The following is a 47,370-nucleotide window of genomic DNA, read 5'->3' on the forward strand; positions in this document are numbered from 1 at the left end:
GGTGGGGCCTGCGCGATCGCTGGTGCAGAGGCGGCGATCAGGAGGCCCGCGAGAATGAGGTTTGTCGTGCGCATGGGAAGGAAACGCTCGCGCGAGGCCCCCTGTTCCCGCGGCTCGCAATCACGATTTGCGGTAGCGGATCAGCGAGAAATGGCCCATCGGCGGCATGGGACGGCGCTCGGTGAGCGCGACGCCGCCGTGCCTTGCGGCCCAGCCCTCGAGGCGCGCCCACGGGAATTCCGGGCGCCAGCCGAGGCGGCGGGCGATGGGCGCGAAAGCGAGCTCGAACAGCTTGCGAGGTCCGCTCTCCGCACCGATGTGATTGACCAGGATCAGCTCGCCGCCTGACTTAAGCACGCGCATGAACTCGTCGAGCGTGCCTTCGGGATCGGGCACGGCGGTGATGACATATTGCGCCACCACCGCGTCGAAGAAATCGTCGGGGAAGGCGAGGTTCTTCGCATCCATCACCGAGAGCACTTCGACATTGGAGAGACGTAGGCTCCGGACACGCGCCTGCGCCTTGCGCAGCATCGGCTCGGAGATATCGACGCCGCAGACCTTGGTGGTGCGCGCGTATTCGGAGAGCGAAAGACCGGTGCCGACGCCGACGTCGAGGACGCGGCCGCCGATGCGGTCGGCCTCCGCGATGGTCGACTGTCGGCCGGCGTCGAACACCTTGCCGAACACGAGATCATAGACCGGCGCCCAGCGGCCATAGGCCTTCTCGACCCCGGCCCGCGAGATGTCTGCTGCCATGCCCCCCTGCCCTTACTTCACCTCTCCACAACAGGAGAGGTGAACCCAGCCCAATGAGTTGTGCTTGATGTCGTCATTCCCTCAGCCGCGCACGGCTTCCGCGAGCGGGCGCGATGTGCCCGTGCCGACCTTGGCCGCGGCGCTCTGGATGAAGCCGCCGCCGAGCACGCGGGCCTGGCCGCTAGGTGCGTCGTAGAACACGCAGGCCTGTCCCGGCGAGACGCCCTCTTCGCCGGCGACGAGCTCGACCTCGTAACGGCCATTGCTGCCGCGCAGCCAGGCTGCTTGCGGACTGCGGGTGGAGCGCACGCGCACGAACATTTCGAGGCCGCTTCCGATGGCGCGGTCGATGTCGCCGTCGCCGATCCAGTTGACGTCGCGAAGTGCGATGCGGTGCATCTTCAGCGCATCGCGCGGGCCGACCACGACGCGGCGGGTGGCCGCGTCCAGCCGCACCACGAACAGCGGCGCATGGGCTGCGATGCCGAGGCCGCGGCGCTGGCCCACGGTGAAGTTAGCGATGCCGTTGTGCCGGCCGAGCACGCGGCCCTCGAGATCGACGATGTCGCCGGGGTCCATCGCATTGGGGCGCAGGCGCGTGATGATGTCGGTGTAACGGCCGGTCGGCACGAAGCAGATGTCCTGGCTGTCGTGCTTGTCGGCGACCGCGAGGCCGAAACGGCGCGCGAGCTCGCGCGTCTCGGGCTTGGTCATGTCGCCGAGCGGAAAGCGCAGGAAGTCGAGCTGTTCCTGCGTGGTCGCGAACAGGAAATAGCTCTGGTCGCGGTCTGCGTCGGCGGCGCAGACCAGCGCGCGCGAGCCGTCGCCCCGGCGGCGCGAGGCGACGTAATGGCCGGTGGCGAGCGCCTGGGCGCCGAGCTCGCGCGCGGTCTTCAGGAGGTCGCGGAATTTGACGCTGCGGTTGCACTCGATGCAGGGCACCGGCGTTTCACCAAGGGCATAAGAATCGGCGAAATTGTCGATGACGGACTCGCGGAAGCGGTCCTCGTAGTCGAGCACGTAATGGGGAATACCGAGCTTGGCCGCGACGTCGCGTGCGTCGTGGATATCCTGGCCGGCGCAGCAGGCGCCCTTGCGGTGGGTGGCCGCGCCATGGTCGTAGAGCTGCAGCGTGATGCCGACGACGTCGTAGCCCTCAGCCTTCAAGAGCGCAGCCGTCGTCGAGGAATCGACGCCGCCCGACATGGCAACGACGACCCTGGTGTCCTCGGGACGGCCTTCGAGATCCAGACTGTTGAGCATGGGCCCTAGAGCGTTGTGACGGCGGCGACGCGCGAATCCGCGATTTGCTTTCTCGGGGGACGGCGGCGATCCCCCGGAACCTTGGTTCCCGAAGAGCACGACTGCCCAGGTCGAAAGCGGCTGAGAGTAGCCTCTTTAATATAGGCGGCATTCCGGTGAAGCAATCACGCGAGCCCCCCGCTTAGGGCAATTCTTGCCGGGGCGGCAGAAATGGCGGGGTCGGAGCCCGCGGCCCGGCAACCCACTCACATCGCCAAATCATTGATTATATTACTGAAATCTTCGAGTTGAGGCGCTGGCCCGCTCCTTGCTCCCTCTGGTCCGAAGTTGCTCGCAAGGGGTTGCCTGTGGTCGGTCGGATGTCAGATGTCGTGGCAAGCGTGCAAATCCAGAGCGCGCAGCAGAAGCCTGTCCGGTCGCAAGCCCCGAAGGACACGCCGGCGAGCGAGGCTTTCGGCTCGCTGGTCGACAGCAACACGCAGGCCAGCGGCAACAATGCGCCCGCGCAGGACAGCCCGCCGCGCCGGAGCGAGCAGACCTCGTCCTCTCCGGCGGCCGAGCGGCCGTCGCGCGACACCTCGTCCACGGACCAGACTTCGCAGAGCAAGGCGAGCGACGACACCGACCCATCTACGCCGGCGGAGAATGACAGGGGCGAGGCTTCCAGCGATCCGGCCAAGGACGCCGGCACGGTCAAGGACAAGTCCGAGACGGCGGAGGCCAAATCGGCCGACAAATCCGACGAGACCGAGAGCGACGCGACTGATGGCACCGAGGTCCTCACCGCCGCCGTCGAGGCGGCTGCCGCCGCGCCGTCCGCGACGACCCAGACCGCCCTGCCCGACCCCGGCATCATCGTTGCCGCGCCGGTCGTTCCGGTCGACCCGAATGCAGCTGCGAACCAGGCTGGCGATGCCGCCGCCGCGCCGCTCGCGATCGCCGCGGCAGGTCTTGCCGCCAGCGCCTCCATCGCGGCCCAGATCACCGGCACCAAGACCGATACCGCCACGGCGAGCGCCAAGGCCGCAGGCGCCGAGGTCGATGCCGAGACCACGACGACGCTCGGCGAGGCCGCGGCCGGAACGACCGAGACCGCCTCGACCGATGGAAAAGCTGGTGGCGGACTGATCGCCGCGGTCAGCCAGGGCACGCCCAAGACCGCGTTCAAGGATGCCGCCACGGCGCAAGCCCAGACCGACATCTCCAATATCGGCCAGGACACCGGCAAGGCGAACGTCCCTGCGCAGGCACCGGCCGCCAACGCCGCCCATGCGCAAGGCTTGAAGCCGCAGGCCGATCACGTCGCGACCGATGCCAAGGCGGGCCCCGCCGACCGCGCCGCCGATCCGGCCCAGACCACGTCGGCCGCGCCGGCGCATGCCGGCCCGCAAGCCACACTCGCTCCGACGGATACCAGCGCACAGGCCGCCTCCGCCGTGCAGGCGCCGCTGACCAATACGACCTCGGCCGCGACAGCATCGACCGCGACGCTCACCGCGACCGCGGCGACCCACACTACGGCGGTGCCGATCAGCGGCATCCCGATCGAGATCGCAGCCGCCATTCGCTCCGGCAAGTCGCGGTTCGACATCAGCCTCGATCCGGCCGAGCTCGGCCGCATCGACGTGCGCATCAACGTCGACCGCGCCGGCAACGTCACCTCGCATCTCACCGTCGAGAAGCCGGAGACGCTGCAGATGCTGCGTCAGGACGCGCCGCAATTGCAGCGCGCGCTCGACGATGCCGGCTTCAAGACCGGCAGCAACGGCCTGTCCTTCAGCCTGCGCGACCAGAATTCATCGGGCCAGCACTCAGGCCAGAACAACGACAATGGCGGCAATACCCGCCGCCTGATCATCAGCGAGGACGACAGCGTTTCCACGGCGCCCATCGGGCGCGGCTATGGCCGCATGCTCGGATCGAGCAGCGGCGTCGACATCAGAGTGTGAGGAGTATCTGGCAATGACCACCACGAATGCCGCCACTTCGCCCCCGGTCGTCTCCGGGACGACCGACCTGCCGAAATCCTCGTCGAGTTCGTCGATGAGCTCGACCACGGGGTCGACGCTCGCCGGCAACTTCCAGACCTTCCTGACCCTGCTGACGACGCAGCTGCAGAACCAGAACCCGCTCGATCCGCTCGACACCAACCAGTTCACCCAGCAGCTGGTGCAGTTCGCCGGCGTCGAGCAGCAGCTCAAGACCAACGAATCGCTGGCTCAGCTCGTCACCCTGCAGCAGACCACGCAGGCGACCCAGGCGCTGGGCTTCGTCGGCAAGACCGCCCTGGTCGACGGCTCGACCGCGACGATGACCAACTCGACGGCTGTCTGGCATCTCAACGTCCCGACCGACTCCACCGTCGAGATCTCCATCGCCAATTCGAGCGGCCAGACCGTGTTCAACGGTAAATATACCGCGGCCGCCGGCAACGACATTCCCTTTACCTGGAACGGCATGGGTAATGACGGCACGCAATGGCCCGACGGCAAGTACACGATCTCGGCCACGGGCAAGGACGTCGCGAACAACAATGTCGGCATCGCCGCGCAGGTGCAGGGCGTGGTGTCGTCGGTCGATCTGACCCAGTCGCCGCCGCTGCTCACCATCGACGGCGCCAGCTACACGCTGAGCCAGGTGAAGAGCATCATTGCGACGAGCAATTGAGGGCGGGCAAGCGAACCACATACGAGATGTCATCCCCGCGAAGGCGGGGATCCATAACCCCAGGAAGTCGTTTTCGCATTAGGTCGTAACCCCGAGTCGTCGTCAAACTGCTCCCTGGGGTTATGGGTCCCGGGCTCGCGCTACGCGCGCCCCGGGACGACGGTTGGGCCTCCGCGGCACCGCGCTCCGACCCTCGTTCGTTAGTAAAGTATTTACCTTCTGCCCCGCTCAGCCGGCCGAGATTGCGTCTTTCGCCCGCCGAGTCGGCCGCGTTCCCGCAAGATTCAACGAGAATTGTATTGAACCCTTAGGCTTAGCGGATTTTTAAGCCGCGGGGGTTACGGTTAGGGCGTGAGTTCAGTGGTTGAGAGTTTGTGAGTACGCCATGACAGAACCCCATCGCCCGAGGGTAAAATACGTCATCGGGCCGGACGGCAGTCCGTTGACGATCGCGGATCTGCCTGCACCCGGCACCAAACGCTGGGTCATCCGCCGCAAGGCCGAAGTCGTCGCCGCTGTCCGTGGCGGACTTCTCTCCCTGGAGGAGGCCTGCAGCCGTTATACCCTGACGGTCGACGAATTCCTCTCCTGGCAGTTTTCCATCGACCAGCACGGTCTGGCGGGTCTTCGCACCACCCGCATCCAGCAATATCGCCAGTAGGCGATCCGGAATTCTGCGGTTTTTGACGAAAATCGGCCTCGCTCTGCGAGGCCGATTTTTTTCATGATGCACTTTTGTCCGACCTCTTAACCTTCGTTAACCATATCGAAACCATCACCTAGGCAATAATTGCCCAGTCGACCGCTCGGTTGCGGGTCGGATTGGTCGGGGCGGTTGCTTGCAAGGTCTTGCGGACTTCTTAAAAAGTATCGGTGCCGCCCGGTTCGGGGCGATGATCGCGGTCACCGCCGCGCTCATCGGCTTCTTTGCCTTCGTCATCATGCGTGTCACCACGCCGCAGATGACGACGCTGTTCACGGACCTGTCCGTCGAAGACTCCTCCAGCATCATCAAGGACCTGGAACGCCAGGGCATCCAGTTCGAGATCCGCAATGAGGGCTCCATCATCATGGTGCCCAAGGACAAGGTCACGCGGCTGCGGATGAAGCTCGCCGAGGGCGGCCTGCCCAAGGGCGGCGGCGTCGGCTACGAGGTGTTCGACAAGTCGGACGCGCTCGGCACCACCTCCTTCGTCCAGAACATCAATCATCTGCGCGCGCTCGAGGGCGAGCTCGCCCGCACCATCCGGGCCATCGACCGCATCCAGGCCGCCCGCGTCCATCTGGTGCTGCCCGAGCGGCCGCTGTTCGCCCGCGAGGCGCCGGAGCCGTCGGCCTCGATCGTGGTGCGCGTCCGCGGCGCGCTGGAAGCCCAGCAGATCCGCGCCATCCGCCACCTCGTCGCCTCCGCCGTCAACGGCCTGAAGCCGCAGCGGGTCTCGATCGTCGACGAGGCCGGCCAGCTGCTCGCCGACGGCGCCCAGACCGATCCGGAACAGGCGATCGGCGAGGAACGCCGCATCGCCTTCGAGAAGCGGATGCGCAAGCAGGTCGAGGACATCGTCTCCTCCGTGGTCGGCTCGGGCCGCGCCCGCGTGCAGCTCTCCGCCGATTTCGACTTCAACAAGGTCACCCAGACCTCGGACAAGTTCGACCCCGAAGGCCGCGTGTTGCGCTCGAGCCAGACCCGCGAAGAGCAGAGCATGACCGCCGACAACAACGGCCAGGTCACCGTCAACAACGAGCTGCCCGGCAACCAGCAGAACAACGGCGTCGCGCCCAAGGACCAGAGCAAGAAGACCGAGGAGACCAACAATTACGAGATCTCCCGCACCACCAAGACCGAGGTGACCGAGGCCGGCCGGGTCAACCGCATCTCGGTCGCGGTGCTGGTCGACGGCATCTACAGCAAGAACGACAAGGGCGAGCTGGCCTACCAGGACCGCACCAAGGAGCAGCTCGACCGCATCGCCACGCTGGTGCGCTCGGCGATCGGCTTCGACCAGAAGCGCGGCGACCAGGTCGAGGTCGTCAATCTGCGCTTCGCCGACGCGCCCTCCACCGCCCCGATCGGCGAGCCCAGCGGCTTTCTCGGCATGCTGCAGTTCACCAAGGACGATGTCATGTACTTCGTCGAGCTCGGCGTGATGATGCTGCTCGGCCTCGTCGTGCTGTTCCTGGTGATCCGCCCGCTGGTCAAGCGCATTCTCGCCTCGGACGAGGTCGCCGCCGCCATCTCCGGCGTGCTGACGGGCCCAGCCGCCTCGGAAGAGGCCGCGCCGGCCGGCCAGCCGCTGCTGCCGAGCGGCGGCACCAGCGCCATCGACGTCGCCACCATTCAGGGCCAGGTCCACGCCCAGTCCGTTCACCGCGTCGGCGAACTCGCCGAACGCAATCCCAACGAAACCGTCGCAATCATCCGCCAGTGGCTGACTGAGCCGACGAAATAACCAAAGCCAAGTGCATCAAGAAGTGATCTGACATGGCCGCCTCCTTGCAAAACGCCAACTCCAACGACATCACCAGCGTGATCTCCACGCTCGGTCAGCGCGCCGGCAGCCGTGAGGGCGGACCCAAGACAGAAGGTCTGACAGGGCCGAGGCGCGCCGCGATCCTGATGCTGGCGCTCGGCGAGCAATATGGCGGCAAGATCTGGAGCCTGCTCGACGACGACGAGGTCCGCCAGCTCTCGCTGGAGATGTCGACGCTCGGCACCGTCGAGGTCGACACCGTCGAGGACATGCTGCTCGAATTCGTCTCGCGCATGTCGGCCTCGGGCGCGCTGATGGGCAATTTCGACGCCACCGAGCGGCTGCTCCAGCAATACCTGCCGCCGGAACGCGTCAACGGCATCATGGACGAGATCCGCGGTCCCGCCGGGCGCAACATGTGGGAGAAGCTCTCCAACGTGCAGGAAGAGGTTCTCGCCAACTATCTCAAGAACGAATACCCGCAGACCATCGCCGTGGTGCTGTCGAAGCTGAAGCCGGAGCACGCCGCGCGCGTGCTCGGCATCCTGCCCGAGGAGCTCGCGCTCGACGTCGTCAACCGCATGCTGAAGATGGAGGCGGTGCAGAAGGAGGTGATCGAGAGTGTCGAGAAGACGCTGCGCACCGAATTCATGTCCAACCTTTCGCAGACCCGCCGCCGCGACGCCCACGAGGTCATGGCGGAAATCTTCAACAATTTCGACCGCCAGACCGAAACCCGCTTCATCACCTCTCTGGAAGAGGACAACCGCGAATCCGCCGAGCGCATCAAGGCGCTGATGTTCACCTTCGACGACCTGGTGAAGCTCGATTCCGGCTCCGCCCAGACCTTGATGCGCAACGTCGACAAGGACAAGCTCGGCGTCGCGCTCAAGAGCGCCAACGAGGACGTCCGCAACTTCTTCTTCGGCAACATGTCCTCGCGCGCGGCCAAGATGCTCCAGGACGACATGGCGGCGATGGGCCCCGTGCGCCTGCGCGACGTCGACGAAGCCCAGGCGCTGCTGGTCAATCTCGCCAAGGACCTCGCCGCCAAGGGTGAGATCATGCTGACCAAGAACCGCGCCGACGACGAGCTGGTGTACTGATGGCCGCTCCGGCAAAATTCCTGTTCGATACCGACTTCGCGGCGCCCGAGCGCGCGACGCGCGAGAAGGCCGCGACCGCGGCAGAGATCGCGCAGAAGGTCGCGGAAGCCGAGGCGCGCGCCTATCAGGACGGCTTTGCCGCCGGCCAACGCGAGGCCAAGGCCGAGAGCGACCGCCGCGTCGCGCTCGCGATGGAGGAGATCAACATCGCCATCCGCGGCGTCGCCGCCGGCATCGGCAACATCGAGACCAGGATGGAGACCGAGGCGGTCGAGGTCGCAATCGCGGTGGCTCGCAAGTTGTGTGCCGACCTCGTCGCCGCCGAGCCGCTCGGCGAGGTCATCGCGCTGGTCAAGGACTGCTTCTCGCATCTGGTCGCGACGCCGCATCTCGTCGTCCGCATCAACGATTCGCTCTACGACAGCGCGCGCGAGAAGATCGAGCGGCTCGCCAAGCAGAGCGGCTTCGAGGGCCGGCTGGTGATCCTGGCCGAGCCGGAAATTGCCACCGGCGACTGCCGGATCGAATGGGCCGATGGCGGCGTCGTGCTGGAGCGCGGCGCCATCGCGGCCAAGATCGACGAAATGGTCGGACGCTATATCGCGTCCCGCAGGGGGAGCTAAACCATGAGCGACACCGACGGACAGGTCCCGCTGCCCGATCTCAACGGCCCGATGCCGCCTGCCGGCACCGACGTCGGCTACAACGAGGACGAATATGCGGCGCGTGCCGCCGCCGACCTCGAGGCGGTGTTCGACGTGCCGGTGCAGGTCTCGGCCGTGCTCGGCCGCTCCAAGATGGACGTCGGCGAGCTCCTGAAGCTCGGACCGGGCACCGTGCTCGAGCTCGACCGGCGCGTCGGCGAGGCCATCGACATCTACGTCAACAACAAGCTGGTCGCCCGCGGCGAGGTCGTCCTGGTCGAGGACAAGCTCGGCGTGACGATGACGGAAATCATCAAGGCCGAACGCGGCTGACACGCAAGGACATGACGCGCGACGGCGCGAGCAGACGGACAGGAGACTGACATGCGGCTTCTCATCGTTGGCACATTGAAGGGCCAGCTCACCACCGCCACCAAGATCGCGATGGAGAACGGCGCCACCGTGACCCATGCCGAGGATCACGAGCAGGCGATGCGCGTGCTGCGCGGGGGCAAGGGCGCCGACCTCCTGCTGGTCGACGTCGCGCTCGACATCCGCGACCTCGTGCTGCGGCTGGAAGCCGAGCACATCCACGCCCCGATCGTCGCCTGCGGCATCACCAACGACGCCCGCGCCGCGGTCGCCGCGATCCATGCCGGGGCCAAGGAATACATCCCGCTGCCGCCGGATCCGGAGCTGATCGCCGCGGTGCTGGCTGCCGTCGCCAACGATTCCCGCGAGCTGGTCTATCGCGACGACGCGATGGCAAAGGTGATCAAGCTCGCCCAGCAGATCGCCGGCTCGGACGCCTCGGTAATGATCACCGGCGAATCCGGCACCGGCAAGGAAGTGCTGGCGCGCTACGTTCACTCCCGCTCGGCCCGGGCCAAGCGTCCGTTCATCTCGATCAACTGCGCCGCCATCCCGGAGCACCTGCTGGAATCCGAGCTGTTCGGCCACGAGAAGGGCGCCTTCACCGGCGCGGTCGCCCGCCGCATCGGCAAGTTCGAGGAGGCGACCGGCGGCACGCTGCTGCTCGACGAAATCTCGGAGATGGACGTTCGCCTGCAATCGAAACTGCTGCGCGCCATCCAGGAGCGTGTGATCGACCGCGTCGGCGGCATCAAGCCGGTTCCGGTCGACATCCGCATCATCGCGACCTCGAACCGCAATCTCGCCGAGGCCGTGCGAGAGGGCACGTTCCGCGAGGACTTGCTGTTCCGCCTCAACGTCGTGAATTTGAAGATCCCGCCGCTGCGCGAGCGTCCCGCCGACATCCTCGAGCTCGCCCAGCACTTCGTGAAGAAATATGCCGACGCCAACGGCGTGCCGCTGCGTCCGCTCTCGGCCGAGGCGCGCCGCGTGCTCTCCGCCAACCGCTGGCAGGGCAACGTCCGCGAGCTCGAAAACACCATGCACCGCGCGGTGCTGATGGCCCAGGGCGACGAGATCGGGCCCGACGCCATCATCACGCCGGACGGCGACCGCCTCGACCTCGCCAAGACCGCCCCGGCCGTGGCGCATGCCACTATGGCCGCCGAGCAGGTGACGCGCGCGCTGGTGGGGCGCACCGTCGCCGACGTCGAGCGCGACCTGATCCTGGAGACGCTGAAGCACTGCCTCGGCAACCGCACCCATGCCGCCAACATCCTCGGCATCTCGATCCGCACGCTGCGCAACAAGCTCAACGAATATGCCGACGGCGGCATCCCGATCCCGCCCGCAGGCACGCCCGGGGAATATCCGCGGATGCCGATGATGGGCGCGTAGGCGCCCGCGACCATCGAGCGGACGCGAATGCCCGGGCCAAGTCCGGGCATTTTCGTTTGGCGCAGGCCGCCACCCCGTCATTGCGAGCGCAGCGAAGCAATCCAGAATCCCTCGGCGGCGACAGACCGGATTGCTTCGCTGCGCTCGCAATGACGAACCTCAAGCGCATCCTTCGCATGACCGAACCGCGCCACGTGACTATGCCATCCGCGCGGCACGCCCTATAACCCCGCCCGAAAACCACGCGAGGGACCACATGTCTGAAGCTCAAATCACGGATTGGCTGGCGTCGCAGAAGCAGGCGATGATCGACCTGCTCCGCGACGTCGTGAACATCGATTCCGGCTCCTACGACAAGGAAGGCGTCGATGCCGTCGGTGCGCGGTTCGAGCGGCATTTTGCCGAGTATGGCATTCCGTTCCGGCGCGAAAGCCACGGCACGTTCGGCGACGCGATCCATGCCGAGGTGGCAAAGCCCGGCAGCAACGAGAAGCCGGTGCTGTTGATGGGACACCGCGACACGGTGTTCGGCAAGGGCGAGGCCGGGCGGCGGCCATTCACGATCCGGGATGGCCGCGCCTATGGACCCGGTGTCGCCGACATGAAGTCCGGCCTCGTCATGAACGTGTTCGTGGCCGCCGCCTTCCACAAGTTCGGCGGCGCACCGCATCCGATCAAGGTGCTGATCACCTCCGACGAGGAGATCGGCTCGCCCTCCTCGCGCCCGGTGATCGAGCGCGAGGGACGCGCGGCACGCGCGGTGTTCAATTCCGAGCCGGGCCGGCCCACGGGCAACGTCGTCACCGGGCGCAAGGGCGGCATCTTCATGCACATGGCCATCACCGGCAAGGCCGCGCATTCCGGCGCCAACTTCGCCGCCGGCGTCAGCGCCATTGGCGAGCTCGCGCACAAGATCGTGCATATTCACGCGCTCACTGATCTCGACAAGGGCATCACGCTCAATGTCGGCCTCGTCTCGGGTGGGCAGTCCGTCAACACGACCGCGCCTTACGCGGAAGGGCAGATCGACCTGCGCTATGTCGATCCGGCCGATCGCGCGCGGATCATGGGTGCGATCGAAAAGATCGTCGCGACCTCCTACGTGCCGGGCACCAGCGCGACGCTGTCGATCAAGGGCGAGTTCGTGCCGGTGGTGCAGAGCGCGGACTCGAAGGCGCTGTTCGAAGGCTATCAGGCGGCCGCAAGGCAGGTGGGCCTCACCACGCTGCAGGGCGAGTTCTCCGGCGGCTGCGCCGATTCCGGCTTCACGGCCGCCGTGGGCACGCCGACCATTTGCGGTCTCGGCCCGGTCGGCGGGCTCGCGCACACGCCGGAGGAATATCTGGAGATCGACAGCATCGTGCCGCGCGCGCAGGCGCTGGCGCTGGCGATTTTGCGGGGGTAAACACAGGTGCGTAGGGTGGGTTAGCCCTGCAGATGCGCAAAGCGCATCTGCTCGGCGTAACCCACCTCGTCATTTTCCGTGGAGACAAACAGTGGTGGGTTACGCCTACGGCTAACCCACCCTACGAGACCGTCACGAATAGCTCGGCGCATCCGGCTTGCGGAAGATGTGGATGGGATCGCCCGGCACGATCGGAGAGCCAGAGAACATCGCATAGGCGTAGAGCGCGAGATAGGCGATCGCGAGCGCGCCGATGGCGTAGAAGATCAAGGTAGCCACGCGCTTCATCGTTCCGCTCCATGCGTCCGGCGGGACAGTCAGGAGCGCTTCTAGAGCGACGAGGCGGAAAAGGCCAGCCTTGCGCGAGGCTCGCCGACGGCGATCAAATGCCGCGCCGGCCGCGCGCGGGAAGGCTGACATCGGCCAGCCGGGCCGCGTCTTCGTCCTGGTCGACCGCCACATATTGGCCGTGCCAATAGGCCAGCGCGGCGGTGCGGGTCGAGCTCCTGATGTCCCGGACACGGCCGATGACGATGCCGTGCGAGTGCCGCTCGACGATCTCCTCGACTTCGCAATCGAAGGCCGAGAGCGCGCCGACCAGCAGCGGGACACCAGAGACTGCCGTCACCCACTGGCTGCCTGCAAAGCGATCCGCACCCTTCAGCCCGCCCTTGCCGGCAAAGCGTTCGGCAATGTCGAGTTGGTCAGCATTGAGGATGTTCACGCCGAAGGCGCCGTGGCGGCGGATCAGCGGAAACGACGAGGCGTCGCGGTTGATGCTGACCAGCAGCGTCGGCGGCTCGACCGACAGCGAGGTGACCGAGGTCACAGTCATGCCGGAGATGTCCTTGCCCCGCCCGGCCGTGATGACGCTGACGCCGCCGGTGAGGTGGCGCATGGCGCCGCGGAAATCGGCGGACGAGACGGGAATTTCGGTCATGAGCTCGCGGGGCACTACATTCATGGCGCTACTCCCCGCAAGCGGGGTTCCCTCTATTTAGGTACGATCGTCCGCCGACAACAGGTGGCTCAGGATCGAGCCTTCGAGCCCGGCAAGCTCGGCCGAGCCGCGCTGGCGCGGCCGGGCGGCGTTAACCGTGACGTCATGGGCGATGCGGCCCTCCTCGATGACGAGCACGCGGTCGGCCAGCGCCACGGCTTCCGAGACATCGTGGGTCACCAGGATCGCGGTAAAGCCCTGATCGCGCCAGACCCGCTCCAAGAGGCGCTGCATTGAGATACGGGTCAGCGCATCCAGCGCGCCGAGCGGCTCGTCGAAGGCGAGCACGCGCGGGCGCGAGACCAGCGCGCGGCCGAGCGCGACGCGCTGCTTCTGGCCGCCCGAGAGCACCGAAGGCCATTGGTCGCGCTTGTCAGCGAGGCCGACCTCGATCAGTGCCTTCTCGGCGCGGGCATGCGCATCGCTCGAGGCACGATCGCGGCCGAGGCCGACCTCGACATTGGCGAGCACGCGGGCCCAGGGCAGCAGCCGCGGCTCTTGGAACATCACGCGGATGTCCTCGGGCTGGATCTCCTGACCGAAGCTGATGCTGCCCGCATCGATCTTGTCGAGGCCGGCGATCAGGCGCAGCAGGGTGCTCTTGCCGCAGCCGCTCTTGCCGACGATCGCGACGAACTGGCCGGCGGGAATGTGCAGGTCGATGCCGCGCAGCACCTCGTTGTCACCGAAGGATTTGCGCAAGCCGCGGATGCTGAGCGGCAGGCCGCTGGCCTGAACTCGGTGTTCTTCTTGCCGCTCCTCGCGCACCACGCGGGCGTGAGGGGCGAAAGTGGCGCGGCCGGCGAGCTCGGTCTCGGGAAGAGAGGTACGAAGCGCTGTCTGCATGTGATTCCCAGTATTTTCGCTCAACGTTTCTGGAAGGCGGGGTGCCAGGAGAGCGTCAGACGCTCCAGCACGCGGGAGGCGCTGTCGGCGAGCTTGCCGAGCAGGGCGTAGATCAGGATCGAGAGCACGACGACGTCGATCAGCATGAACTCGCGCGCTTGCATCGCCATGTAGCCGAGGCCGGAAGAGGCCGCGATGGTCTCGGCGACGATTAGCGTCAGCCACATGATGCCGAGCGCAAAGCGGATGCCGACGAAGATCGAGGGCAGCGCGCCCGGGAAGATGACGCGGCGGAACAGTTCGCCATCGGTCATGCCGTAGATGCGGCCCATCTCGATCAGCTGCGGATCGACGGTGCGGATGCCGTGCAGCGTGTTGAGATAGATCGGGAAGAACACCCCGAGCGCCACCAGGAAGAGCTTTGCGCTTTCGTCGATGCCGAACCAGAGGATGACCAGCGGGATCAGCGCCAGATGCGGCACGTTGCGCACCATCTGCAGGGTGGTATCGGTGAGCCTGGCCGAGAGCTGCGACAGGCCGTTGGCGAGGCCGAAGGCGAAGCCGATGCTGCCGCCGATCAAAAAGCCGACCGAGGCGCGCCAGAACGACACCCAGATGTTGCGGACGAGCTCACCGGAGACCAGCAGCTTCCAGCCCGCGAGCACGACGTCGCTCGGGGCCGGCAGCACCCGCGTCGGCACGAAGCCGGTGACGCTCGCGACCTGCCAGACCGCGATGATGGCGAGCGGCACGATCCACTGGATCAGGCCGTCGGCCCGCGGCAGGCGGATGCTGCGCGGAAGCGAAATGCTGTCGATCAGGCTCATGACTGCGACACCCGGTGCTGCGGACGGAAATCGCTGCCGACGGTCTCGCCGAACGGACCGCCGTTGAAATGCAGCTTCGTCACGTTGCTCGGCTGCTCCAGCGCGAGCAGCGGGAACACCAGCTCGGCGAAGCGATAGGCTTCCTCCAGATGCGGATAGCCCGACATGATGAAGGTATCGATGCCGAGATCCTGATACTCCTTGATGCGGGCCGCAACCGTCTGGGCGTCGCCGACCAGAGCCGTGCCGGCGCCGCCGCGGACGAGGCCGACGCCGGCCCACAGGTTCGGCGCGATCTCGAGCTTGTCGCGCTTGCCGCCGTGGAGCTGCGCCATGCGCTGCTGACCGACCGAGTCCATACGGGCAAAGTTCTTCTGGGCCAGCGCGATGGTGTCGTCGCTGACGTGCCTGATCAGCTCGTTTGCGGCGTGCCAGGCTTCTTCGTTGGTCTCGCGGACAATGACGTGTAGACGGATGCCGAAGGAGAGTTTGCGGCCACGAGCGGCGGCAACCTCCCTCACCTTCGCGATCTTCTCGGCGACCAGCGCCGGCGGCTCGCCCCAGGTGAGATATTTGTCGACGGTGTCCGCCGCGACGTCGATGCCGGCATCGGAGGAGCCGCCGAAATAGAGCGGGGGCCGCGGCGACTGCACGGGGGGAAACAGCAGCTTGCCGCCCTCGATGCGGATGTGCTTGCCCTCGGCGTTCACCGTCTTGCCGGCGAGCAGGTCGCTGTAGACGCTGAGGAACTCGCGGGTGACCTCGTAGCGCTCGTCGTGGCCGAGGAAGATGCCGTCGCCCTTGTTCTCGACGGGATCGCCGCCGGTGACGACGTTGACGAGAAGCCGGCCGTTCGAGACGCGATCGAGCGTCGCGGTCATGCGCGCGGCGACGCTCGGCGATTGCAGGCCGGGCCGAACGGCGACGAGATAGCGCAGCCGCTCGGTGAACGGCGCGACCGAGGACGCAACGATCCAGGAATCCTCGCAGGATCGCCCGGTCGGCAACAGCACGCCGAAATAGCCGAGCTGATCGGCGGCCTGCGCGACCTGGCGCAGATAGTTGAAATTGACCTCGCGGCCGCCGATGCCGGTGCCGAGATAGCGGCCGTCGCCGTGGGTCGGCAGGAACCAGAGGATGTTGGCGTTTGATTGCTTGCTCATGAGTGTGCTCACGTTCCCGGCTTCCGCGCCACGTCGGAAATCTTGATGGATTTGGGGATCAGGCCGAGCGCGAAGAACGCGTCGGCCACCTGCTGCTGGTCGGCGATGACGGCATCGGTGATCGGCTTGATGCCGTAGGACTGGCGCTTCAGGGCCACCTCGACCACGGGGACCGGGAGACCGATCGAGGGAGCCAGCTGCTCGGCTACGGCGCGGATGTCGCCCTTGGCCCAATCATCGACCGCGCTGAGTTCGGCGAGCACGGCATCGACGATCTTCGGGTTGGCTTCGAGGAATTTCTTGGAGGCGAAGTAGAACTGGTAGTTGGCCACGATGCCGCTGCCATCGGCCAGCGTGCGTGCGCCGGTGGCCGCTTCCGCCGCGGCCTGGAACGGATCCCAGATCACCCAGGCATCGACTGCGCCGCGTTCGAAGGCGGCCCGCGCGTCGGCTGGTGCCAGGAACACGGTCTCGATCTCCGAGTATTTGACGCCGGCTTTCTCAAGCGCCTTGACGAGGAGATAGTGGACGTTGGAGCCCTTGTTGAGCGCGACCTTCTTGCCCTTGAGGTCGGCAACGGATTTCAGCGGACTTTCCTTCGGGACCAGGATCGCCTCGCCCTTCGGCGCCGGCGGCTCGTAGGCCACATACTGGATCGGCGCGCCGGCGGCCTGCGCGAAGATCGGCGGAGCTTCGCCGGTGTTGCCGAAATCGATCGCGCCGACGTTAAGCGCTTCGAGCAGCGGCGGACCGGACGGAAATTCGGTCCACACCACCTTGTAGCCGTCAGCGGCGAGCTTCGGCTCCAGCGTGCCCTTGCTCTTGAGCAGCACCAGCTTGCCGTACTTCTGGTAGCCGATGCGGACCACCTTATCCTGACCGTAGGAGGTGCCGACGGCGGCCGCGACGATGCCGATCGACAGCACGATGGCTGCGATCACGCGTTGAACGATGCGCTTCATGTTCAGACCTTTTTGAACGGGAAGAGTTGTCGGCACGGTCAGGCTGCCGGGTTGCGCCAGACGATGTCGCGAATATGAATCGGCTTCGGGATCAGGCCGAGCTTGTAGAAGCGGTCGGCGACGCCCTGCTGCGTCGCGATGATCTCGTCGGTGACGGGGCCGACCACGAAGTTCGCGCGATTGGCGGCGACGGTCTGGATATCCAAGGGGACGCCGGTGATCGCAGCGAGCGATCTTGCGACCTCCTCGCGGTGCTGCTCGGCCCATTGGCCTGCCGCGGTCGTCACGTCAACGATCTGCTGCAGGATCGCCCCATGGTTCTTCGCGAACTCCCGGTTGGCGATGTAGAAGGAATTGGTCTTGGTGACCTCGCGCGCATTGATCAGGATGCGGCCGTTCTGCTTGGTCTCGCCGATCGCGAAATACGGATCCCAGATCGCCCAGGCCTCGATGCTGCCATTGGCGAAGGCGGGGCCGGCATCCGGCGGCGTCAGGTAGACCGGTGTGATGTCGGCATAGGTGAGGCCGGCCTTCTCCAGCGTCTGCACCACGACGTTGTGGGCGCTGGAGCCCTTGGTGAAGCCGATGCGCTTGCCCTTGAGATGGGTGATGTCGCGGATCGGCGAATCCTTGGGCACCAGGATGCCCTGGCCGTTGGTGATGGGCTGACCGGCGGCGTAGACGATCGCCGCGCCCGCGGCCTGGGCGAACACAGGCGGGGAATCTCCGACCGCGCCGAAATCGACGCTGCCGACGTTCATCGCCTCCATCATCGGCGGGCCCGAGGAGAACTCGATCCACTTCACCTCGATGCCTGAGGCTGCGAAATGTCTTTCCAGGGCAGCCTGCTGGCGCGTGATGACCAGCACGCCGGTCTTCTGGTAGCCGATACGAATTTCCTTCACCGCCCCTTGCGCGATCGCAGGCGATGCGAACACGGCGGCGGCCGCAGTTCCAACCGAAAGTTTCAGAAAGTCCCGACGCTGCATTCCACACTCCCGGCCGCGTGCGGCCGTCATCATTCACGTATGCCGAATGATGGTGCGCGTCATCGGAAGTGTCGAGACGTCCGGGAAAATAGCGATGCGAGCACTGCGCTGCATGCCGCGCGCGTGATTAATCTTTCAAGCGGCGAAGCGAATGAGGATGGAATTTTTCTGCACGCGAATGTGAGGGCTCCACGGATTTGGTCGGGCCCGGACCGGCGGAACATAAAAAGTCGCAAAACAACCCCATGCACAGTAGCCGGGCGTGCGAAAACAACGACTTACGTATTATCCGAAGTGCGGTTGACTCGTCGGGCAAAACAGCGGCAGAATGGCATGATTTCGTAGTGGGTGCCGAGGCGCGGAGCTCCCTCCACCCTCTCGCCGTCATTCCTCGCGAAGGCGGGGAATCCAGTACGCCGCGGCCCGGCGATTCAACCACAACTGTCTCGGAGTACTGGATCGCCCGGTCAAGCCGGGCGATGACACCGAACGTGTGACGGGCGACGTGCCACGAGCACCACCGGCCTATCGCTCCCACCTCACCGGCAGATTCTGCAGCCCGCGGAAGGCCCAACCGCCGATCCGCACCTCTTCGTCCTCGGCGAGCTCGATGCGCGAGGCCCGCGCGAACAATGTCGGCAGCGCGACGTCGGCGATCATGGCGCGCGAGGCGAAGGCGCCGGCGCAGAAATGCGGGCCGGCGCCGAAGGCGACGCTCTTGGAGGTGTCGCGCCGCACGTCGAACTGGTCCGCGCGCTCGAAATGCTTCTCGTCGCGGTTGGCGGAGCCGAACATCAGGAATACGCGTTCGTCGGGCTCGAACGCCACATCGCGAATGGTCCAGGGTTTTGCGATGCGGCGCGGCGACATGCCGATCGGCGAGATCCAGCGGGCATATTCCTCGAAAGCCTGCAGCCAGGACACCTCGCCGCGCAGGACCAGATCGAGCTGGTCGGGATGGGTCAGCAGCGCCCAGACCGTGCCGGCGATCGCCTTGCGCGGCTCGTTCTGGCCGCCGGAGATGGCAAGCTTGACGTTGGCGCGCACGCTCTCCATCGGCATGTCCGAGGCGAGCAGCACGCCCAAAATGCTCTGGTCGGGATGCTTGCGCATCACCGGCAGGACGTCGTCGATCGCGGCGTCGATGCCCGCGGTTGCTGCATGACAGCGCGCCTCGACCTCAGGGTCGCCGGCATAATTGGCGATGCCTTCGATCATGCCTTGCGACCACGTGTCCATGTCCTGAAAGCCGATGTTGGTGAGGCCGGTGATCGACTTCAGGCATTCGCCGGAGAACGGCAGCGCGAAGTCGCGCATGAGATCGATCCGGCCCGGTCCGAGTGAAGCGATGATGCGATCCGCATGAGCCTGGAACTGTGCGGTCCAGTAGCCCTTCACCGTCTTCGGCGAGACCGTCGGAAACATCGCCCGGCGCTCGACGAGATGCGCCTCGCCATCCTTGCGCATCATGTTGTGGCCCATCAGCCGGTTCATCAGGCCGGCGGGCTGGTGCGAGGAGAACACGTCGATCTGCTTCTCCGAGATCGAGATGTCGTCGCGGCTCGTCAGCAGCGTCGAGCCGAGCTGCGGCACGAACGCGATCGGCGCCTCTTTCCGCATCCTGGCGAGCATCGGATAGGGATCGGCCCAGAAGGCGGCCGGGTCGATCTCGATGCGCGGCGCGGTGCTCAAGCTTCGCTCCCTTGTGGTCTCCTCGATGCCGAGGCTAGCGCCTTTCAGTTGCCGCCGTCTGTCCCCATGGATTGGGACAGGCGGGCCAAAAGCTGCCTTTGTCCGCTTTCAACTCAGATGGCAGCTCCGGCCAGCAAGAAAGCGCCGCCAAGCGCGACCATCACAAGTCCAGGCCAGTTCGATTTGACGCCGAAGCCGCTACTGGGCCTTTCAGGCTCCAGCGTGTCACGTCCGGAGCGAAGCCACTTCCCACCACTGAATCGACCTCGCCAAATGGGCTGAAACGCCATTTGGAATAGGCCGCCGAAAACAAGGAGCACTCCAAGCCATATGAGGATCATGCTCGCCTCCTCTACCCGCGAACGCCGATAGGTTGATGCGCCGAGAACCGTGGTCCATTCAGCGCTGCCCCCGGCTTACGGGATCAGACCGACCTTGAAAGCCGCCGGGACAACCTCTGACCTGTCAAATAGTTGATATATGGACATGATTTCTGCTAGCCGTCCATCCGGGCCGGCTTGGGAAGTAGTAGCAATTGGTTCCGCCGAAGCGGATTGGTATCAAGGGCCTTGGGCGGGCGAAGCACGAAGGCTGCTGCAGAAATGCACGCCGCGCGTCTGAAAGATCGGTCGAATCTGATGGGTCCAGCGCAGCAATGACGGGCATCGACTTCGAGCAGATCGTGGACCGCATCCACGAGGCAGCGACCGTTCCGGAGCTCTGGCCGGACGTCCTGGAGAACATCGCTCATGCCGCGGGCGCGCATGGCATGGTCATGATCACCTCGGACTCCGATCAGTGGTCCGGTGTCTGGAACGGTGTCGTGACGTCGCCGTCGATCCGCGAGGCTTTCTCGGCGTTCCTGCGTGGCGACCTCTCCAGCCGGACGGAGACGACCCCGCGACTCCTGGCGCTTGATCACCCCGGCTTCGTCGGCGAGCACGAGGCATTTTCGCCGGAGGAATGGGAGCGCGATCCATATCGGGTGGAATGGAACAAGAAGTGGGGCTTCGAACACGCCTGCGCGACGGCGGTCCGCAGCCCGTCCGGTGAGATCATCGTCTTCCACATGGAAAGACTGGCCGGCCGCCCCGCCTTTTCGCGGCAGGACCTCGATTTTCTCGACCGCTTTCGCCCCCATCTCGCGCGGGCGGCTTTGCTGTCGACACGCTGGCGCCTCACCCGGATGCGGGCGGCAACCGAGGCGCTGTCGCTGGTCGGCTTGCCGGCCCTCGCGATCACGCGCTCCGGGCGGGTTCTGACCGCCAACGCCTTGATCGAAGCCATGACCGACCTTCTGCAATGGTTGCCGAAGGACCGGATCGCGATCAAGGACCGCGCCGCCGACACCCTGCTGCGCGCCGGCCTCGCCCAACTCGATGCGCCGGACAAGGCCGTGTGCTCCTTCGCCGCGCGTCGCGCCAGCGATCTCGATCGGGTGGTGCTTCATCTGGTTTCGATGCCGGGCGAGGCCCGCGATCTCTTCGATGGAGCGGTTGGCCTCCTCATCGCAACGCCGGTCGCCGCCTCGCAGGCACCGAGCCTCGCCCTCATTCGTGGCCTGTTCGATCTCACCCCGAGCGAGGCGCGCGTTGCGCGCGGAATTGCGCAAGGACAGACCATCGGCGATATCGCCGCGCATCACGGGCTCAGCCGCGAAACCATCCGCACGCAGGTCAAGGCCGTCCTCGCCAAGACGGGAACGCGGAACCAGAAGAGCGCAGCCGCCCTCTTCGGTGCGATCCCCAAATTGCCGCTGAGAGATTGACGTCAGACTTGTTTGATGGCGTGCTTCGGCAGGGACAAGCTTCGCTTCACCCAAATGGGTGAAGACACAGGCCGGCGCTCCGGGTTCAACTTCGCCCAAATTGGATGTCTGGCGAGAAGCGGCGGCAATGGCGGGACCGGAATTTCCGATCTTCGAAGTGACCCTGGCGCAGCGCAGGCGCAGGACATGGAGCTGGAGCGTCTGCACCATTCAAGGGGCGGTGGTGATGCAGGGCCGGGAAGCCAGTCGACCCGCAGCAAAGTACCAGGCCGAGAGAGCGCTGTTCATGCTGCTGCTCACCGCGCCCTATCGTTCCCGACTTTCCGCATAGCAAGGGGCTCCTCGAGCGCTGCAGGGTTGCCAGTGTGCGGGACAGCAAGCTAAGCGTCGGTCGGCGAGCGACCATGCGTCAGCCAATGGTCGATCTGCCAGGTCTCGTAACCGAGCAATTCGCCGAAGCGCCGTTCTCGATCATCGGACCAGGCTCCGGGCTCGTTCAGCAGCGCAAGCATGGCGTCAATCCGCCACTCGTGACCGGGCAATGTGTAGAACAGCATCCGATATTCGAGCTGCGGCGCCCCAGGACATGGCTCGATCAGTTCGCGCTTCGTCAGGCGGCCTTCAGCGACATGCCGGTCGAACATGCGCCAATACCGAATACAGATGTCCGGCTCCTGGCCGACGATATCCATGAAATATGCGAGGGGCTTGGTGCCCCGGAGCATCAGGCCGAGCTCTCTGTTGGTGTGAACCAGATAGGGCACTTGACGACGCCGTTTGGAATGCATGTCGAGCATGTTGGCGACGCAACGTTAATTTCCGCTGAGGGACCCCGCGCGAACGTCCTGAGCGAAAGGCAACGACGGCTTCCGGCTCAATCCGGACAATTGCAACGAATTTCACGGTGTGCCCTCGTGACGGTGGGCGTCATGATGGCCAAGGCGTCCAGCAAAGAAACGGCTAACCACGTTGCAACGACCGCATGCGCGAGAGCATGGAGGAGAAATCAACTCATGATAGTATCGGCCTTGTCAGCCGACCAAAGGGAACTGCCGTGACTGAAATGACCAAGCTTCGATCTCGACTTCTGTTGATTGCCTTGTGGGTCAGTCTCGTCGGAGCTCTCGTCGCTTTCTTTGCGTTCGCCAACACACCAGGCGGAAGCGGTGGTTCATCCTGGGTCTTTAATCTGATCGTGTCCTGGTTGCCGTTCCTGGTGCTGGTGGGCGCCTGGCTATGGTACTCGCGCACGATCCGGCGCTCATCATCCGGGGCGAGCTGGGTCGATCTATACGAGCAGCAGGTCGCGGAAAACAGGCGAACCAATGCATTGCTGGAGAGGATCGCGACCGCTCTGGAAAAGCCGTCTCCTGGTTAGCGCGAACACCGGGCATCGCGGGGACGAAGTCATGCGCTCGGGCATTGCCGCCGACATCCTGCTAGTTGTTCTGGCACTCGCAGCCGCCGTCGTCAGCCGGCCAGCGGCTGCCGACGATCGACAAGTCTGTTTGGAACGGACGAAGGAAGCCTCTGCCGAGATCATCGCTGCCTGCACACGCGCGATCCAGAGCGGAGACTACAACGGCGAAGACCTGTCGAGTTTGTATCATGCGCGTGGCTGTTCCTGGCCATGGACAAGCTTCGCCGATCGCGATGACCGCGCCCTGGAAGATTTCACCGCGGCGATCCAGGTAAACCCGAAAGCTGGCGGCTCACTGCTCAACCGGTCGCACATCTACAACCAACGGCACGACCACGACCGGGCAATAGCCGACGTCGACCAGGCATTCGAAGCCGGCCTGTCAGACCATGGAAAGCGGGTCGGATACGGCGAGTGCGGCTACGCCTATCAAAGGAAAGGGGACAACGACCGCGCCATTGCCGACTATACCGCCACCATCCAGCTGAATGCGAACAATAGCTTCGCTCTCATGGCCCGGGGCAACGCCTATTTTGCCAAAGGCGATTTTGACCGTGCCATTGCCGACTACAACCGGGTGATCGCAGTTGATCCCGAATATGCCCACGACTATGCCGCCTACGGCAGCCGCGCGATTGCGTACCTGCGCAAGGGCGACCTCCGCCAGGCCTTCGCGGACGTCGACCGGAAGCAGGCGCTATCCTGGCTCGCTGCCGGCGTCTTTCTGGCAGCGCTGATCTGGCTTTGTTGCCGAGGGGGCGCACGGGCGTTCGGATGGCGGTCTGGACGAACGATCATCGAGATGTGCGAACAGCAGCTGGTCGACTTGCGGCACACAAACGCCGCCCTGGAGAAAATCGCGGCGGCTGTCGAGAAGCGATCGTCGGGTTAGCTCGGGTTCGCCGGACGTTTGGCCCCGCCGACGTGTGCTAACTTCCGGAATGGCCGTCAGAGCCGCCGGACCAACCATCATTCTGGCCGGGTCCAAAGTTCGTATTGTTTCGATCCGGCGGGACCCTCATGCCCTGGTAAAAGGCGTAGCCAATGAATCCCAGCAAGGCGACCAAGCAGATAAGTGCAAGAAGCCAGTCTGGCATGTTCTCATCCTCGGATCCGCCCTACGCGCCGCAATCGCATCGGATTAATAGGCCAAATGCTTCAACTACAGATCCAATCAAATGCTAAAATTGGATGGATACGGACATCGCGGACTTGGAGCCCCTAGTTCAGGCCGCGCGGACCCGTCAGCAGGCGCAGCACGATCGCAAACAATTCGCTCTGCGAGGAGATGCCGAGCCGTTCATAGGCGCGCTTGCGGTAGGTCAGGGTCGAATGCAGGCTGATGCCTAGTCCTTGCGAGATCGCCTCCGAGCTGAAGCCTGCGAGGATATGACGGCAGACCTCCTGCTCGCGCGGGGTGAGCGCGGAGAGCGGCATGCGCGTCGCGAACAGGGACGCAAGATCGGACGTCGGCTTCTCCTGGAAATGGCGGGCGACGCTGGCTGCGATCGCCGGTGCGATCGCCCCGAGCCGCTCGCGCTGGGCGGCGCTGAAGCGGCCCTGCGCGGCGATCCGATAGAAGTTGACGTAGAAGCAGGTGTCACCGGTCCAGATCGCGGTCGCACATTTGTCGACGATGCCGGAATCCTGGAAGAAGATCTTGCGGTAGCGCGCGCCGTACATGCGCGGCGCGAAGCGAGGCAGCATGATCGGCGCGCCGCCCTCGCCTTCGAACAGCGCATCGCGGTTCGGATCCGTTTCGTGAAACTGGCCGGCATAGGCGGCGCCGAGATCGCCGCCGATCGGGATGTTGCCGGCATCGAGCAGGCAGCTTGCCGCGCCGGCCCGGCTGAACGCGAACACCATGCAATGCCCGACATCGGCCTGCCGGCGCAACGTGTCGATGAGCACATCGGGAAAATCGGAGCGGCCGATGGCGAGCACCGCGGGCGTGACATCGCCGGCCGACGGATCAAGGGTCCCGTTGGGTCGCACCGTATTCCTCCGCAAGACGCTCTTTTGCGAGAGGATAGCAGCAACGGAATCTTACCGGAAGCGCGCTCACGAGCACCGCCGCCCAGGGCCGCTCGGCTGTTGCAGACACCATTGGCGGGTCTCACGCTGCGCCTCCCCCTTCGAGACGGCATCGTCGCGATTTTCTCAGATGAGGCTGATCCGATGGCCCCACCGAGTCACTTCACCCTGTGCCTGAAAGCAATCTCGCGCAGATGACTGAAAAGCTTTGAGAGCCGCTTCAAGCGCTCACTGACCACCGCGCAAAGAAGCATCAGCCACGTTGCGAGCGCGACACACCACAACAGAAATTCCAATGCTGCGGGCATGGGGGCACCTTTCGAAACGAGTTGCGAAACAAAGGCGGGGCACTGATGCTCGTTGAAAAACGCGAGCACTGCGTCTGCGGTATCAGCCTTTATGGCCTCTCGCGCTGCCGCGATCATGATCGCCTCCGCTGCCGACCGCATTCGAAGGCTATTACGACCTCCTGAATTGCACTAGAATTAATGCTGAAAGTCACAATTCCATTTCGGGGAATGATCCGATGGACAGGCTCGATGAACTTGCGACATTCGTCGCGATAGTTGAGGTTGGAAGTCTGGTAGGCGCAGCAAAGCGATTGAAGCGTTCGCCTCCCGCGGTCACTCGCGCGCTTGCGGCCCTCGAGGAAAGGGTCGGAAGACGATTGGTGGAGCGAACAACCCGCCGCCTTGCATCGACGGATGCCGGACGCCACTTTGCTGAGCGCGCCCGCGAGCTGGTCAACGGCTACTCGACCGTCATGAGCAGGCTTGTCGAGACGGAGGGGGCTCCGCTGCACGGTATCCTGCGAATAGCCGCTCCCACCATCTTCGGACGCCGTCATGTCGCTCCGATCGTATCGAGCTTCCTTGACGCTCATCCGGCGATCCGTATCGAGCTCGTCATGGGCGAAAGATCGCTCGACCTGATCAGTGAAGGCATCGATGTTGCGGTCAGGATAGGTCAGCCGCGCGACTCGCGCCTCGTCGTCAGATCAGTGGGGTCGGTCCGTCGCGTCCTGGTCGCCAGCCCTTCCTACTTGCGCAGGCAACCTGAGCTTCGACATCCGCGAGACATACCGAAGCACGATGTCGTGTTCTTTTCCGGATTTGCGGGGCCGACCGAACTGCGTTTTCAGAATCGAGGTCGCTTGCACACGGTTCGCATGATGCCGCGCCTCATGACGACAGATCTCGACACGGTCATTGCCGCCGTGACATCGGGCCAAGGCATCGCTCGACTGTTATCCTATCAGGTCGAAGCCGAGATTTCGTCAGGCAAGCTCGTGCGTCTTCTTCCGGCCTATGAGCCGCCGGCCGTACCGGTTCAAGTCGTGATTCCCGGTTCCCGGCGCACCGCACCGGCTGTGAGGGCATTCGCGGATCACGCCGCTGCGTCGCTCCGTACCCTTTCGATCATCCGCCATTGACTTCAAGGGAGCTGCGCGGGGCGGGGTGTCCGTTCTCTGCCTGCAGCCAAACCCATCAGTTCCCCCGCGAGGAACGATTGCAGCCCCGCTTTATTGGTCCGTATCTTCAAGGCTTGATCAGGGCGTTGCCCAGGCCGCTCATCGAAGGATCAGTCGATGCGCATCCTTCTCGTCGGGGCTACAGGACTCATCGGATCGGCGATCCACGCCAGGCTGTCCGCCGAAGGACATGACTGCATCTTGGTGTCGCGCCATCCCGCGACGACGCACGATCCTCGCCACATCACGCTCGATGTCGCCCGAACCACCGAGGCGTCGAAATGGAAGGGCCTTCTCGCCGGCGTCGATGCCGTGATCAATGCAGCAGGTGCGCTGCAGGGACAGGACATGCAAGGCGTTCATGTCGCCGGCAGCGCGGCACTCTATGCGGCCTGCGAGACCGCCGGGGTCCGCAGGGTCATCCTGTTCTCGGCAATCGGCAGCAATGTCGATGCGCTCAGCGATTTTTCCCGCACCAAGCGCGAGGGCGAAGCCGCCTTGATGGCGCGGGAGCTCGATTGGGTGGTGCTGCGGCCTTCTGTCGTGGTCGGCCGGCCCGCCTATGGTGGCAGCGCGCTGCTGCGCGGGCTGGCGGCGCTGCCGGTTCTGCCGGTCATGCCGGACACGGCGGCGATTCAACCGGTGCATCTCGACGACGTCGTTGAGACCGTGCTGTTCTTCCTGCAGCCCGGCGCGCCTTCACGGGTCGCGGTCGATCTGGCCGGCCCGCGGCGGATCGCCTTCAGCGATGCGGTCGCGCTGTTTCGCGCCTGGCTGCGCTGGCGCCCGGCCTATCGCCTGCAGCTGCCGCGCTGGGCGGCTTCAATTGCCTATCGTGCCGGCGACGTTGCGCAGATGCTGGGATGGCCAACGCCCATCAACACGACGGCACAGGCGGAAATGCGCCGCGGTGCGACCGGCGATCCCGAGCCCTGGCGTCGATTGACCGGCACTCCACCGCGCGATCTCGAAGTCGCGCTCGCACGCGAGCCTGCGTCGGTGCAGGAACGCTGGTTTGCACAGCTGTATGCGCTCAAGCCGCTGATCTTTGGCGTCTTCGGCGCGTTCTGGATCGCCACCGGCATCATCTCGCTGAGCGCGGGCTGGAATATCGGCATGTCGTTGCTGCTTGAAGGCGGGCTGCAAGGGAACGTCGCGGCGCTCGTCGTCACCGCGGGCGCGCTCGCCGACATCGTCATCGGCATCGCCATTCTCTGGCGGCCTCTGAGCCGCTACGGACTCTGGGCCGCACTGATCATCTCGCTCACCTATGCCGTGATCGGCACCGTCCTGGTGCCGCGACTGTGGGCCGATCCGCTGGGACCGATGCTGAAGATCTGGCCGGTGATCATGCTCAACCTGGTCGCCATGGCCATCCGCGAGGATCGCTGATGCTCTACTTCCTCGTGAAGATGGCGCACATCATCGGCGCTGCCGTGCTGCTCGGCACCGGGGCCGGCATCGCCTTCTTCATGCTGGTGGCGCATCTGCGCGGCGACCCGCGCGAGATCGCGGGCGTCGCGCGGACGGTGGTGCTGGCCGACTTCCTGTTCACGGCGAGTGCCGTGATCCTGCAGCCGATCACCGGGACATGGCTCGCCTGGTCGAGCGGGTATTCCCTCGGCGACGGCTGGGTGGCGGCGTCGATTGCACTGTATCTCGTGATCGGCGCCTTCTGGCTGCCGGTGGTGTGGATGCAGATGCAGATGCGCGATCTCGCCGTCGCAGCGGTCGCGAGCAACGGCAAGCTGCCCGCCCGCTATCACCGTCTCTTCTGGTGGTGGTTCGCCTTCGGCTTTCCGGCTTTCGCGGCCGTGCTGATGATCTTCTGGCTGATGATCGCCCGTCCGGCCATTCCATACTGGGATTAGGTTCGCCTTCAGGACAACCCACCTGCCTGATCACCCAACCAGAGCGAGGCGCGTGGCCAGCGCACCCCGCTCTCCCTCGCCTCACTACGGAGCCTTCACCTCGGCGCGGGCAGCTGCCGCGGCGTCCATCCCGGCCTGCTTGACCCGGTCCACAATCTCGGCGCCGGTATCGCTGATTTCCGAGACAACCGTGTCCGAGGCTTCACGCAGGGCCTGCGAGACCGCACCGGCGCGCCGGTTCAGGTCAGCCTTCACGTCGTCGCTGACGTCTCCGATGTACTGGTTCTCGATCTCGGAGGCGCGGAACGCGCCCGCCACGGCCGCACCAATTGCGATGCCCACGACCCCCAGCACGAGCGGTTGCCGCTCCAGCATGTCCGCCAGTGACGACTTCGCACTCGTCATGGTGTCCTTGGTCGGAAGCGCACTGCTCAGCTTGCTGAATTGCTCCTGCGCGAAGGCGACGCCCTCGTCGAAACGATCCCGGACGCCCTCGGCGGCCTGCGAGACAGTATCGGAAGTGGCGGCGGTCGCGCCACGCAGGGTCTCCCCGAACCCTTGCGAGCCGTCGTTGTCCATTTCGGGGGCGGTCGGCGGCGCCACGGTCCGCTTGATCGCAGATGCTGCCGAGCTGAAGCCGCGCGTCCCGATATCGGCAACAGGTTCGACGGCCTCGGCAGCGGAACGCGCCACAGTCTTCAGCCTCTGGTCGCCGGCCAGTAGCCAAAGCGCGCCGCCTCCGATGAGGGCCGCGGCAAGCGGATTGTCCCTGGCTGCCGTTACCAGATTGTCGATAAAGCCGGTTTTCGTGCTGCTCATCGCACCATTCCCTTCACGGTGTCCTTGTCTTTTTCCAGCTGGCCGATCGTTTCGCGGGGAGCCAGCTGACGCATATCAAGCCGGTTCATGCCCATGGCCACCAGCGCGGCGGCGATGGCCGCAGCGATGACTGCCGATGTCAGATATGACAGTGGCTGCGACCATCCTGCGGAGATCAATGCGGCCGAGAGGGCAAACAAGGCCATGACGATGGCCGGGATCACCAGAACGGCGCCGCCTACGATCAAGCCGACGGCGCCGCCGATCTTCTGGAGCTTCTCGCCAACTTCTGCCTTTGCCAGGTCGATCTCGTTCTGGAACAGCTTGGCGAACTGCGACATGGCATCGCCGAGCAGCGTCGAGATTTCCCTGAACTCGCTTTTGCTGGTTTTGATATCGCGCTCGATGCTCATGGTAACGTGCTGCCCTGGAAGGATGAGGATTGTTGCGTATGGGGGTTACGGGTCCCGGACTCCCGATTCCAGTTTTGCTCTCCCGCCGAAAACGGTCTCCCGCCCGACGTTTGCCCGCTCCCCGACGTGCTGCCGGGGGTGTTGCGCTGCCCTTGGGATGACGACTGTCCGCCCGATGCCTTCAGGAAGCGAACGGCCGCGAAGCCAGCCAGCACCGATATGCCAAGAAAGGCGGCCGGCTGACGTTTGGCGAAATCGGTCGCGCCTGCGACAAGATCTCGGAAGCTTCCGTCCCGAATCTTCTGGGCGGCATCCTCGACATAGTCCGCCGCCGAACCGATGCCGCGTGCGGCGAACGGTACGTCGCTCTCGAAAGCCCGTCCGGCCTCGCGGATGTTGGCCGCGAGGCGCTCGACGAAATCGGCGCCCGATCGCTGCTGTTCGCGCGCCTGGCTCTGAATCTGGTCCATGGTTCCGTCCGCGACGCCCTTTGCTGCATCCGCGGCCTCGCCGAACTTGTCTCGCGCGACGTCGGCCGATGCCCGGAACGCATCGCCGGCGCGCTGCTTCATCTCCGCCCCGGCATCGCCGATCTGCTCTTTCATGTCCTTCGCGGTGCCCTTGTCCTGGTTCTTTGTGAACTGCTTCACGTTCTGCGGGTCCAAATCGCTCATGATGGTTTCCTTCAGGTGTTGGTTTGAGAGGGGCTAAAGGCAGCTTTGACCACGTCGTCCGCAGCCTCCTTCAGAGTGTCCGCCATGTTCTGCGTCATGCGGCTGGCATGGGTGCCGAGATCAGCATCGGCGACCCTTTGCACCGCAGCATCGGCCGCCGACGTGGTGGCGTCTTTCGCGGCCTCGAACCCGGATTGCGCCGCGGCGGCAGCAGCCTGCTTCACCTCGTCGCTCGTCCGGCCCATAACCTTAGCTTCGACCTTGGTCTCGGGAAGAGCAGCCGCAATGATGGCGCCGATCGCGATGCCCAGGCCGCCGATGAGCGCAGCATTGTCGCCAATGGCCTGCCGGGCCTGGTCAGGCGCGCTCGCGGCGGCATCCCTGGTTGCATTCATGCCACTCTTGAGCTTTTCACTCGCAAAACTGGCAGCACGCGCCGCGCTCTCCCGCAGATCGGCGGCAATGCCGGCGGCCTTCTCCTGCGCGTCATCAGCCATGCCAGCGGTTCGGCTTTGCGCGGAGGATAGCGTCTCCTTGGCGTCACCCTGCATCGCCCGTGCGCTCTCGGCCACCTCCTCAAGCATGTGCCCGGCTTTGTCCATGACCGGGGCGGTGACGTCTGCAGCACGATCGCGCACCGTCTTCGAGGTCAGAGCGAGTCCTGCGCCGATCATGAGAAGTGGCAACGGCGTACCTCGCACCAACCGAAGCAACGGAATGCCGACTGCGGCGCCCGCGGCGACTGCGCGCATCGGGTTGTCCATGATCTGTTGCTTGAGCCCTTCGACCCAGCTCTGGGTCTTGTGGCTGACGTATTCGGTAACTTCGGATTTGATGTGCTGCGGCGAGACCTTGTGGCGAATGTCCTCGGCGGTGTCCGATATCTGCTCCTTCAACCGTCCGACCGTTGCCGCCAGCTCGGCGCGGCTACGCTCGGACTCGCGTCTCAACTCCTCCACGGATCGTGTCATCGCGTTACCCTCTTGCCTTTGTTTCTTAGATTTGAGGTCGAACTCACGCTGTGTTGAATCGTTCCTCGCGCCGCTTGGGCGCTTGCCGGGACGACGATATGCGTGAAGCAGCGCAACGGCGCGCGACCTCGGCCGCCTAGCCATTGCTGGATGCGGAAGGGTTCGAAAGGTCTGCTCCGGGTCAAAACGCCGCACTGATGCGCGGCTCACCGCACCGCTTCAGCACCAGGAAGCAGGACCTGTCGTTGCTTACAGGCTACCCCGCCGCCGCCTTCGCGGGGGCCACGTTGATCGCCAGCTTGCTGTAGCGATCGGTGAAAGCCTCGGTATCGATCTCTTCCAGCTCGATCTCGCCGCTCATCACGCCCTGCTTCCAGGCCGCCTGCGCCGGATCGTTCTGGAACTCCGGCATCACCTCGCGGCCGAACAGCTCCAGCGACTCGCAGATATGCTCGTGGCTGTTCTTGCCGGCCTGGTTGAGCAGGATGACCTGGTCGATGTGCGAGGACTGGAAGCGCTTCAGCTTCCTTCGGATCGTGTCGGGTGAGCCGATCAGGCCGCCACGAAGCGCCGCCTCCTGGGCTTGCGGATTGTCGCGCTTCCACTTGTTGTACTCGTCCCACATGTTGACGGTGTAGGGCGCGGGGCGCTGGCGGTTCTGCGCGGCGCCGTAGAAGCGCAGCGCAAACTGGAAGAAGGTGGCGCCGTCGGCGCGGGCGCGCGCCTCTTCATCCGTCTTCGCGCACATGAAGAACGAGACCAGCGCCATGTTCGGATTGATCTCGTAGTCGGCGAGCTTGTGCAGCCGCTTGGTGATGGCGTTGTAATAGGCGTGCACCCAGGCATGCGCGGCATCGGCGCTGACGAACTGGAAGCCGAGCGCACCGAAGCCGTGGCGGCCGGCACGTTCGATGGTCGGCAGCTGCGAGCAGGCCATCCACAGCGGCGGGTGCGGCTTCTGCACCGGCTTGGGCACGACGTTGCGCAAGGGGATGTCGAAATACTTGCCGTGATGCTCTGAGCCTGCGTCCTTAAACATCGGGAAGATGGCCGCGACCGCCTCCTCGAACACCTCCTTCTTGGTCTCCATGTCGCGGCCGAACGGCTCCAGCTCGGTGATCGAGGCGCTCTCGCCCATGCCGAACTCGCAGCGGCCGTTGCTGAGCAAATCCAGCACTGCGACGCGCTCGGCAACCCGCGCCGGATGATTGGTGGTGAGCTGGAGGATGCCGTGGCCGAGCCGGATGTTCTTGGTGCGCTGGCTTGCGGCAGCCAGGAACGATTCCGGCGAGGGCGAGTGCGAATATTCTTCGAGGAAGTGATGCTCGACCACCCAGGCATGGTCGTAGCCGAGCTTGTCGGCGAGCTCCATCTGCGAGAGCGCATTCTGATAAAGGGCGAGTTCGTCGCCGGCCGCCCAGGGCCGCGGCAGCTGCAGCTCGTAGAAGATGCCGAACTTCATGGCGTCGCTCTCCCGCTTATTGTTGTTAACGGCATCTTAATGCGCGAGGCGACGCTGTCTACGGATGCGCAATTCCGCCACGTGGGAGACGATCCATCCTCCGGCGCAGCGAGAAGCAGCCAACCGACATTGATCCAAATCAACGCGCTGTCGGGTGGAACGTATCTAAAGTGCAGCAAGGCGACGGCCCGGATGCCGTCACGATTCCCCACAGCTTCAAGAGACCGAAAATGTCGGCCCCTGACGACACGACGTCGCGCGTGCGCCGTAAGCGCATGGAGATTTTCGCCTTCCTGTTCCTGACCGCGATCGTGATGCCCGTGCTCGCGGTCGGGACCGTCGGCAGTTACGGCCTTGGCGTCTGGATCTACCAGATGTTCGCCGGCCCTCCCGGCCCGCCGCCCTCCCCGCATTGATCGGCAACCAGCGAAAGACAGGCATCATGGCTCACGCCACACTCAACCGCCGCGCCTTGATCACCGGCCGGATGCTCAGCGCCGACCGCGTCATCGCGCCGCCGGGCGCCGAGATCGCCAGCATCATCGTGCAGGCGCGGCCCGAGCGCCTTGCCGAACTGGAAGCGGAGATCGCAGCGCTTCCCGGCTGCGAGATTCATGCCCGCGACACGCGCGGAAAGCTCGTCGTCGTGGCTGAAGCGGCGGATGCCGGCAGCCTTGGCACCATGCTCAACACCATCCAGTCGCTGCCGAACGTCTATTCCGCAGCGCTCGTCTTCCACGCCATTGAAACCGCCTGAGTCAGGAAGAGCCATCATGACATCGCCGAAGCTCGACCGCCGCCAGATGCTCAAGCTCGAGGCCGCCGCGATCGCCGCGGCCGCCGCCGGCCTGCCGGCACCGGCGCTCGCCGCCAACCTCGCCGCCGAGCGGAAGGAGAGCGAATTGAAATGGGACAAGGCCGCCTGCCGCTTCTGCGGCACAGGCTGCTCGGTGATGGTCGCGACCAAGGACAACCGCGTCGTCGCCACCCATGGCGACATCAAGGCCGAGGTCAATCGCGGCCTCAACTGCGTCAAGGGCTACTTCCTCTCCAAGATCATGTACGGCCATGACCGGCTGACGCAGCCGATGCTGCGCAAGACGGGCGGCAAGTACGACAAGAACGGCGAGTTCACGCCCGTCACCTGGACCGAAGCCTTCGACATCATGGAGCTGAAGTGGAAGGAGGCGATCAAGAAGCGCGGGCCCAACGGCGTCGCCATGTTCGGCTCCGGCCAGTGGACGATCTGGGAAGGCTATGCGGCCTCAAAACTGTTCAAGGCCGGCTTCCGCACCAACAACATCGACCCCAATGCCCGGCACTGCATGGCCTCGGCGGTCGCCGGCATGATGCGCACCTTCGGCATCGACGAGCCGGCCGGCTGCTACGACGACATCGAGGCGACCGACGCCTTCGTGCTGTGGGGCTCCAACATGGCGGAGATGCATCCGATCCTGTGGACGCGCATCGCCGACCGCCGGCTGTCCGCACCGCATGTCCGCGTCGCCGTGCTCTCCACCTTCGAGCACCGCTCGTTCGACCTCGCCGACATCGGCATGGTGTTCAAGCCGCACACCGACCTGTACATCCTCAACGCCATCGCCAACCACATCATCAAGACCGGTCGCGTCAACAAGGACTTCGTTGCCGCACATACCGTGTTCAAGCGCGGCCAGACCGACATCGGCTACGGCCTGCGGCCCGAGCATCCGCTGCAGAAGAAGGCGACGGGCGCGGCGAAACCCAACGACGCCACCGACATGAGCTATGACGAATTCGCCAAGTTCGTGTCGGAGTACACGCTGGAGAAAGCCGCCCAAATGTCGGGCGTGCCGCTGAACCGGCTCGAGGCGCTGGCCGAGTTGTATGCCGACCCGAAGACAAAAGTGGTCTCGTTCTGGACCATGGGCTTCAACCAGCACACCCGCGGCGTCTGGTGCAACAACCTCGTCTACAACATCCACCTTTTGACCGGAAAGATCTCCGCGCCCGGCAACAGCCCGTTCTCGCTGACCGGCCAGCCCTCGGCCTGCGGCACCGCGCGCGAGGTCGGCACCTTCTCGCACCGTCTGCCCGCGGACATGGTGGTGACCAACAAGAAGCATCGCGACCACACGGAGCAGATCTGGCAGCTGCCCGAAGGCACCATTCCGGACAAGCCGGGCGCGCACGCCGTGCTGCAAAGCCGGATGCTGAAGGACGGCCTGATCAACGCCTATTGGGTGCAGGTCAACAACAACCTGCAGGCCGGTCCCAACGTCAACGAGGAGATCTATCCAGGCTTCCGCAACCCCGACAATTTCATCGTGGTCTCCGATGCCTATCCAACCGTGACGGCGCTCGCCGCCGATCTGATCCTGCCCACCGCGATGTGGGTGGAGAAGGAAGGCGCCTACGGCAATGCCGAGCGGCGCACCCAGTTCTGGCACCAGCTCGTCCCCGCGCCGGGCGATTCGAAGTCGGATCTCTGGCAACTCATGGAGTTCTCCAAGCGCTTTAGAATCGAGGAGGTCTGGCCCGCGGAGCTGATCGCCAAGAAGCCGGAATATCGCGGCAAGACCCTGTTCGACGTGCTCTACAAGAATGGCCAGGTCGACAAATTCCCGGTCACCGATATCGAGCCGGGCTATGCCAACGACGAATCCAAGGCGTTCGGCTTCTACGTCCACAAGGGCCTGTTCGAGGAATATGCCCAGTTCGGCCGCGGCCATGGCCACGACCTCGCGCCGTTCGACACCTATCACCGGGAGCGCGGCCTGCGCTGGCCCGTCGTCAACGGCCAGGAGACCAAGTGGCGCTTCCGCGAAGGCAGCGACCCCTACGTCAAGCAGGGCACCAACGTGCAGTTCTACGGCCATGCCGACGGCAAGGCCCGCATCTTCGCGCTGCCCTACGAGCCGCCGGCGGAATCGCCCGACAACGAATATCCCTACTGGCTCTCGACCGGCCGCGTGCTGGAGCACTGGCATTCCGGCACCATGACGCGCCGCGTGCCCGAACTGTTCAAGGCTTTTCCAGAAGCGGTCTGCTTCATGCATCCGGACGATGCGCAGGAGGCGAAGCTGCGCCGCGGCGACGAGGTGAAGGTGGTCTCCCGCCGCGGCTTCATCCGCGCCCGCGTCGAGACGCGCGGCCGCGACCGGCCGCCGCGCGGCCTCGTCTTCGTGCCGTGGTTCGACGAATCCAAGCTGATCAACAAGGTGACGCTCGACGCCACTGATCCGATCTCGCTGCAGACCGACTTCAAGAAATGCGCCGTGCGCATCGAGCGGGTGAACATGTCATGATGAAACGATCCGCAATCATCCTGCTCGCCTTCGCGATCGCAGCGGGCACGAGCTCGCTGACGGCTCAGACGGTGACCTCCGGCCTGCGCGGCCCGACCCCGCTCAACGACGAGGGCCCGGCGCCGCCGATGCTGCCGAACCGCAACACCTCCGAGAAGGAGGTGCGCAACTATCCGGAGCAGCCGCCCGTCATCCCGCATAATATCGACGGCTACCAGGTCGACCTCAACGGCAACAAATGCCTGTCCTGCCATGCACGGGCGCGCACGGCGGAGTCGCAGGCGCCGATGGTGTCGATCACGCACTTCATGGATCGCGACGGCCAGTTCCTGGCCTCGGTCTCGCCGCGCCGCTTCTTCTGCACCGAATGCCACGTGCCGCAGAACACCGCCAATCCTCCGGTCAGCAACGATTTCACCGACATCGACACGCTGCTGTCACGCGCAAGCCCGGGTGGCCGCAGATGACGACGACTGCCGACGATCCCAACGCGGAGCTGAATGCCAAGCGCGGCGTCATCGCGCGCAGCCGGGCGTTCCTGCTCGAGCTGTGGCAGGTGCTGACCCGGCCGAGCTCGGTGTTCGCGCTCGGCACCCTGGTGCTGGCCGGTTTCGTCGCCGGAGTGATCTTCTGGGGCGGCTTCAACACCGCGCTGGAGATCACCAACACCGAGAAGTTCTGCACCGGCTGCCACGAGATGAAGGACAATGTCTACGCCGAGCTGAAGTCGACCGTCCACTTCACCAACCGCTCCGGCGTGCGCGCGACCTGCCCGGACTGCCACGTGCCGCACAACTGGACCGACAAGATCGCGCGAAAGATGCAGGCCTCCAAGGAGGTCTGGGGCAAGATCTTCGGCACGATCGACACCCGCGAGAAATTCCAGGATCACCGGCTCGAGCTCGCCGCGCACGAATGGGCGCGCTTCAAGGCCAACGACTCGCTGGAATGCCGCAACTGCCACAGCGCCGATTCCATGGACATCACCAAGCAGTCGCCGCGGGCCTCGGTGGCGCACCAGCGCTTCCTGTTCACCAAGGAAAAGACCTGCATCGACTGCCACAAGGGCATCGCCCACCAGCTGCCCGACATGCGCGGCGTTCCCGGCTGGCAGTAGGGTTTGGCGACGCCTGAGTGAACGCCTCGTCCTTCGAGACGGCTGCTTCGCAGCCTCCTCAGGATGAGGCTCAACGGCATCTTGCCCGCCAAAAATGCCGCCGCGCACTCAGCCCTGATCCTGAGGGCCCGCCAAAGGCGGGCGTCTCGAAGGATGGCGGCCGGGAACGGACTTCAAATGCGACGGGCCCGCGCTTGAACCAGCGGGGCGAATGGTTAGTTTTGGGGGAAGGCGAATCGCCTCATTCGCCGCTCCCTCAAGACAGACATGGCCACTTTCACCCCGCATCAGGATGCTGCGCTCAAGGCCGTCGGCGACTGGCTCAAGGCCAAGCCGGGACGGGGCGGCACGCCGCCGGTGTTCCGCCTGTTCGGCTTTGCCGGCACCGGCAAGACCACGTTGGCGCGGCACATCGCCGAGGGCGTCGACGGCGAGGTGAAGTTCGCCGCCTTCACCGGCAAGGCGGCCCTCGTCATGCGCAACAAGGGCTGCGACGGCGCCTCCACCATCCATTCGCTGATCTACCGCGCCCGCGAATCCGGCGAGGAGCAGCCGAGCTTCGAATTGTGGGACGATGCGCCGGCGTCGAAGGCGAAGCTGATCGTGATCGACGAATGCTCGATGGTCGATGCCGAATTGGGGCGCGACCTGATGTCGTTCGACTGTCCGCTGCTGGTGCTCGGCGATCCCGCGCAGTTGCCTCCGATCCAGGGCGGCGGCTTCTTCACCAATTCCGAGCCGGACGCGATGCTGACCGAGGTGCATCGCCAGGCCCAGGACGATCCGATCGTGCGGATGTCGATGGACGTCCGCGAGGGACGCGAACTCGACATTGGCCGTTACGGCGAGAGCGAGGTCGTCTCGCGCAAGGAGCTCGATCCCGATCGCGTCATGGGCGCCGACCAGATCCTGGTCGGCCGCAACAACACGCGCCGCGCCTACAACATGCGGGTGCGCCAGCGCCAGAACATCGAGGACCAGTTCCCGGTCGCCGGCGACAAGCTGGTGTGCCTGCGCAACAACCGCAAGAAGGGTCTGTTCAATGGTGGCCTGTGGCGCGTCAAGTCGCGCAACACCTCGCGATCGAAATCGCGCATCCTCTCAATGCGGTTGTCGCCGGATGAGGATTTCGGTCACAAGGTGACCAAGGTCTCAGTGCGCGCCGATTGCTTCGAGGGCGGCGTCGAGCAGATCGCTTGGGAGCAGCGCAAGCCCTATGACGAGTTCGACTACGGCTACGTCCTGACCGTGCACAAATCGCAGGGCTCGCAATGGGACGACGTCGTGCTGTTCGACGAGAGCTTTGCGTTCCAGGATTCGCGGGCGCGGTGGCTCTATACCGGCATCACGCGTGCCGCGAAACGGCTGAGCGTGGTGGTATGAAGCTGCCGTAGCGCGGATGAGCGTAGCGATATCCGCCGCTTGTAGCTGCGCTCATCCGGGCCACGGACCCGCACAATGAGCACCCACGACTAGGTGCGTTCACCGCCCGCTAGGCTTTGTGCTGTATCAGCTTGCGATCTGCTTCGGAGTGGAACGCATGACCTCTCGCGCGACAAAGCCTGATGACCTCGATCGCCGGCTCGATGATGTTGCAGTGAGCCGCCGGAGCTTCCTCAAGTCCGGAAGCGCGGCAGCGGGCCTTGCGCTCTCGACCACAATTCCGGAAACCGCTTTTGCATTGCCGACGCAGGTACGACGCACGGATGCGGGCAAGCCTGTGCGCGTCTACAAGGAACGGCTCAATACGCTGGCCGCAAAGTTCTATGCCGTCTTCAACGAAGGCAATATCCTGCCAGCTGCCTTTCCCGAAAGATATGCGGCACGAAACGACGTGGAGCTGCGGCGCATCGTCACCTTCACGCGCATCCCGGATACCGGAGAACGCGTCAAGGTCAGCGGCCTGCTTGCGGTTCCGGTCGGCGCGCGCGGCACCTTGCCGCTCCTGTCATGGCAGCACGGCACGATCCTCTCCTTCGACCAGGTCCCGTCGAACCTGCTGCGGCTGAAGGACGAAAATTACGAGCTGCGCGACAATGTCGATTCGATCGAGACCCTGTTCAATATCCAGCGCTTCGCCGGCAACGGCTATGCGGTCGTCGCGGCCGATTATGTCGGCAAGGGCCCTTATCGCAACGGTCGGAGCGAAGCCTATGCGGTGAAGGGCGCGACGGTGCAATGCTGCCTCGACATCCTGACGGCAGGGTTGCACGAATTGCGGACACTGAGCCTGCGCCAATCAAACCTGTTCCTGAACGGTTGGTCGCAAGGCGCCTTGAACACGCAGTGGCTGAAACAGGAGCTGCAGCGCCGCGGCATCAAGGTGCGGGCGACCGCCACACAGAGTCCGTTCAATGATCTCGCCGAGAGCTTTCACTATTGGACGAACCCCACGGCCTATATTCCGGCCTCGGAAACCTCCTACCCGATGCCGCCGGCCTGGATCACACCCTGCCTGATCGTCCTGCTCGGCAGCTATCGCCGCTACTACGGGCTGACCGACTTGTTCAAGACGGCGGTCAAGCCCCAATATCAAGCCTTCGCGGAGAAATACTGGTCCGATTACAGCCTCGAGGGCGAGATCGCGAAGAGCATTCCGCCCGCCGGCGATTTCCTGGTCGAAGGCTTCTTCGATCGCTTCACCAACGAGACCAACAGCGCATTGCTGCGCCGCCTTGGTGGCAATGGTGCGACGTACTGGCAGTACGATTCCCCGATCAGATTTTACTACGGGCTGGCCGATGAGGCGCTGCATCCCCGGCTGGTGCGGCCCGCAATCGCCGCCGGCGGGCATTTCGCCGCGGGCGTCGCGGTCAATGGCGCAAGCCATCGCGGCACGTTCCTGTCGAGCCTCTATGGCGAAGCGGCCGTTCTGAATGGACACGCGACGGCGTTCGACTGGTTCAATTCGCTGGCGTGAGCGCGGCTATTTCCCCGCGACGAAGTAAAAATCTTCCCGCCCGGGCGGCGACCCATAGGTGAACGGCTGCTGCTCGTGCCTGGTCGCGGCCCAGACGTCGTCGCGGACGATGTCGAACAATTTTCGGATCTCGACCTTCGGCTGCTTGATCTCGCGCGCGAGCGCGGTGGCGAACGGGCTGTTGGGGCTACCATCGCCATCCATCGCGGTCTGGCCGTGCTTGGCGGCGTAGACCACCATGAAGCCCGCACCTGGCTCGATGTTGGAAAAGCCCTTCTCGACCAGCTTCAGCGACAGCGTGCGCTGCATGGCCGGCGCGAACGGATTGTCGCGGCAGGCATCGAGGACCACGAGGCGCACTTTTCGCGCCGCGCCGACCGCGGCGATCACCTGCTCGAGCGCGACGGCCTCGGTCTCGGCGTCCTTGTCGGCGGTGAGCTTGGCGTCGACCGGAACGAGATAGTTCACCCCGCCGATCTCGAAACCATGGCCGGCATAATACACCATGGCCCAATCGGCCTTTTCCGCTTCCTCGGCGAAGGCCTTCAGCGTCTGGAAAAACGCATCGCGGGTGAGGTCCCTGGTGTCCATCACGGTCTGGAAGCCGAGGTCGCGCAGCACGCCCGCGATCAGCTTCGAGTCGCGCGGCGGATTGGGCAACGCATGGACGTTCTTGTAGGCGCCATTGCCGACCACCAGCGCGACGCGACGGCCGGTCGTCGCGCTCGCCGCCTCCTTCGGCGTCAGGGCGGCGAGCCGCTCCTGCGCGATGGCGCGGGCGCGCGCAACCTCGGTCTCGTCGAACCTCGTCAGCGAATAGGCGGCGGCGCGATAATCGGCGCGGGCCTGCGCGAGATCCTTCCTGCGCTCGTAGATCTGGCCGCGGCCGGAATGGGCGCGGACATTGTTCGGGTTGATCTGGATGACCGTGTTGTAATCCTTCAGCGCCGCGTCGAGATCGCCCTTCATCATGTTGAGGTCGGCGCGGTTGTTAATCGCGAACGCGTTCCTGGGCTGCTTTTCGATCAGGCCATTGCAATCGGCCAGGGCGCGGTCGAACTTGCCCATCATGCCGTAGGTGACGCAGCGGTTGCCGGCGATCTGCGGCGCAGCCGCATCAATCTTCTCGGCCTCGGCGAAATCGGCGATGGCGCCGTCGAAATCCTTCATCAGCGTGCGCGCGCGGGCGCGATTGGTCCAGGCGAGCAGGAATTTCGGCGTGTACTTGATCGACAGGCTGAAATCGTCGATCGCGCTCTGCAGCGCACCGCGGCGTGCGTGGATGACGCCGCGGTTGTTGTAGGGAACGCCATAGGCCGGGCGTTTCCGGAGCGCGAGGTTGTAGTCGGCCATCGCGAGATCCTCCTGGCCGCTCCGCTCATAGGCGAGGCCGCGCAAGTTGAGCGCGACGACGTTGTCGGGATCGAGGTCGATGGCCATGGCCAGCGTCTCGATCGCGTGGACATGGTCGCGCTTGTTTAGCAGGACATTGCCACGCGCGGACAGGGCGATCGCCTTGTCCTTGGCGGTGAGGCGATCGGCGCTCAGCAGATTCTCGCAGGCGGCGGCGCGGGCCTGCAGGTCGGCCTGGCGGTCGCGGCACAAAGCGAGATCGTCGCCGGCTCGGAGATCGGCCGCGGCAAAGCAAGTGCCGGCGGCGAGGACGGCCAGGATCAGGAGTACGACGCGCAGCATGTTGTCAGGCCAGCTCCAGCCACCATTTGGTCGATCATCGATCGCGCCGGTTCATCTAGCGCGGAGTTCCGCATCCCGCCAAGCCGGCCCGTCGCCGCGTCAGCCGCGTCCTCACGGTCTCGTGTCCGCCCCGGCGTAACAATCTGCGGTACGGCCCGTATCTCGGATGATGCGAAAACGCGGCCGGGCAGGCTGTTCGCCCGGTCCCGACCGCCCTAGACTGTCAGCCCTTCCGAAAGAGGATGCCATGCGCCGAACCGCCCTCGCCACCCTGCTCGCCGCAACCACCGCCCTGACGCTGACTTTCGTGATGCCGTCGCGGGCCGCGGAGGAGGCGGTCGTGATCCCAGCCCCTACATTGGACGCGGCGCCCGCGAGCGGCGTCCAGACCGCCGTGCTCGCCGGCGGCTGCTTCTGGGGCGTGCAAGGCGTCTTCCAGCACACCGCAGGCGTGGTCAACGCGGTCTCCGGCTATGCCGGCGGCACCAAGGCGACCGCCGATTACAAGACCGTGTCGAGCGGCCGCTCCGGCCATGCCGAGGTGGTCGAGATCAAGTACGACCCGAAGAAGATCTCCTACGGCAAGATCCTCCAGATCTACTTCTCGGTGGTGCACGACCCGACCCAGCTCAACCGCCAGGGTCCCGACGTCGGCCCGCAATATCGCTCGGCCATCTTCACCACGTCGGACGAGCAGAAGAAGATCGCGGAGGCCTATATCGCCCAGCTCAACGGCGCCAAGGTGTTCAACAAGCCGATCGTGACCAGGGTCGGCGCGCTGGAGGCGTTCTACCCGGCGGAGGCCTATCACCAGGACTATATGACGTTGCACCCGAACCAGCCCTACATCGCCTTCAACGACATCCCGAAGGTCGAGAACCTGAAAAAGCTGTTCGCGGATAACTACATCGAGAAGCCGACGCTGGTGAATGCCGGCAAGGCCACCAACTGATCGCGAGATCCCCAAAGCAACGGGAGACCCATGCCCGACACCAAGACGAAAGCGACCGACGACAAGGTCATCAAGAGTGAAGAGCAGTGGCGGCGCGAGCTGACGCCGATGCAATACGCCGTGCTGCGCGAGAAGGCGACCGAGCGTCCCTTCTCGGGCGAATATGAGCACGACCACCGTGCCGGCACCTATGTCTGTGCCGGCTGCGGCAATGTGCTGTTCGAGTCGGATGCCAAGTTCGATTCCGGCTGCGGCTGGCCGAGCTTCACCCAGCCCGCGATCGAGAGCCACATCGACGAGGAGCGGGACACCAGCCACGGCATGATCCGCACCGAGGTGCTCTGCTCCAAATGCAGCGGCCATCTCGGCCACGTCTTCCCCGACGGCCCCGGGCCGACCGGCCTGCGCTACTGCATCAATTCCGCGGCCCTGAAGCTCGAGCCCAAATAAACCCAAGCCCGCCGCCGGGTTCCCCCATGGAACCCGGCGGCGCGATGTGCTTTTCTGCTCTGGCGGTGCGGCCGATCATCGCATTTCGGTGGCCGCCAGGGAGGATGCCAATGGCGCTTGGGACCATCCTGATCATCCTGGTGATCATCTATCTCGTCGGCGGCCTGTCCGGCCGGTTCGGCGGCTACGGCTACGGCCTTGGCCATTCCGGCATCGGGATCGGCGGGGTCGTGCTGGTCATCCTGGTCGTGCTGCTGCTTCTTGGCAAAGTTTAAGTCACATAAGCCTTTGAAATATCGATAGGTTTCGTCCCCGCGGGGCTGCCATGCGCTGATTCATCATCTCGCATCGCGGGGGTCGCATTTTTGTCAAATCGGCCTATATTAGAGGGCGACAACGACATGCGGCGGGCCCGCTCGATTGCGGCCCCTGCCCTCCCCAACCCCACGCGCTTAAAGCCCCAGAGAAGATCACGAGGTCTTTGACCATGCGTCCACTGCGTCCGTTCAACTTCAACACCTCCGCCGAGCTCTTCCCCGCCGCCATCCGCAAGAAGAAGCGCGCGGGCTTCACCTATCGGCGGTTCGGCACTGCGGCCGAGGCCGTGCAGTTCGCGATGGAGCAGTTGCCGACGGACTCGCTGAACGGCGCCTATCTTCAGGTCGAGGAAGCGCGCTTCGACCAGAACGGCATCCGCTCGCTGTACGAGAGCGATGCCTTCCCGCTGCCCCGCCGGCCCAAGCCGGCCCCGGCCGCGGAGACCGACGCCGACGCGGCGTAAGCTTTCGCAACAAAGTTCGATGTGCGCAGAGGGCGCGATGGCCGAAAGGTCGTCGCGCCTTTTGTGTTTGGGGGCTTTCTCACCCGCTATCTCTCATCCGTCATTGCGAGCGCAGCGAAGCAATCCAGCGTCCCTCCGCGGAAAGATTCTGGATTGCTTCGCTGCGCTCGCAATGACTACGCAGGGAGATCGAGCGCATTGTCGACCAGTCGGACTCGCGGCGAGCGCTCTCAGCCAGGCTACATCCGCGGCTGCTTTTCCAGCCAGCGCTGGAGCAGGCGGACGTTGCGCGTGTTGGCGCGGAACATGACGTCGAAGGCGTCGCCCGCGAACGGGACGAGGCCGACCACGCCGTCAACCGCGACATTGCCGAGCATGCGCGCCGTGATGTGCCAGGGCGCGCCCAGCGCGCGGGCTTCGCGCACCAGCCACAGCGAGATCGCGGTGGTGATGACGTCGCCGACGACGGGAATCAATCCGATCAGCCCGTCGATGCCGTAGCGGATGTTGGTGCCGGGCAGGATGAAGGCGACGTCGAGCAGCTTGGCGATCGCCTCGAGCCGCGCGATCCGCTGCTCGCGCGTCAGATTGCCGAACGGGCTGCCTTGACCGAACTCGAAACGAAACTCGCGAAATCCCTGCTCCAGGCTTTCCGGCCTGATCTCGTGGCCGTCCTGATCGATGATCGGGCCGCGCGCCTCGTCGCGCGAAAAGCGCGCATGCGAGCCGCTCCCGGAACGGGATTTGCGCGGAGCGAGGATGTCGTCGTCTTGCATGGCCATGGCCTTCAGTGAACGCGCCAGCGCGGCGGAGGTTGCGGCCGCGCCCGAACGCCGCGCGTCAGGTCGGCACCGGCGCGGCTTGCGGCTCCTCGACGTAGCGATGCACCAGCCAGGATGAAATCACCGCCGGCACGAAACCGACGAGCCCGTACAGGATGAACTGCACCGCGCCCGAATCCGGCCCGCGCGAGCTGTGGGTGAGCGAGGCCAGAGCGAAGGCGAACAGGCCGACCAGGAGCATCCGCAAGACCGGCCCGATCCGGCGGATGTGGATCAGGATGTCATCGACTGCGCCGATCATCAGGGCAGGCAAGAACCCGAACAGGTAGCTGTATTGGAGCGTCTTGAAGAACACCGCGAACAGCTTGCCGACCTCGCCGAGGTTGGTCTGGGCCCAATAGCCGGACTGGTAGGTCGTCGTCAGCAGCAGCAGGAACCCGCCGATGAATGGGACGACCAGCGCAAATACCAGATAGCGTTTCATCAAGCACCTCACACTCTGCAGGCGTTATAGCAGCGCAGCGGGAACCTTGAACAGCGGGCGCCGGGCTCCTTAAGGGGAACAAGTGGCAAGGCGATGAGTTCATGCTGGACCTGAATTGACCCCTGGCAGACTGGAGCCGCCGATGGCCCGCAAATTTCTCCTGGCGACGATCGCGCTGGCGGCCCTGAGCAGCCTGCCGACGGCACCCGCGCTGGCCCAAGGCCAGATGGGCACGCCGCAGGAGCGGCAGGCTTGCACGCGCGATGCCCAGCGCTTCTGCCGCAAGGACCTCGGCAATGACGGCGCGGTGCAGAGCTGCCTGCAAGCCAACCGGGCCAAGCTGTCGAAGTCCTGCAGCAAGGTGTTTCAGAGCCACGGCATGTGAGGACGGACCCATACCCGCGAACGGAGAGTGACGCCATGTTGCACGACGAAGAGCTCTCGATCCTGCGGGACATCAGCCAATCCGTTGCCTTTGCCGACGACCCGCAGGGCAAGATGGGGCAATTGATCGCCGACGGCTACGTGATGAAAGACGGCGATCTGTTCGAGCTGACGCCCAAGGGCGTTACCGCTGTCGAGGAGCACGCCGCCGCTCTCGGCGCGAGCGATGAGGAACAAGCGTCTCCGATCGGCTGATCCGATCGCGCGACGTGACTGGCGTGCAACAATTGCGAATTCCTTTGTGCCGGCCATTGCGGGCGCGTGACAATGGCGCATACTTCGCTCGGGCGGCGCAGCACTTTCGATTCGAGCATCAAGAAGTCGAGCGACCACACGCGGGATCGAAGCTCCCGATGTGAAGGCTGCGACATGCGGCAGATCAAGCCGCGTGCGGCGCCCCAAAACCAAGCGGCTCAAGCCTTAAGGGAACTCGGGGATCCATTCCACATGACACGCCTTCAGACCATCGCTTCGCTCTTCGCAGTCGCCACCACCTTCGCTCTCCAGACCTCACCCAGTCTCGCCTTCACGCAAGAAGCCCAGCAGATGTGCTCGGGTGACGCCATGCGGCTGTGCTCCAGCGAGATTCCCGACATCCCGCGGATCACCGCCTGCATGGTGCGGAACAAGGCGCAGGTCAGCCCCGGCTGCCGCGCCGTGATGGACCGCCAGCACGCCGCCGCCGCGGCATCGCGCAAGCGGGAAGCCGCGGCGCAGTAGTCCTCTCGGACGTCATTCCGGGGCGTGCGAAGCACGAGCCCGGAATCCATCGCGCGGCATGTACGCGGTGAAATGGATTCCGGGTTCGCGCTACGCGCGCCCCGGAATGACAGAAGAGCCTCAATCGCCCCACTGCGCGAAGGCGTCGTTGAAGGCGCGCTCGCCGGGGGCGCCCTTCTCGATGGCGATGATGGCGCGGCGCTGGTTGGCGTAGACCAGCGGCACGTCGAACCAGGAGCGCTCCTTCAGGAGCTGGACGTTGCGGGCGCGGTCGGCATCGACATTGGAGAGGCCGACCAGGAAGAAGCCGTCGGTGACCTTGACCGCGAGGCCGGCGAGCGGCGTGCCGCGGGCCTGCTCGTTCGACTTCATCAAGATGCCCGGCACGTTGGAGACGCTGCCCCCGGGGAAATCCTGCGGCAGGATGAAGGTCAGCTCCGCCGTGTGGCTCGCCGGCAACGAGGAATCGGTGTTGCGGCGGAACGACATCGTCATCTTGAACTTGCGGTCGGGAATCTCGATGTCGGCGCGCACGGCGACGTCGGCCTTCTGGTTGCCGGAGGCCTTGATCGGCTCGAGCCGCCACACCACCGAACCGACATATTGTTTGCCCTTCGGATCGGACGGATCCTCGTCGTAGAGCACGACCTTCTGCGCCACCGGCGCGACCGGCTGGTCCGCCGAGGGCTGACCGACGCGATCAGGAATCTTGGGCTTGCTCTGCGGCTGCGCCGGCGTCGTCGGCGTGTCAGCAACTTGCGTCGCGGACGGCTTGAGAAAGCCGTTGACGATCTGGACCAGTTGCTTGCCCCAGAGGATGCCGGCGCCGACCAGGATGAGCACGATGCCGACGGCAATCGCGCTCTTGAACGGAAAGGCGGAGCCGGTGCGGGCGCGCTTCTTGACGTCGCGATCGGGGGCGATGCGCGGACGCGGCGACGGCGGCTGCGGCGCGTAGCGCTCGGCCTCCTCGATCGACTCGTCGTAGGAATAGGGCGCTTCGGTCTCGCCGGCGCGGTTTTCCAGGCTCGGCTCCAGCCGGTCGAATTCCGGCGAGGGCGAGGGCACGTTGGCGTAGGTGCGGCGCGCGGCGCGGCTGGCCTGCGCGGCGGCACCGCCGAGATCGTTGGCGTCGGCCGTGATGTCGCGGAAGCCGCGCACGCCGGGTGAGGACGGCAGCGGCGGCGGGGGGCCGACGTCGGGCGGACGCCGCCCACCCTGGCGATCGCGGCCGGCCGGCGGCTCCGGCGGCGGGGCGGCGGGGCCAGGTG

General features: G+C 65.0%; 52 protein-coding genes. 30 read left to right on the forward strand and 22 right to left on the reverse strand.

Features of this window, described 5'->3' with window-relative positions; translation table 11 throughout:
• Positions 1 to 120 precede the first annotated feature (120 nt).
• Positions 121 to 759 carry a methyltransferase domain-containing protein gene (locus tag I6F12_RS36260; protein ID WP_109142574.1) on the reverse strand — a complete coding sequence of 213 codons (639 nt, stop codon included), beginning with the start codon at positions 757 to 759 and terminating at the stop codon, positions 121 to 123.
• An 81-nt stretch (positions 760 to 840) separates the two neighbouring features.
• Positions 841 to 2,022 carry a tRNA 2-thiouridine(34) synthase MnmA gene (mnmA, locus tag I6F12_RS36265; protein ID WP_225158475.1) on the reverse strand — a complete coding sequence of 394 codons (1,182 nt, stop codon included), beginning with the start codon at positions 2,020 to 2,022 and terminating at the stop codon, positions 841 to 843.
• A gap of 371 nt (positions 2,023 to 2,393) precedes the next feature.
• Between mnmA and I6F12_RS36270 the strand changes: the two genes are divergently transcribed.
• The 9 genes from I6F12_RS36270 to I6F12_RS36310 all read left to right on the forward strand — a co-directional run bounded on the left by I6F12_RS36270 (position 2,394) and on the right by I6F12_RS36310 (position 12,085).
• Complete coding sequence (locus tag I6F12_RS36270) at positions 2,394 to 3,971, forward strand: flagellar hook-length control protein FliK (protein ID WP_345944206.1); 1,578 nt, start codon at positions 2,394 to 2,396, stop codon at positions 3,969 to 3,971.
• 13 nt (positions 3,972 to 3,984) lie between these two features.
• The gene (locus I6F12_RS36275) at positions 3,985 to 4,689 is read left to right on the forward strand and encodes a flagellar hook capping FlgD N-terminal domain-containing protein (protein WP_036022166.1); all 705 of its coding nucleotides are present in this window, start codon (positions 3,985 to 3,987) and stop codon (positions 4,687 to 4,689) included.
• A gap of 385 nt (positions 4,690 to 5,074) precedes the next feature.
• Complete coding sequence (locus I6F12_RS36280) at positions 5,075 to 5,350, forward strand: DUF1153 domain-containing protein (protein WP_002714638.1); 276 nt, start codon at positions 5,075 to 5,077, stop codon at positions 5,348 to 5,350.
• A 178-nt stretch (positions 5,351 to 5,528) separates the two neighbouring features.
• Entirely contained in the window at positions 5,529 to 7,139 is a 1,611-nt protein-coding gene (gene fliF, locus I6F12_RS36285; RefSeq protein ID WP_225151287.1) for a flagellar basal-body MS-ring/collar protein FliF, read from the forward strand.
• Positions 7,140 to 7,171: 32 nt separating this feature from the next.
• Complete coding sequence (gene fliG, locus I6F12_RS36290; protein WP_035999044.1) at positions 7,172 to 8,266, forward strand: flagellar motor switch protein FliG; 1,095 nt, start codon at positions 7,172 to 7,174, stop codon at positions 8,264 to 8,266.
• A complete protein-coding gene (locus I6F12_RS36295) occupies positions 8,266 to 8,889 on the forward strand; it encodes a FliH/SctL family protein (RefSeq protein WP_109142568.1) in 624 nt (207 codons plus the stop codon). Before fliG ends, I6F12_RS36295 begins: the two co-directional genes overlap by 1 nt.
• A 3-nt stretch (positions 8,890 to 8,892) precedes the next feature.
• The gene (gene fliN, locus I6F12_RS36300; protein ID WP_035704875.1) at positions 8,893 to 9,243 is read left to right on the forward strand and encodes a flagellar motor switch protein FliN; all 351 of its coding nucleotides are present in this window, start codon (positions 8,893 to 8,895) and stop codon (positions 9,241 to 9,243) included.
• Positions 9,244 to 9,294: 51 nt separating this feature from the next.
• A complete protein-coding gene (locus I6F12_RS36305; RefSeq protein WP_225158477.1) occupies positions 9,295 to 10,680 on the forward strand; it encodes a sigma-54 dependent transcriptional regulator in 1,386 nt (461 codons plus the stop codon).
• 256 nt (positions 10,681 to 10,936) lie between these two features.
• Positions 10,937 to 12,085, forward strand: coding sequence for a M20 family metallopeptidase (locus I6F12_RS36310; protein ID WP_225158478.1), 1,149 nt, complete (start codon positions 10,937 to 10,939; stop codon positions 12,083 to 12,085).
• A 132-nt stretch (positions 12,086 to 12,217) separates the two neighbouring features.
• Here I6F12_RS36310 and I6F12_RS36315 read toward each other — a convergent pair whose 3' ends face one another.
• From I6F12_RS36315 to I6F12_RS36350, 8 genes are all read right to left on the reverse strand, one after another.
• Positions 12,218 to 12,373 carry a hypothetical protein gene (locus I6F12_RS36315; RefSeq protein WP_035999067.1) on the reverse strand — a complete coding sequence of 52 codons (156 nt, stop codon included), beginning with the start codon at positions 12,371 to 12,373 and terminating at the stop codon, positions 12,218 to 12,220.
• Positions 12,374 to 12,467: 94 nt separating this feature from the next.
• On the reverse strand, positions 12,468 to 13,049 hold the full coding sequence (locus I6F12_RS36320; protein ID WP_225146494.1) for a flavin reductase family protein: 582 nt from the start codon (positions 13,047 to 13,049) through the stop codon (positions 12,468 to 12,470).
• Between the two features lie 33 nt (positions 13,050 to 13,082).
• Complete coding sequence (locus tag I6F12_RS36325) at positions 13,083 to 13,931, reverse strand: ATP-binding cassette domain-containing protein (protein WP_036022154.1); 849 nt, start codon at positions 13,929 to 13,931, stop codon at positions 13,083 to 13,085.
• Positions 13,932 to 13,951: 20 nt separating this feature from the next.
• Complete coding sequence (ssuC, locus tag I6F12_RS36330; RefSeq protein WP_035999023.1) at positions 13,952 to 14,758, reverse strand: aliphatic sulfonate ABC transporter permease SsuC; 807 nt, start codon at positions 14,756 to 14,758, stop codon at positions 13,952 to 13,954.
• Positions 14,755 to 15,921, reverse strand: a complete 1,167-nt coding sequence (ssuD, locus tag I6F12_RS36335) for an FMNH2-dependent alkanesulfonate monooxygenase (RefSeq protein ID WP_225114788.1) — start codon at positions 15,919 to 15,921, stop codon at positions 14,755 to 14,757. Before ssuD ends, ssuC begins: the two co-directional genes overlap by 4 nt.
• Before the next feature lie 8 nt (positions 15,922 to 15,929).
• Complete coding sequence (locus I6F12_RS36340; RefSeq protein ID WP_035999020.1) at positions 15,930 to 16,883, reverse strand: sulfonate ABC transporter substrate-binding protein; 954 nt, start codon at positions 16,881 to 16,883, stop codon at positions 15,930 to 15,932.
• 38 nt (positions 16,884 to 16,921) lie between these two features.
• Positions 16,922 to 17,872 carry a sulfonate ABC transporter substrate-binding protein gene (locus I6F12_RS36345; protein WP_225158479.1) on the reverse strand — a complete coding sequence of 317 codons (951 nt, stop codon included), beginning with the start codon at positions 17,870 to 17,872 and terminating at the stop codon, positions 16,922 to 16,924.
• 525 nt (positions 17,873 to 18,397) lie between these two features.
• The gene (locus I6F12_RS36350; protein ID WP_225158480.1) at positions 18,398 to 19,564 is read right to left on the reverse strand and encodes a cytochrome P450; all 1,167 of its coding nucleotides are present in this window, start codon (positions 19,562 to 19,564) and stop codon (positions 18,398 to 18,400) included.
• Positions 19,565 to 20,219: 655 nt separating this feature from the next.
• Here I6F12_RS36350 and I6F12_RS36355 point away from each other — a divergent pair.
• Entirely contained in the window at positions 20,220 to 21,332 is a 1,113-nt protein-coding gene (locus tag I6F12_RS36355; protein WP_225158481.1) for a helix-turn-helix transcriptional regulator, read from the forward strand.
• A gap of 127 nt (positions 21,333 to 21,459) precedes the next feature.
• A complete protein-coding gene (locus I6F12_RS36360; protein ID WP_050995847.1) occupies positions 21,460 to 21,663 on the forward strand; it encodes a hypothetical protein in 204 nt (67 codons plus the stop codon).
• Between the two features lie 49 nt (positions 21,664 to 21,712).
• Here the strand turns inward: I6F12_RS36360 and I6F12_RS36365 are convergent, their stop codons facing one another.
• A complete protein-coding gene (locus tag I6F12_RS36365) occupies positions 21,713 to 22,096 on the reverse strand; it encodes a hypothetical protein (RefSeq protein ID WP_225126226.1) in 384 nt (127 codons plus the stop codon).
• A gap of 290 nt (positions 22,097 to 22,386) precedes the next feature.
• On the opposite strand from I6F12_RS36365, the gene I6F12_RS36370 reads away from it, so the two are divergent.
• Both I6F12_RS36370 and I6F12_RS36375 read left to right on the forward strand, forming a co-directional pair.
• Positions 22,387 to 22,710: a hypothetical protein gene (locus I6F12_RS36370; protein ID WP_225151280.1), complete on the forward strand. Its 324-nt coding sequence runs from the start codon at positions 22,387 to 22,389 to the stop codon at positions 22,708 to 22,710.
• A gap of 31 nt (positions 22,711 to 22,741) precedes the next feature.
• Positions 22,742 to 23,644 carry a tetratricopeptide repeat protein gene (locus tag I6F12_RS36375; protein ID WP_225158482.1) on the forward strand — a complete coding sequence of 301 codons (903 nt, stop codon included), beginning with the start codon at positions 22,742 to 22,744 and terminating at the stop codon, positions 23,642 to 23,644.
• Between the two features lie 329 nt (positions 23,645 to 23,973).
• Here the strand turns inward: I6F12_RS36375 and I6F12_RS36380 are convergent, their stop codons facing one another.
• Both I6F12_RS36380 and I6F12_RS36385 read right to left on the reverse strand, forming a co-directional pair.
• Positions 23,974 to 24,747, reverse strand: a complete 774-nt coding sequence (locus I6F12_RS36380; protein WP_225158483.1) for a helix-turn-helix transcriptional regulator — start codon at positions 24,745 to 24,747, stop codon at positions 23,974 to 23,976.
• A gap of 197 nt (positions 24,748 to 24,944) precedes the next feature.
• Positions 24,945 to 25,211 (reverse strand): hypothetical protein, encoded by a 267-nt coding sequence (locus I6F12_RS36385; RefSeq protein WP_225158484.1) that lies wholly within the window; start codon positions 25,209 to 25,211, stop codon positions 24,945 to 24,947.
• A 101-nt stretch (positions 25,212 to 25,312) separates the two neighbouring features.
• Between I6F12_RS36385 and I6F12_RS36390 the strand changes: the two genes are divergently transcribed.
• From I6F12_RS36390 to I6F12_RS36400, 3 genes are all read left to right on the forward strand, one after another.
• Positions 25,313 to 26,218 (forward strand): LysR family transcriptional regulator, encoded by a 906-nt coding sequence (locus I6F12_RS36390; RefSeq protein WP_225158485.1) that lies wholly within the window; start codon positions 25,313 to 25,315, stop codon positions 26,216 to 26,218.
• Positions 26,219 to 26,374: 156 nt separating this feature from the next.
• Positions 26,375 to 27,649 (forward strand): SDR family oxidoreductase, encoded by a 1,275-nt coding sequence (locus I6F12_RS36395; RefSeq protein WP_225158486.1) that lies wholly within the window; start codon positions 26,375 to 26,377, stop codon positions 27,647 to 27,649.
• Positions 27,649 to 28,128, forward strand: a complete 480-nt coding sequence (locus tag I6F12_RS36400) for a DUF2269 domain-containing protein (protein ID WP_225126236.1) — start codon at positions 27,649 to 27,651, stop codon at positions 28,126 to 28,128. The genes I6F12_RS36395 and I6F12_RS36400 overlap by 1 nt, the downstream gene beginning before the upstream one ends.
• 84 nt (positions 28,129 to 28,212) lie before the next feature.
• On the opposite strand, the gene I6F12_RS36405 is transcribed toward I6F12_RS36400, so the two are convergent.
• The 5 genes from I6F12_RS36405 to I6F12_RS36425 form a co-directional block, all read right to left on the reverse strand.
• Entirely contained in the window at positions 28,213 to 28,947 is a 735-nt protein-coding gene (locus I6F12_RS36405; RefSeq protein ID WP_225141251.1) for a hypothetical protein, read from the reverse strand.
• Positions 28,944 to 29,360 carry a phage holin family protein gene (locus tag I6F12_RS36410; protein ID WP_036022122.1) on the reverse strand — a complete coding sequence of 139 codons (417 nt, stop codon included), beginning with the start codon at positions 29,358 to 29,360 and terminating at the stop codon, positions 28,944 to 28,946. Before I6F12_RS36410 ends, I6F12_RS36405 begins: the two co-directional genes overlap by 4 nt.
• The gene (locus I6F12_RS36415) at positions 29,357 to 30,034 is read right to left on the reverse strand and encodes a hypothetical protein (RefSeq protein WP_036022119.1); all 678 of its coding nucleotides are present in this window, start codon (positions 30,032 to 30,034) and stop codon (positions 29,357 to 29,359) included. Before I6F12_RS36415 ends, I6F12_RS36410 begins: the two co-directional genes overlap by 4 nt.
• Positions 30,035 to 30,045: 11 nt before the next feature.
• The gene (locus I6F12_RS36420; protein ID WP_345944205.1) at positions 30,046 to 30,930 is read right to left on the reverse strand and encodes a DUF3618 domain-containing protein; all 885 of its coding nucleotides are present in this window, start codon (positions 30,928 to 30,930) and stop codon (positions 30,046 to 30,048) included.
• 331 nt (positions 30,931 to 31,261) lie between these two features.
• Entirely contained in the window at positions 31,262 to 32,467 is a 1,206-nt protein-coding gene (locus tag I6F12_RS36425) for an LLM class flavin-dependent oxidoreductase (RefSeq protein WP_225158487.1), read from the reverse strand.
• Positions 32,468 to 32,697: 230 nt separating this feature from the next.
• Here I6F12_RS36425 and napE point away from each other — a divergent pair, with 230 nt between their 5' ends.
• The 7 genes from napE to I6F12_RS36460 all read left to right on the forward strand — a co-directional run bounded on the left by napE (position 32,698) and on the right by I6F12_RS36460 (position 39,791).
• The gene (napE, locus tag I6F12_RS36430; protein ID WP_018318384.1) at positions 32,698 to 32,883 is read left to right on the forward strand and encodes a periplasmic nitrate reductase, NapE protein; all 186 of its coding nucleotides are present in this window, start codon (positions 32,698 to 32,700) and stop codon (positions 32,881 to 32,883) included.
• Between the two features lie 26 nt (positions 32,884 to 32,909).
• Positions 32,910 to 33,224: a chaperone NapD gene (locus I6F12_RS36435; RefSeq protein ID WP_109145636.1), complete on the forward strand. Its 315-nt coding sequence runs from the start codon at positions 32,910 to 32,912 to the stop codon at positions 33,222 to 33,224.
• Positions 33,225 to 33,240: 16 nt separating this feature from the next.
• The gene (napA, locus tag I6F12_RS36440; protein WP_225158488.1) at positions 33,241 to 35,754 is read left to right on the forward strand and encodes a nitrate reductase catalytic subunit NapA; all 2,514 of its coding nucleotides are present in this window, start codon (positions 33,241 to 33,243) and stop codon (positions 35,752 to 35,754) included.
• Positions 35,751 to 36,221 (forward strand): nitrate reductase cytochrome c-type subunit, encoded by a 471-nt coding sequence (locus tag I6F12_RS36445; RefSeq protein ID WP_035998936.1) that lies wholly within the window; start codon positions 35,751 to 35,753, stop codon positions 36,219 to 36,221. The genes napA and I6F12_RS36445 overlap by 4 nt, the downstream gene beginning before the upstream one ends.
• Positions 36,218 to 36,871: a NapC/NirT family cytochrome c gene (locus I6F12_RS36450; RefSeq protein WP_035998932.1), complete on the forward strand. Its 654-nt coding sequence runs from the start codon at positions 36,218 to 36,220 to the stop codon at positions 36,869 to 36,871. The genes I6F12_RS36445 and I6F12_RS36450 overlap by 4 nt, the downstream gene beginning before the upstream one ends.
• 267 nt (positions 36,872 to 37,138) lie before the next feature.
• Positions 37,139 to 38,254, forward strand: a complete 1,116-nt coding sequence (locus I6F12_RS36455) for an ATP-dependent RecD-like DNA helicase (RefSeq protein WP_035998929.1) — start codon at positions 37,139 to 37,141, stop codon at positions 38,252 to 38,254.
• Between the two features lie 157 nt (positions 38,255 to 38,411).
• Complete coding sequence (locus tag I6F12_RS36460) at positions 38,412 to 39,791, forward strand: lipase family protein (protein ID WP_225158489.1); 1,380 nt, start codon at positions 38,412 to 38,414, stop codon at positions 39,789 to 39,791.
• 6 nt (positions 39,792 to 39,797) lie between these two features.
• On the opposite strand, the gene I6F12_RS36465 is transcribed toward I6F12_RS36460, so the two are convergent.
• The gene (locus tag I6F12_RS36465; RefSeq protein ID WP_225158490.1) at positions 39,798 to 41,486 is read right to left on the reverse strand and encodes a caspase family protein; all 1,689 of its coding nucleotides are present in this window, start codon (positions 41,484 to 41,486) and stop codon (positions 39,798 to 39,800) included.
• Positions 41,487 to 41,733: 247 nt separating this feature from the next.
• Between I6F12_RS36465 and msrA the strand changes: the two genes are divergently transcribed.
• From msrA to I6F12_RS36485, 4 genes are all read left to right on the forward strand, one after another.
• Positions 41,734 to 42,438, forward strand: coding sequence for a peptide-methionine (S)-S-oxide reductase MsrA (gene msrA / locus I6F12_RS36470; protein WP_225158491.1), 705 nt, complete (start codon positions 41,734 to 41,736; stop codon positions 42,436 to 42,438).
• Between the two features lie 30 nt (positions 42,439 to 42,468).
• On the forward strand, positions 42,469 to 42,888 hold the full coding sequence (gene msrB / locus I6F12_RS36475) for a peptide-methionine (R)-S-oxide reductase MsrB (RefSeq protein WP_109142549.1): 420 nt from the start codon (positions 42,469 to 42,471) through the stop codon (positions 42,886 to 42,888).
• Between the two features lie 110 nt (positions 42,889 to 42,998).
• Complete coding sequence (locus I6F12_RS36480) at positions 42,999 to 43,163, forward strand: DUF3309 family protein (RefSeq protein ID WP_035998916.1); 165 nt, start codon at positions 42,999 to 43,001, stop codon at positions 43,161 to 43,163.
• Positions 43,164 to 43,375: 212 nt separating this feature from the next.
• Complete coding sequence (locus I6F12_RS36485; RefSeq protein ID WP_024337713.1) at positions 43,376 to 43,669, forward strand: hypothetical protein; 294 nt, start codon at positions 43,376 to 43,378, stop codon at positions 43,667 to 43,669.
• A gap of 239 nt (positions 43,670 to 43,908) precedes the next feature.
• On the opposite strand, the gene I6F12_RS36490 is transcribed toward I6F12_RS36485, so the two are convergent.
• Together I6F12_RS36490 and I6F12_RS36495 are read right to left on the reverse strand one after the other, a co-directional pair.
• Positions 43,909 to 44,451 (reverse strand): DUF4112 domain-containing protein, encoded by a 543-nt coding sequence (locus tag I6F12_RS36490; RefSeq protein WP_085972009.1) that lies wholly within the window; start codon positions 44,449 to 44,451, stop codon positions 43,909 to 43,911.
• 58 nt (positions 44,452 to 44,509) lie between these two features.
• Positions 44,510 to 44,935, reverse strand: coding sequence for a DUF5413 family protein (locus I6F12_RS36495; protein ID WP_035998913.1), 426 nt, complete (start codon positions 44,933 to 44,935; stop codon positions 44,510 to 44,512).
• A gap of 142 nt (positions 44,936 to 45,077) precedes the next feature.
• Here I6F12_RS36495 and I6F12_RS36500 point away from each other — a divergent pair, with 142 nt between their 5' ends.
• The 3 genes from I6F12_RS36500 (at position 45,078) to I6F12_RS36510 (ending at position 46,099) form a co-directional block, all read left to right on the forward strand.
• On the forward strand, positions 45,078 to 45,320 hold the full coding sequence (locus tag I6F12_RS36500) for a hypothetical protein (protein WP_225115171.1): 243 nt from the start codon (positions 45,078 to 45,080) through the stop codon (positions 45,318 to 45,320).
• Positions 45,321 to 45,355: 35 nt separating this feature from the next.
• Complete coding sequence (locus tag I6F12_RS36505) at positions 45,356 to 45,574, forward strand: hypothetical protein (protein ID WP_035998908.1); 219 nt, start codon at positions 45,356 to 45,358, stop codon at positions 45,572 to 45,574.
• Between the two features lie 252 nt (positions 45,575 to 45,826).
• Entirely contained in the window at positions 45,827 to 46,099 is a 273-nt protein-coding gene (locus I6F12_RS36510) for a hypothetical protein (protein WP_035998968.1), read from the forward strand.
• 120 nt (positions 46,100 to 46,219) lie between these two features.
• Here I6F12_RS36510 and I6F12_RS36515 read toward each other — a convergent pair.
• On the reverse strand, positions 46,220 to 47,370 hold a 1,151-nt coding region (locus I6F12_RS36515), incomplete at its 5' end, for a hypothetical protein (RefSeq protein WP_225158492.1).

Source organism: Bradyrhizobium sp. IC4059 (assembly GCF_020193615.1).
Taxonomy (GTDB): Bacteria; Pseudomonadota; Alphaproteobacteria; order Rhizobiales; family Xanthobacteraceae; genus Bradyrhizobium; species Bradyrhizobium yuanmingense.

What these genes read in the sequence shown, in the direction of transcription:
- I6F12_RS36260 (WP_109142574.1), bottom strand. Translation starts at nt 759, where the DNA reads ATGGCAGCAGACATCTCGCGGGCCGGGGTCGAGAAGGCCTATGGCCGC.
- mnmA (WP_225158475.1), bottom strand. Translation starts at nt 2,022, where the DNA reads ATGCTCAACAGTCTGGATCTCGAAGGCCGTCCCGAGGACACCAGGGTC.
- I6F12_RS36275 (WP_036022166.1), top strand. Translation starts at nt 3,985, where the DNA reads ATGACCACCACGAATGCCGCCACTTCGCCCCCGGTCGTCTCCGGGACG.
- I6F12_RS36280 (WP_002714638.1), top strand. Translation starts at nt 5,075, where the DNA reads ATGACAGAACCCCATCGCCCGAGGGTAAAATACGTCATCGGGCCGGAC.
- fliG (WP_035999044.1), top strand. Translation starts at nt 7,172, where the DNA reads ATGGCCGCCTCCTTGCAAAACGCCAACTCCAACGACATCACCAGCGTG.
- I6F12_RS36295 (WP_109142568.1), top strand. Translation starts at nt 8,266, where the DNA reads ATGGCCGCTCCGGCAAAATTCCTGTTCGATACCGACTTCGCGGCGCCC.
- fliN (WP_035704875.1), top strand. Translation starts at nt 8,893, where the DNA reads ATGAGCGACACCGACGGACAGGTCCCGCTGCCCGATCTCAACGGCCCG.
- I6F12_RS36305 (WP_225158477.1), top strand. Translation starts at nt 9,295, where the DNA reads ATGCGGCTTCTCATCGTTGGCACATTGAAGGGCCAGCTCACCACCGCC.
- I6F12_RS36310 (WP_225158478.1), top strand. Translation starts at nt 10,937, where the DNA reads ATGTCTGAAGCTCAAATCACGGATTGGCTGGCGTCGCAGAAGCAGGCG.
- I6F12_RS36315 (WP_035999067.1), bottom strand. Translation starts at nt 12,373, where the DNA reads ATGAAGCGCGTGGCTACCTTGATCTTCTACGCCATCGGCGCGCTCGCG.
- I6F12_RS36320 (WP_225146494.1), bottom strand. Translation starts at nt 13,049, where the DNA reads ATGAATGTAGTGCCCCGCGAGCTCATGACCGAAATTCCCGTCTCGTCC.
- I6F12_RS36325 (WP_036022154.1), bottom strand. Translation starts at nt 13,931, where the DNA reads ATGCAGACAGCGCTTCGTACCTCTCTTCCCGAGACCGAGCTCGCCGGC.
- ssuC (WP_035999023.1), bottom strand. Translation starts at nt 14,758, where the DNA reads ATGAGCCTGATCGACAGCATTTCGCTTCCGCGCAGCATCCGCCTGCCG.
- ssuD (WP_225114788.1), bottom strand. Translation starts at nt 15,921, where the DNA reads ATGAGCAAGCAATCAAACGCCAACATCCTCTGGTTCCTGCCGACCCAC.
- I6F12_RS36340 (WP_035999020.1), bottom strand. Translation starts at nt 16,883, where the DNA reads ATGAAGCGCATCGTTCAACGCGTGATCGCAGCCATCGTGCTGTCGATC.
- I6F12_RS36345 (WP_225158479.1), bottom strand. Translation starts at nt 17,872, where the DNA reads ATGCAGCGTCGGGACTTTCTGAAACTTTCGGTTGGAACTGCGGCCGCC.
- I6F12_RS36355 (WP_225158481.1), top strand. Translation starts at nt 20,220, where the DNA reads ATGACGGGCATCGACTTCGAGCAGATCGTGGACCGCATCCACGAGGCA.
- I6F12_RS36360 (WP_050995847.1), top strand. Translation starts at nt 21,460, where the DNA reads ATGGCGGGACCGGAATTTCCGATCTTCGAAGTGACCCTGGCGCAGCGC.
- I6F12_RS36375 (WP_225158482.1), top strand. Translation starts at nt 22,742, where the DNA reads ATGCGCTCGGGCATTGCCGCCGACATCCTGCTAGTTGTTCTGGCACTC.
- I6F12_RS36385 (WP_225158484.1), bottom strand. Translation starts at nt 25,211, where the DNA reads ATGATCGCGGCAGCGCGAGAGGCCATAAAGGCTGATACCGCAGACGCA.
- I6F12_RS36390 (WP_225158485.1), top strand. Translation starts at nt 25,313, where the DNA reads ATGGACAGGCTCGATGAACTTGCGACATTCGTCGCGATAGTTGAGGTT.
- I6F12_RS36395 (WP_225158486.1), top strand. Translation starts at nt 26,375, where the DNA reads ATGCGCATCCTTCTCGTCGGGGCTACAGGACTCATCGGATCGGCGATC.
- I6F12_RS36400 (WP_225126236.1), top strand. Translation starts at nt 27,649, where the DNA reads ATGCTCTACTTCCTCGTGAAGATGGCGCACATCATCGGCGCTGCCGTG.
- I6F12_RS36405 (WP_225141251.1), bottom strand. Translation starts at nt 28,947, where the DNA reads ATGAGCAGCACGAAAACCGGCTTTATCGACAATCTGGTAACGGCAGCC.
- I6F12_RS36410 (WP_036022122.1), bottom strand. Translation starts at nt 29,360, where the DNA reads ATGAGCATCGAGCGCGATATCAAAACCAGCAAAAGCGAGTTCAGGGAA.
- I6F12_RS36415 (WP_036022119.1), bottom strand. Translation starts at nt 30,034, where the DNA reads ATGAGCGATTTGGACCCGCAGAACGTGAAGCAGTTCACAAAGAACCAG.
- I6F12_RS36425 (WP_225158487.1), bottom strand. Translation starts at nt 32,467, where the DNA reads ATGAAGTTCGGCATCTTCTACGAGCTGCAGCTGCCGCGGCCCTGGGCG.
- napE (WP_018318384.1), top strand. Translation starts at nt 32,698, where the DNA reads ATGTCGGCCCCTGACGACACGACGTCGCGCGTGCGCCGTAAGCGCATG.
- I6F12_RS36435 (WP_109145636.1), top strand. Translation starts at nt 32,910, where the DNA reads ATGGCTCACGCCACACTCAACCGCCGCGCCTTGATCACCGGCCGGATG.
- napA (WP_225158488.1), top strand. Translation starts at nt 33,241, where the DNA reads ATGACATCGCCGAAGCTCGACCGCCGCCAGATGCTCAAGCTCGAGGCC.
- I6F12_RS36445 (WP_035998936.1), top strand. Translation starts at nt 35,751, where the DNA reads ATGATGAAACGATCCGCAATCATCCTGCTCGCCTTCGCGATCGCAGCG.
- I6F12_RS36450 (WP_035998932.1), top strand. Translation starts at nt 36,218, where the DNA reads ATGACGACGACTGCCGACGATCCCAACGCGGAGCTGAATGCCAAGCGC.
- I6F12_RS36455 (WP_035998929.1), top strand. Translation starts at nt 37,139, where the DNA reads ATGGCCACTTTCACCCCGCATCAGGATGCTGCGCTCAAGGCCGTCGGC.
- I6F12_RS36460 (WP_225158489.1), top strand. Translation starts at nt 38,412, where the DNA reads ATGACCTCTCGCGCGACAAAGCCTGATGACCTCGATCGCCGGCTCGAT.
- I6F12_RS36465 (WP_225158490.1), bottom strand. Translation starts at nt 41,486, where the DNA reads ATGCTGCGCGTCGTACTCCTGATCCTGGCCGTCCTCGCCGCCGGCACT.
- msrA (WP_225158491.1), top strand. Translation starts at nt 41,734, where the DNA reads ATGCGCCGAACCGCCCTCGCCACCCTGCTCGCCGCAACCACCGCCCTG.
- msrB (WP_109142549.1), top strand. Translation starts at nt 42,469, where the DNA reads ATGCCCGACACCAAGACGAAAGCGACCGACGACAAGGTCATCAAGAGT.
- I6F12_RS36480 (WP_035998916.1), top strand. Translation starts at nt 42,999, where the DNA reads ATGGCGCTTGGGACCATCCTGATCATCCTGGTGATCATCTATCTCGTC.
- I6F12_RS36485 (WP_024337713.1), top strand. Translation starts at nt 43,376, where the DNA reads ATGCGTCCACTGCGTCCGTTCAACTTCAACACCTCCGCCGAGCTCTTC.
- I6F12_RS36490 (WP_085972009.1), bottom strand. Translation starts at nt 44,451, where the DNA reads ATGGCCATGCAAGACGACGACATCCTCGCTCCGCGCAAATCCCGTTCC.
- I6F12_RS36495 (WP_035998913.1), bottom strand. Translation starts at nt 44,935, where the DNA reads ATGAAACGCTATCTGGTATTTGCGCTGGTCGTCCCATTCATCGGCGGG.
- I6F12_RS36500 (WP_225115171.1), top strand. Translation starts at nt 45,078, where the DNA reads ATGGCCCGCAAATTTCTCCTGGCGACGATCGCGCTGGCGGCCCTGAGC.
- I6F12_RS36505 (WP_035998908.1), top strand. Translation starts at nt 45,356, where the DNA reads ATGTTGCACGACGAAGAGCTCTCGATCCTGCGGGACATCAGCCAATCC.
- I6F12_RS36510 (WP_035998968.1), top strand. Translation starts at nt 45,827, where the DNA reads ATGACACGCCTTCAGACCATCGCTTCGCTCTTCGCAGTCGCCACCACC.